Source organism: Phreatobacter sp. (genome assembly GCF_051860605.1).
In the GTDB taxonomy this organism is placed as follows: domain Bacteria; phylum Pseudomonadota; class Alphaproteobacteria; order Rhizobiales; family Phreatobacteraceae; genus Phreatobacter.
Window position 1 is genome coordinate 492,374 of record NZ_JBHYDR010000002.1, and the last position, 55,844, is coordinate 548,217.

The following is a 55,844-nucleotide window of genomic DNA, read 5'->3' on the forward strand; positions in this document are numbered from 1 at the left end:
CCGACCGCCTTCTCCATCTTGGCGTGCTCGGCCTCCCAGAGCGGCATCGCCGCGCAGAGCAGGCGGATGCCGGCCTCGGTGATGTCGGGACGCACCGCGCGGCCTGCCCCGCTGGTGACATGCACCAGGCCCGTGGCCTCCAGCCGCTTCAGATTGCGGGTCATGGTCGTGCGGTCGAGCGCAAGGGCCTCCGACAGCGCGGTTACCGAGCCGGACTTCATGGCGGCCAGCACGGCCAGAATGTTGAACTGGGTGACCTCCAGCCCGAGCGGGGCCAGCGCGCGGTTATAGGCGCGCGTCACGGCGTGGGCGGTCATCCGGGTCTGATAGCAGATGCACGACCGTCCGATCCGCGCGAGGGTCACCTCGTCGGGCAGGGAGCAGGGGGTCGATGCGGTCGGCGTCGTCATGCTGTCACGATCCGGCGCGAAGGGAGCCGCGTCAAGCCGATGTGGGGTCTCCCGCCTGGATTCACCATAGTCCGCGGCATTCTTGACTCCTTTCCGGCAAGAGCCTATGTCCACCGCCGTTAGCAGTCACTCGATGTGAGTGCTAACAGCCCGGCCAGACGGCCGATCCGATATTCCGCGGCCTTCGGGGCCGCTCATGCCAGGGACCAGAGATCCATGAAGTTCCGTCCGCTGCACGACCGCGTGGTCGTCCGCCGCCTCGAGGGCGAAGAGAAGACCAAGGGTGGCATCATCATCCCGGACACCGCCAAGGAGAAGCCCCAGGAGGGCGAGATCCTGGCCGTCGGTCCGGGCGGCCGCGACGAGGCCGGCAAGCTTGTCCCGCTCGACGTCAAGAAGGGCGACAAGGTGCTGTTCGGCAAGTGGTCCGGCACTGAAGTGAAGATCGACGGCGTCGACCTCCTCATCATGAAGGAGAGCGACATCATGGGCGTGATCGCGAAGTAATCGCGCGAACCGCTCCCTTCCTCCCCATTCAATCTTTCCGACAGGAGTAAGCCACAATGGCTGCCAAGGACGTGAAATTCGGCCAGGACGCGCGCGAGAAGATGCTGCGCGGCGTCGACATCCTCGCGGAGGCCGTGAAGGTCACGCTCGGCCCCAAGGGCCGCAACGTCGTCATCGAGAAGAGCTTCGGCGCGCCGCGCATCACCAAGGACGGCGTCACCGTCGCCAAGGAGATCGAGCTTTCCGACAAGTTCGAGAACATGGGCGCCCAGATGGTCCGTGAGGTCGCCTCCAAGACCAACGATCTCGGCGGCGACGGCACCACCACCGCCACCGTTCTGGCCCAGTCGATCGTGAAGGAAGGCGCCAAGTTCGTCGCCGCCGGCATGAACCCGATGGATCTGAAGCGCGGCGTCGACATGGCCGTTCTCGACGTGGTGAAGACCATCGAGAAGGCCGCCAAGAAGGTGAAGTCCTCGGCCGAGGTTGCCCAGGTCGGCACCATCTCCGCCAATGGCGACGCGCTGATCGGCGAGATGATCGCCAATGCGATGCAGAAGGTCGGCAACGAGGGTGTCATCACCGTCGAGGAAGCCAAGTCGCTGGACACCGAGGTGGACATCGTCGAGGGCATGCAGTTCGACCGCGGCTACCTCTCGCCCTACTTCATCACCAATGCCGACAAGATGATCGCGGATCTCGAGGACGCCTACATCCTCATCCACGAGAAGAAGCTGACCGGCCTGCAGGCCATGCTGCCCGTGCTCGAGGCGGTGGTGCAGACCGGCAAGCCGCTGGTGATCGTCGCCGAGGACGTCGAGGGCGAGGCTCTCGCCACGCTCGTCGTCAACAAGCTGCGCGGCGGCCTGAAGGTTGCGGCCGTCAAGGCTCCGGGCTTCGGCGACCGTCGCAAGGCCATGCTGGAGGACATTGCGATCCTCACCGGCGGCCAGGTCATCTCCGAAGACCTCGGCATCAAGCTGGAGAGCGTGACGCTTGCCATGCTCGGCCGCGCCAAGAAGGTGCTGATCGAGAAGGAAAAGACCACGGTCGTCGACGGCGCCGGCAAGAAGAAGGACATCGAGGCCCGCATCACGCAGATCAAGGCGCAGATCGAGGAGACCACCTCGGACTACGACCGCGAGAAGCTGCAGGAGCGTCTGGCCAAGCTTGCTGGCGGCGTGGCCGTGATCAAGGTCGGCGGCGCGACGGAAGTCGAGGTCAAGGAGAAGAAGGACCGCGTTGACGACGCGCTCAACGCCACCCGCGCGGCGGTGCTGGAAGGCATCGTTCCCGGCGGCGGCGTCGCCCTGCTCCGGGCCAAGGCCAACCTGCTGAAGCTGAAGTCGGACAATTCCGACGTCCAGGCCGGCATCAACATCGTCCTGAAGGCCATCGAGTCGCCGATCCGCCAGATCGTCGAGAACGCCGGCGTCGAAGGCTCGATCGTGGTCAACAAGATCATGGAATCGAAGTCGGCGACCTTCGGCTTCAATGCCCAGACGGAAGAATATGTCGACATGTTCGATGCCGGCATCGTCGATCCGGTGAAGGTGGTTCGCACCGCCCTCCAGAACGCCGCTTCGGTCTCCTCGCTGCTCATCACCACCGGTGCGATGATCGCCGAGGCCCCGAAGAAGGAATCGGCTGCTCCGGCCATGCCGGGCGGCGGCGGCATGGGTGGAATGGACTTCTAAGTCCAATCACCAGGCTTTGCTACGGAAGGGGCGCCCTCGGGCGCCCCTTTTCGTTTGAGCCGACCCTCACGCGCCAAGGCGCGCGCCGTACAAGTTCACCGAACCCGTCAGGAATGGGCGCCCCGTGGCGACTTTTCCGTTCTGGAAAAGCACCTGTCCCAGGCTCTCACGCAAGGGTGTGCCGCCGATCGCCGCAGGACCCTTGACGTTTTCCCTGCCTGCTTCAGTCTTTGTCTTTGGCGACAAACAAGGGCCGCGGCGAGAAGCGGCCCATGTCGCGAGAGGAGACGTCCCATGACCAAGACCAATGCTTCGGCGCCGCCGAAGGCGGATCGCCGTCGTTTCCTGGCCCTTGCGGGCGCGACGGCTGCAGCCACGGTCGCTGCCCCCAATGTGGCAAATGCCCAGACCGTCACGCTCCGGTTCCAGTCGACCTGGCCGCAGCGCGACATCTTCCACGAGTTCTGCAACGACTACGCCACCCGGGTGAACGCCATGACCGGCGGCCGGCTCCGGCTGGAGGTTCTTGCGGCCGGCGCGGTCGTGCCCGCCTTCCAGCTTCAGGACGCGGTCCATGCCGGCATCCTCGACGGCGGCCACGGCGTCACCGCCTACTGGTTCGGCAAGAACAAGGCCTATTCCCTGTTCGGCACGCCGCCCTCCTACGGCTGGGACGCCCACAATTTCCTCGGCTGGATGAACTATGGAGGCGGCTATGACCTCTACAACGAGTTGCTGACCCAGATCACCCGCGTCAATGTCGTCGGCTTCCTCACCGGCCCGATGCCCTGCCAGCCCTTCGGCTGGTTCAAGCGGGAGATCACCCAGGCAAGCGAGCTGCGCGGCCTGAAGTACCGCACGGTGGGCCTGGCCGCCGACCTGTTCAACGAACTCGGCGCGGCGGTCACCATCCTGCCCGGCGGCGAGATCGTCCCGGCTCTCGAGCGCGGCCTGATCGACGGCGCCGAGTTCAACAATCCGAGCTCGGATTCCCTGCTCGGCTTCGCCGACGTCTCCAAGGTCTACATGCTGCAGAGCTATCACCAGGCGGCCGAGGCCTTCGAGGTGATCTTCAACAAGGCGAAGTACGACGCCCTGTCGACCGAGCAGAAGGCGGTGCTGAAATACGCCGCCGAGTCGGCCTCATCCGACATGTACTGGAAGGCGCTCGACCGCTATTCCAAGGACCTGACGGCCCTGCGCGGGCGCGGCGTCAACGTCGTCAAGACCTCGGACGCCATCCTGAAGGCGCAGCTGGAGGCCTGGGACAAGGTGGTGAACCGCCTGTCGGCGGAGAATGCCTTCTTCAAGAAGGTCATCGACAGCCAGCGGGCCTGGGTGCAGCGCACGGTCGGCTTCGAGCGGGTCAATACCCCCTCGCGCGACATGGCGTTCAACCACTTCTTCGGCGCCTCGTAACGCCTGCGCGAAGCGTGGCCGGCGGCTTCGGTCGCCGGTCACCCGATGCCGGCCGACTCCCGCGCCGGCCGATGCCGACCGATCCCGCCCGGACCCTGCCATGGCGCCCAATCCCATCTTCCTTGCGATCCTGCTCGGGCTCCTGGCACTGGTGGTCGTCGCCATCGCGCTGGTGACCATCCGCCGGACCGACACGAGCCGGCTGCAGTCCCTTCTCTTCGCGGTCGACGAGGTCTCCACCTTCATCGGCAAGGGCGCCGCTTGGGCGATCGTCGCGCTGACCGCGGCCATCTGCTACGAGGTCTTTGCGCGCTACGTCCTGCAGGCCCCGACCATGTGGGCCTTCGACGTCAGCTACATGCTCTACGGCATCCTGTTCATGCTGGCGGGGCCCTATGCGCTGGCCCGCAATGCCCATGTGCGCGGCGATTTCCTCTATCGCACCTGGGACCCCCGCACGCAGGCCCGGCTCGACCTCGTCCTCTACATCCTGTTCTATTTTCCCGGCATCCTGGCGCTCTGCTACGCAGGCTTCACCTTCGCCAACTTCTCCTGGTTCATTTTCGAGCGGTCGGCCAATTCCCCCAACGGGCCCTATGTCTTCCCGTTCAAGTCGCTGATCCCGCTGGTCGGCGGGCTGATGGTCATCCAGGGCCTCGCCGAGGTCGTGCGCTGCGTGCTGTGCATCCGGACCGGCCAGTGGCCTCCGCGCCTCCACGACGTCGAGGAACTGGAGAAGGTCATCCTCGAACAGGCCGAGGCGGCCAAGTCGCAGAGGTCAGCCTGATGTTCGGTTTCTCGATCGGCAATCCCGAACTCGGCGTGCTGATGCTCGTCCTGTTCGTCGTCTTCATCATGCTCGGCTTTCCCATCGCCTTCACGCTGATGGCGCTCGGGGTCATGTTCGGCTACCTGGCGCAGGGCGACATCGTCTTCGCGCTCGTTGTCCAGCGCACCTATTCGGTGATGACCAACGACGTGCTGGTCGCCATCCCGCTGTTCATCTTCATGGGCTACATTATCGAACGGGCCAACATCCTCGACCGCCTGTTCAACTCGGTGCAGCTTGCCATCGGCGGCCTGCCCGGATCGCTGGCCATCACCACGCTGGTCACCTGCACCATCTTCGCCACCGCCACCGGCATTGTCGGTGCGGTCGTGACCCTCATGGGGCTGCTGGCCTTCCCGGCCATGCTGCGCGCCGGCTATGACGAACGGCTGTCGGCAGGCGTCGTCTGTGCCGGCGGCTGTCTCGGCATCCTCATCCCGCCGAGCGTCATGCTCATCCTCTACGGCGCCACCGCCGGCGTCTCGGTGCCGAAGCTCTATGCCGGCGCCTTCTTCCCCGGCCTGCTACTGGCAACGCTCTACGTGCTCTATGTGATCGTGCGCTGCATGATCAATCCGGCGCTGGCGCCCAAGCTGCCGGCGGACCAGCGTGCGCCGCTCGGCTTCGACTTCGCCCGGGAATGGCCGGCCCTCATCAAATATGTGGTGATCGTCGTCGCCTTCGTGCCGGTCGTCTACGGTTTCGTCTTCGGGCTCGAATGGCTGCTGAACCTCGTGCGGACCCTCACCACGCCGGCCGGCATTCCGGTGCGCACCATCAGCTACAACCTGCCGCGGGAACTGGCCTATGTGGTGCTGGCCGGCGGGGCCATCGGCTTCATCCTGCTGCTCATTCTCGGCAAGTCCGTCTTCAAGGAACTGGCCAAGAGCTTCTTCCCGCTCACCATGCTGATCATGTGCGTGCTGGGCGCCATCTTCTTCGGCATCGCCACGCCCACGGAAGCGGCCGCGGTGGGGGCTCTCGGCTCGGTCCTGCTTGCGGCGGCCTACCGGTCGCTGGATTTCCAGAAGCTGAGGGAATCCGCCTTCCTCACCGCCCGCACCTCGGCCATGGTGTGCTGGCTGTTCGTCGGCTCGTTCATCTTCTCGTCGATCTTCGCCATTCTCGGCGGTCACGAGCCGATCAAGAATTTCGTCGAGGCGCTGAACCTGTCGCCGGTCATGTTCATGATCCTGGCACAGGTGATCATCTTCATCCTCGGCTGGCCGCTGGAATGGACCGAGATCATCGTCATCTTCGTGCCGATTTTCCTGCCGCTTCTGGACGCCTTCAAGATCGACCCGCTGTTCTTCGGCATCCTGATCGCGCTCAACATCCAGACCTCGTTCCTGTCGCCGCCGGTGGCCATGGCGCCCTTCTATCTGAAGGGCGTGGCGCCGGCCCATGTGACGATCAACCAGATCTTTGCCGGCGTGATGCCGTTCATCGCGCTGGTCGTCGTCGCCATGGCGGTGGTCTATATCTTCCCCGGCGTCGCGCTCTGGCTGCCGAACACGCTCTACCGCTGAGGGCTACCCGCAGGTCGCCGAGCGCACGATGCCGGTCATGTCGAGGCCGAAGGTCAGGCGGTTGGGCCGGTAGTCGCGCGTGCAGATCGCGCAGGCGCGCACCACCACCCCGCGCGGCGCCCGGAACCGGCGCTGGGCCACCCGGCCGGGCAGGCCGATGAAGCGGCGCGCGGAGGGCAGCGCCCGCTGGCAGGCCCGGTGAAGGCCCTGCATCTCGATGGCGACGGGCTCGGCCGATGCGGCTGCGGCAAGGCCGGGAAGGGCGGGAGCGAGGGACGCGAGCAGGGCCGCGAGGGCGAAGGTCCGGAAGGGCATGGCGAGCGTTCCTTTGCGACGGGTGGCGCGAAAAAGCGTGGCCGGCGAAGGCAGCACCGGCACGCACGGGATGTCACGCACGGGACGCCGCTCACGCCGGCTCGGGCGCCCTCTGCGGCTGCAGCCTATCGGAAACGATCCGGCCGTCCACCAGATGCACCCGCCGGTCCATCCGGTCGGCCAGTTCCATGGAATGGGTCACGGCCACCACCGTGCGGCCATCGCGATCGACGAGGTCGCGCAGGATCTGGAACACCTGCTCGGAGGATTTCGAATCGAGGCTGCCGGTCGGCTCGTCGGCGAGGATCAGGGGCGGGTCGTTGGCCAGCGCCCGCGCCACCGCCACCCGCTGCCGCTGGCCGCCGGAAATCTGCTCGGGCCGCTTGTGGCAATGGTCCTTCAGCCCGAGGGATTCCAGCAATCCTTCGGCGCGCTCGGTCATCTGGCGCAATGGCATCCGGGCCAGCGCGCGCATGGGCAGGGCGACATTCTGTGTCAGCGTCAGTTCGGGCAGCAGGAAGTGGAACTGGAAGACGAAGCCGAGCGTGGCAAGCCGGGTCGCGGCGCGTTCGTCGTCGTCCATGGTCTGCGTGTCGCGGCCCTCGATCCAGATCGACCCGGCCGTCGGCACGTCGAGCAGGCCGAGAAGGTAGAGCAGCGAGGACTTGCCCGAACCCGACGGCCCGGTGATGGCAACGAACTGCCGGCGGTGGACGGCAAGGTCGATATCGGCGACCAGCGTCACCGGCACCACGCCGGGCAGGATGCGGGTCGCCCCGCGCGCCTCGATGATCGGGCCTGCGGCGGCAGCGCTCATGTCGCCCCCCGGATGATCTCGACCGGATGGACGCGCGCCGCCTTGCGCGCCGGAAAGTAGCCGGCGACCGCCGAGGAGACGAGCGCAACCGCCCCCGCAACCGCATAATGCAGCGGCATGACGATCACCGGCAGGCGGGTCGCATCAGTGAAACCGGTCCGGATTTCCACCGAGCCGAGCCCGAGCGTCAGCGCATAGCCGAGCATCCAGCCCATGGCCGCCCCGCCGAGGCCGATGGCCACGGCCTCCAGCACGAAGATGCGCCGCACCGTCGCCTCCTTCAGGCCCAGCGACTTCATGATGGCGATGTCGCGGCTCTTCTCGAAGGTGATGGTCGAGATGATGTTGTAGGTGCCGAAGGATGCGACCAGCAGGATGGCGCCGACCACCGTGTACATGATCACGTTGCGGATGATGAAGGCCGACATGATGTCCTCGTTGGCCTCCTGCCAGGACACCGCCTTCAGCCCCGTGTCGATGCCGATCCGCTCGGCGACCTGGCGGGCGATCATCGGGTCGTTCAGCCGGATGCGGATCTCGTTGATCAGGCCCGTCTGCTCGGCCAGCACCTGCGCGGTCTTGATCAGGACATAGGACTGCGTCTCGTCCACCGCCCTCACGCCGGAACGGAACAGGCCGACCACCTGTCCGGTGATGACCCGGCCGGTGCCGGCGGACATGGAGATGTTGGAGCCGACGCGCGCGCCCAGCTTCTCGGCCAGCCGGTCGCCGAGAATGATGGCGTTGGTGGCGCGGTAGAGCGCGGGAAGCGAGCCCTGGCGCAGGTGGTTGACCAGCTGCGAGACGCGCGGCTCGCGCTGCGGGTCGATGCCGACGATGGACGCGGCCACATCCTTGCCGGCATAGCGCAGGATGCCGCGCGCCTGCACCGAGGGGGTCACCGAGCCGGGAACCCAGGATTCCAGCGAGGCGATGGTCGCGATCGGGTTCGAGATTCCCCGCCGGCGCGTCGCTGGCAGCAGGCCGCGGATCTGCGCTGCGTCAAACGTGGTCTCCGCCGGCTGGGCGGGATTGTCGCGGCGTTCGTCGTTGATCGCCACATGCGGCATCGCATTGACCAGCGTGCGGACGAAATCCTCCTGCGAGCCCTGCATCAGGGCAGCCATCATCACCGAGAAGCCGACGCCGATGGCGACCCCCATCACCGCGACGACGGTCTGCCGAAGCCGCGCGCGGATGTGGATGGTGGCGATGTCGAGAACGAGGCTCACGGCGCCACCCGGGCCCGTTCGCCGCCTCGCCAGCGCGCCTCCGCCGGCACGGCGATCAGGTCGCCCTCGGCAAGGCCCGACAGCACCTGCGTCATGCGCGTGCCGCGGATGCCGGTCTGGACCGGACGGCGCACCAGCCGGCCCTGCTCGACCGTGAACACCGCGCCGCCGACCAGCCCCTCATTGGGCACAAGGAGCGCGGCCTCGGCCTCGCGCGTGACGATATTGGCCTCCACCGACATGCCGAAATGCAGCGGTGTATCGTCCGGAAGGGCGATGCGGATGCGGAAGGTCTTGGTGGCCGTATCGCCCATCGGCGTGATCTCGCGGACCGTGCCGGCGAGCCGCCGGTCGCGGAAGGCATCGGTTCTCAGCAGCACGGTCTGGCCGGCGATGACACGGGGAATGTCCTCCTCGGCCACCTCCGCTGTCACCTGCAGGGGGCGCGGATCGCCGACCCGGAACAGGATCTGGCCGACATCGGCCACCTCGCCGACCTCGCCGTCCTGCCGCAGCACGATGCCGTCGCGCGGCGCGAGGATCGTATAATTGGCCAGCCGCTCGGTGGTCGCCGACACCAGCGCGCGGATCTGGGCGAGGTCGCTGGTCGCCTTGTCGGAGGCCTGCTGGGTGGAGACGCCGCGCTGCAGCAGGGCGGTGACGCGCTCAAGCTCCCGCGTCGCAAGGGCCAGGCGCGCCTGCTGCTCGGCCAGATTGGCGCGCACCTCCCGGTCGTCGAGGCGCACCAGCATGGCGCCGGCTTTCACCGGCTGGCCCTCGCAGGCACAGTGCTCGACGATCCGCTCGCGCACCATGGAGGCCATCTTGGCCCAGCGCACCGGCTCCACCACGCCTGTGGCATAGACGATCTCGGCCGCCGTGCCGCGCCCGACCGGCTGGAGGCGAACCTCCTCGCCGCGCCCGAGGCGCCAGTAAAGACCGCCGGCGGCAAGAGCCGCGACGACCAGCAGGACAATGAGGGAGCGCAGCCGCATGTGCTTCTTCCCGTTGGGACCAGACTGCCCCATGCCGCAAGACCGGCCAACCGGCCTTGATCGGTGTCATGTCTGGTCTGCGGGACGGTTCCGCAACGGGTGCTCAGGCCGCACCCATCTCCTCGCGGATGCGGGCGCGCAGCGTGTCGATCGGCGACAGGCGGCCGCGATTGTCGTTCAGGTGCCAGAATGTCCAGCCGTTGCAGGCCTGTGCGCCCTGCACCAGCGCGCCGATCTTGTGGATGGAACCGACCTGCGGGCCGACCATCAGCGCCCCATCGGCGCGCACCACGGCCTGATAGCGGCCCTTGTCGTCGGTCAGAACCGTGCCGGGAGCGATCATACCGCGCTCGACCAGCGCCGCGAACGCCACCCTCGGGGCCTCGCGGGCCGTCGTGAAGGCGGCAAGCGAGGCCTCCGCCAGGGGTTCCACGGAGGCAATGCGCGCCTCGGCCGCTCTCGCATAGGCGGGATCGCGTTCGATCCCGATGAACCGGCGGCCGAGGCGCTTTGCAACGGCCCCGGTGGTCCCGGAGCCGAAGAAGGGGTCGAGGACAACGTCCCCGGGGCGGGTCGAGGACAGCAGCACGCGGGCGACCAGCGCTTCCGGCTTCTGCGTGGGGTGGACCTTGCGGCCCGCACCGTCCTTCAGGCGCTCCTCGCCGGTGCACAGCGGGATGAACCAGTCCGAGCGGACCTGGACATCCTCGTTGCCGGCCTTGAGCGCTTCGTAGTTGAAGGTGTAGCGGGCCTTGGCATCGCGCGAGGCCCAGATCAGCGTCTCGTGGGCATTCGTGAACCGGCGGCCGCGGAAGTTCGGCATCGGGTTCGCCTTGCGCCAGATCACGTCGTTCAGCACCCAGAAGCCGAGGTCCTGAAGCGCCGTGCCGACGCGAAAGATGTTGTGGTAGGAGCCGATCACCCAGATCGTGCCGTCGGGCTTCAGCACCCGCCGCGCCGCGGTCAGCCAGGCGCGGGTGAAGGCGTCGTAGGCGGCAAAGTTCTCGAACTGGTCCCAGGCATCGTCGACCGCATCCACACGGCTGTCGTCGGGCCTGTGCAGGTCGCCCTGAAGCTGGAGGTTGTAGGGCGGGTCGGCGAAGATCACGTCAATGGACTGCGCAGGCAGCGCCGCCAGCGCCGCAACGCAGTCCCCGAGGACGATCCGGCCGGCAAGGCCCGGCTCGATGTCGGGCGCAAGCGCTGGCGAACGGACCGCCCGTACGCGGTCACCTGATCGGGCGGATCCGTTCGAACTCTGCGGCATGGGGCGGCACTCGGTACGCAAAACAACGTGTCGCTACGCATTCGCGAGATTGGCCCGGCAGGGTAAAGGCATACTTAAACCGCTGACGGCATGTGCGAATTATTCTGTCACCAAATTGTAAATGCTCAGAAATCGTTAAGGTAAACACGAAGTAAAACACTGTCCCGCCTTGGGAGTTGCGGGGCCTCCGGGCCGGCGGCATGATGGCGCCGCGGCAACCGGGATTGTAGCCATGCGTTACGACGATCTGAGGCGTTCCGACAATATCGACGACCGCCGGGGCGGAGGCGGCGGCCGTGGCGGTGCCCTGCCCGGCGGGCCCGCCGGGCTCGGCATCGGTGGCATGATCATTGTCGGCCTGATCTCCTACATGACCGGCATCAATCCGGCGGTACTCGTCGGCGGCTACGATGCCGTGACCGGCGGCGGAGTGAGGCAGACCCAGCAGCGCGAGGCGCCAGCACAGCGTTCGCCGGCCGGCCGCCCCACCGACCAGATGGGAGATTTCGTCGCCGCTGTCCTCGGCTCCACCGAAGATGCCTGGCAGAAGATCTTCGAGGAGGCCGGCCGGCGCTACCAGGCGCCCGGCCTCGTCATGTTCGAGCGGGCCACTCGCTCGGGCTGCGGAGCGGCCCAGTCGGCCATGGGGCCGTTCTATTGCCCGGGCGACCAGAAGGTCTATCTCGACACCTCGTTCTTCCGCGAACTGACCACCCGCTTCCGCGGCTGCCAGGGCGACGAGAACGCCTGCCGCTTCGCCTATGCCTATGTCGTCGCCCACGAGGTCGGCCATCACGTCCAGAACCTGATGGGCGTGCTCCAGCGCGTGCAGCAGGCCCAGCGCGCCGCCCGCAGCGAGGCCGAGAGCAACAACATGCAGGTGCGCGTGGAACTGCAGGCCGACTGCTTCGCCGGGGTCTGGGCCTTCCACACCCAGCAGCGCTACAATTTCATCAACGAGCGCGACGTGCAGGGCGCCCTGCAGACGGCCGCCGCCATCGGCGATGACATGCTCCAGCGCCGCAGCCAGGGTCAGGTCGTGCCCGACAGCTTCACCCACGGATCCTCGGAGCAGCGCCAGCGCTGGTTCATGACCGGGCTCAGAAGCGGGCAGGTCGCCGCTTGCAACACCTTCCGCGCCGCCCAGCTCTGATCCGGTTCACACCAGCCCGGCCTGCCGCGCGATGCGGAACTGTCCGTGGAAGGCTGCATCCGGGTCGGCGGCCTCGGCGGCCATGCCCAGCGCCGCGAAGGCCGCCGCGTAGCGCGTGGCAAGCTCCGCTCCGCCGACGATCACGACCGGGGCGGCAAGGCCCGGCGCAAAGCGGTGCGCCTCGGCGATTTCCGTGCCGATCAACAGGCCGGACAGGCGCTCGGCCGTCTCCTCCGCCGGATAGTCGCCGAGCAGTGCGCCCGCCCGCAGGCGGAACAGCCGGCCGAGCAGGCCCGCGCCGCCTTCGGCAAAGCCGGTCCGGACCCCGGCGGCGAAGGCCGCCTGCCCGTCGCCCCCCGATGAGCCGGTCGTCAGCCGCAGGACCGTGTGGTCCTTCAGCGCGGCGAAGGCGTCGCCGGTCATGGCGGTGCGGAAGCCGAGGATGCGGCCGTCGCTGACATGCGCCCATTTGGAATGCGTGCCCGGCAGCACCAGCAACTGCTCGCCGGGCCGGGCGATGCCGGCAATCTGGGTTTCCTCGCCGCGCATCACGTCGGGCGCGCCGTCCGCATGGCGGAAGCTCATGCCAGTGACGAAGGACAGGTGCCGGCCGGCGCTGGTGGTGATGGCGGTCAGCGCGCCGGCCAGTTCGTCGGCCCCGGCCGGGCAGGGCAGGTAGGGCGTCTCCACCCAGCCGGTGCGGCTGGTCACCATGCCGGAAGCGATGACCGGCAGGCGCGCATCGCCGCTCCACGGGCTGATGGCCGCCTCCAGCGCGGCCTCGAAGGCGCGATCCTGGATCGCCGTGAGGCCGATCCGGTCCTCGATGCGGTCGAGAATGCGTCCGCCCGCGTCCATCAGGGCGCCGCGGAACGAGGTGGTTCCCCAGTCGATGCCGATCAGCCGGGCGTCTGTCATTGTCCGCTCTTCCTTTCCGGCGCTCATCCGCCGCATGCCTGACGGGCCTCGCCCACATGGCTCCCCGTCATGGACTTCGACCGCGCCGCTTCTATAACACTGCTTGACCCTGCCAATCCCGCCCCGTCCCCAGATCAGCCCATGTCCCACGATCTTCTGGTCGCCCGCCAGGCGACGCTCCAGCCGATTGCCACCATCGCAGCCCGCGCGGGCATCGACGAGGCGGCGCTCGAACCCTATGGCAGGCACATCGCCAAGCTCGATCTGGCCGCTATCGACGGCTTTGCCAGCCGACCCGACGGCCGGCTGGTCCTTGTCACCGCCATCAATCCGACACCGGCGGGCGAGGGCAAGACCACCACCACGGTCGGCCTTGGCGACGGCCTCAACCGCATCGGCAAGCGCTGCATGATCGCGCTGCGCGAGCCGTCCCTCGGCCCGGTCTTCGGCACCAAGGGCGGGGCGACCGGCGGCGGCCGGGCGCAGGTCCTGCCCATGGAGGCGATCAACCTCCACTTCACCGGCGATTTTCACGCCATCACGTCGGCGCACAACCTGCTGGCCGCTCTGGTCGACAACCACGTCTACTGGGGTAACGCGCTGGGTATCGACACCCGCCGCATCGTCTGGCGGCGGGTCCTCGACATGAACGACCGCGCCCTGCGCCAGACCGTCGCCGGCCTCGGCGGGGCGGCCAACGGCTTCTCCCGCGAGGATGGCTTCGACATCACGGTCGCCTCCGAGGTCATGGCGTGCTTCTGCCTCGCCGACGATCTCGCCGATCTCGAAGCCCGCCTCTCGCGCATCGTCGTCGCCTATACCCGCGACCGCCGGGCGGTGACCGCGGGCGACCTCAACTCGGCCGGCGCCATGACGGCCCTCCTCAAGGATGCGGTGAAGCCGAACCTCGTCCAGACCATCGACGGTTCTCCGGCGCTCGTCCATGGCGGACCCTTCGCCAACATCGCCCATGGCTGCAATTCGGTCATCGCCACCCGCGCGGCCCTGAAGCTGGCCGATTATGTGGTGACGGAAGCCGGCTTCGGCGCCGATCTCGGCGCGGAGAAGTTCTTCGACATCAAGTGCCGTCTCGCCGGCCTGAAGCCCGATGCCGCGGTGATCGTGGCGACCGTCCGCGCCCTGAAGATGAACGGCGGCGTGGCCAAGCCCGACCTTGCGCGCGAGAACCTCGCGGCCCTCGAGGCCGGTCTCGTCAATCTCGGCCGGCATGTGGAGAACGTCCGCGCCTTCGGCGTTCCGGTCGTGGTGGCGATCAACCATTTCACCACCGACAGCGAGGCCGAGCACCGCCTCATCGCCGAAATCTGCCGCGACCGCTTCGGCGTCGAGGCCGTGCAGTGCCGCCACTGGGCGGAGGGCGCCGCCGGCGCCGAGGACCTGGCGCGCCGCGTGGTCGAGCTCTGCGAGGCGGGCAGCGCCGCCTTCGCGCCGCTCTATCCGGACGCGATGGGCCTCGCCGACAAGATCCGCACGGTGGCGACCCGCATCTACCGTGCCGGAGATGTCGCCATCGCGCCGAAGGCCGCCGCCGACCTTGCCGCTTTCGACGCGGCCGGCTTCGGCCACCTGCCGGTCTGCATGGCCAAGACGCAATATTCCTTCTCGGCCGATCCGGCCCTGCTCGGCGCGCCGGAGGGCCATGTCGTGCCGGTTCGCGAGGTGCGCCTTGCGGCTGGGGCCGGTTTCGTCGTCGCCATCTGCGGGGACATCATGACCATGCCCGGCCTGCCGCGCCTGCCGGCGGCCGAGGCCATCCATGTCAATCCGGACGGCCAGATCGAGGGGCTGTTCTGACGGGTGGTTGGCTGGGTCAGGCCACCGGCACGACCCAAGTGCGTCCTTCGAGGCTCGCTTCGCTCGCACCTCAGGATGAGGAGGTTTGAGAATGGCCCGCCGCATGACGATGACCACGCGTTCGCCTGCCTGCCCGACACCACCCACCTCATCCTGAGGTGCGAGCCCGATAGGGGGAGCCTCGAAGGACGCAGGAACCGTTTTGCAACGCGATCAGGCCACCGGGCCGGCACTGTTGTGCCAGACCGGTGCAAAACCCTCGCGCAGCACGGCGATGGTCGATGGCGGCGTGAGCACATCGACCTCACGCCAAGGCCGTGGCAGGGCAGGGAAATAGCCGGCGAAGCTCCACGGCAAAGCCGCCTCGCCGCGCAGGGCGAAAGCCTCGCCTCCTACCACGATCATCGTCCCATCAGGCAGCCCGGCGGCCTCTGCCCGCCATGTCCGCTTCTCCCGCCCGTCCAGCCGCTCGGCATGGAGCACGATGTCCATCGCGGGCGCCTTCGGCGGATGCGCCAGCCCCTTCGCCCGCGCCCAGGCTGCGGCGAAGCGCGTGGCATCGGCGCGACGGCATTCGAAACAGGGCCGATGGCCGGCGGCGAGCGCCGTCACCTCGTCGAGGAAGAACAGCTCGGTATAGCCACGCCCCATCAGCGGCGTCCGCCTGCGGCCCTTGAAGGCGAGCACGCAGCAGATCCATTGCCGGGACGCCCAGGGGCGTGAATGAAGCGTTCGGTCGTCCCGGTGGAAGCGCCCGCCGCGATTGCCGAACAACGTGCCACGCTGCGCGACCGCGTGGATGCCGCCGAAGGGATCGACGCGGTTCGGAAGCGGCACGGCCGGGCCGCTGCTCAGTAACGCATGTCGAGCGAGGGTTCGCGCTGACGCTGCGACTGCGCGCCGAACAGCCCCTCGAACAGGCCGGGCTGGGCCGGCGCCCGCTGCACCGGCGGCGCTATGGCTGCCGGCTCGCCGGCCGGCCTGTCTGCCGGGCGCAGGACCCGCACGGGCTCGGCACCCGGCCGGTCATGGCCATAGATGTCGTCGCGGAACTGCACGGTGCCGTCCGCCGCGGCCCAGCCGGTCAGATAGACCCAGGCCACCGGCACGGCCTGCGTGAGGCGGACGTCCTTGCGCTGCGGCTGGTTCATCTCGGCCGCCACGCGCTCGCGCGTCCAGCCCTGCGGCCCCATCAGCCAGGCGACGAATTCGGTGACATCGGCCACGCGCACGCAGCCGGACGAGAGCGAGCGCGAATCCGCCGCGAACAGCCGGCGCGAGGGCGTGTCATGCATGAACACCGCCTCGGTATTGGGCATGTCGATGCGCACGCGGCCGAGCGAATTGCCCGGCCCGGGGTCCTGCCTCAGCGTGTAGTTGACGGCGCGATCGGTCGCCCAGTTGATGGCGGCCGGATCGACCTCCCGTCCGGTGCGGTCGAGGATGCGAACGCGCATATTGGCCAGCGTCGCGGGATTGCGCCGCATGCGCGGGATGATGTCGCGACGGATGATCGAGGTCGGGATCGTCCATGTCGGGTTGAAGTTCACGACGGTGAGCCGCGTCTCGACCATGGGCGAGGCGTGCTCCTTCTTGCCGACGATGACGACGTGGCGGCGCTGCACGACGCCGTTCTCGACCGCTTCGGCCGCCGCCGCAGGAATGTTGACGATCACATAGCGGTGGCCGAAGGCGAAGCGGCTGTCGGAAAGCCGCTCCAGCGACTTCTCCAGCGCCCTGACACGCCACTCGGCCGGGATGTTCAACTGGCGCACCGTGGCTGCCGCGACGACACCGGACGGCACGAGGCCGACACGCCGCTGGAAGCGCTGGACGGCGGCCAGCGTCGCCTCGTCGAAGAGGTCGCCGATGGCCGCGCCGGGGGCCAGATCGCCCTCGATGGCGAGCCGCCGCTTCAGGGCCGCCACCTGCGGCCCGCGCGCACCGCGATTGAGCCGCGCATTGTCCGGCAGCGTGCCCCAGCCGCCGCGCATGGCGATCGTCCGGTAGGCATCGAGCGCCGCGCGCGTGCGTGCAATGGTCTGCGGGCCGTAGGTCGGCTGCGGGTCGGTGGAAATCGCCGTGACACGTGCGGGCGGGGCGGGCCGGGGACGCGGCCGTCTGGCGGGGGCCTGGGCGGTCGGGGGCTGGGGGCTTGCCTGCGGGGCCGCCTCGGCTGCGGCTGCCGGAGCGCCGGTTGCGGGTGTCGGGGAGGGCGACTGCGCCGGCGGGCTGGCGGCCGGCTGTGCGGTCGCCTGAGCGGGCGGCTGCTGCGCCTCGGCCGCGCTGCCCATGTGAAGCAGCACGGCGGCGGCGCCCATCAGGGCCGCCGGGATCAGCCGGTGGGCAGGCATTCGTGTCATCTGGCGGTACCGGACCATGGCAGCAAATCGGAGCATCTCCCCTTTTGCCGGCAGGTCGTGGCGAAATTCAAGCAAAGACGGCGTCAGGGTGCGACCTGCCGCCGCGGCCTGACCGCAGGATCGCGATGCCGTGGCACGGCAGCCGTCAGGGTGCGAAGCGCGCCATCGCCTGTTTCAGGCTGTCGGGCAGGGCGACCGGTCGCCGCGTGGTAGCGTCCACATAGACATGGACGAAATGGCCGTGGGCCAGCGTCTCGGGGCCGCCCGGCCGGAAGATGCCGATCTCGTAGCGCTGGCTCGACAGGCCGCTTTCGGCAAAGCGCAGGCCGGCCTCCAGCGGCTCGGGATAGCTGGAGGGCGTGAAGAACGAGCAGCGCGCGTCGACGACCAGCCCCATCCAGGCTCCACGGCCCGGCTCCAGCCCGGCCTCGCGGATGAGGAAGGCGTTCACCACCGTGTCGAAATAGGCGTAATAGACGACGTTGTTGACATGGCCGTACTGGTCGTTGTCCGACCAGCGCGTCTGGATCGGGGCAAACCAGCAGAAATCGTCACGCGGGCGGGGCAGGGGGCGGCTGGACATCGGCGTCACTCGAGGCTGGTTCGCTGATGCGACCAGACCCGATCCTGCGCCCGGAGAAAAGCCCCACGAACAGCCGGCCCGACAGGCCGGGAGAAAGCTGGCGGCCGCCCCGGGGGCGCGGGACGGCCGCCCGGCACGGCAGCAGACGGGAGGGGCCACCGGGCCGGAAGCCTTGCGGGCTTCTCGACTTCTACGGTGGTGGTTGCCGGTGGATCACAGGTCCGGAGCGGGGTTGTCGCCGGCCGTCAGGGCTCGCGCCGGCTCCGGTCCGGAAAGACCAGCAGGCGTGTCATGGCGAAGTTGACCAGGAAGGCGAGGCCGATCGGCACGATCGCGGCGAGCGCCAGCGGCAGGAACCGCACGGCGAGGAGGAAGCTGCCGACCTCGACCACCAGACCGGCTGTGCCGGAGGCGACGAACCGCAGATAGGTCGCCCAGCCGAACCGCCGGCCGCTCTCGTCGGCGAAGGTGAACCAGGTGTTGAGCAGGTAGGAATTGCTCACCGCCACCGCCCAGCCGAGCGCCTTTGCGGCGCCCAGCGCGAGGTCGTTGCCCGCCAGTGCCAGTGGCGCGAGGACCGCAAGCGTCACCCCAACCGTGACGGCATAGTTCACGACGCCGTTGAGCACGCCGATCAGGCCGAAGGAGACCAGCTTCGGCGCCTCCCGGCGGGCGAGCGACACCAGCCGGGAAAGGAGGCCCGCAGCGCGGTCCGTCCGCCCGTCCTGTTGTCTGCCGTTCACCATGGGGCCGTGCTCTACACGCTTTTGGGCCATGAAGCAGCCGGCCTGCCGTGCCATGACTTCACGCGGACGTGAAGTTATGCAAGATGAACCAATCTTTCGGGAGCGGCTGCGGGCCGTTGACCAGATGACCACGAGTGACGGGCGCGTCATTGCCTTTCCCGGTGCCGACAGTCAGGGGCCGGGCCTGACCATCGTTGTGCCGGCCTATAACGAGGCCGAGGCCCTTCCCCACACCCATGCCAAGCTGCTTGCCTTCGCCCGGCAGTTGAAGGAGCGGCGCGGCCTCGCCGTCGAGATCGTCTATGTCGACGACGGCTCGCGCGACGGCACCGGCCTTGTGGCCCAGGGGCTGAAGGCGGACGGCGCCGACGTGCAGGTGATTTCCTTCTCCCGCAATTTCGGCAAGGAGGCGGCCCTGATGGCCGGCCTCGACCATGCCCGCCACGGCGCCGTGCTGTTCATGGATGCCGACGGCCAGCACCCGACCGCTGTGGCCGACACGCTGGTGTCGCGCTGGCTGGATGACGGCTATGACGTGGCCTTCACCTACAAGGCCCACCGGCGCGACGAGCCGCGGCTGCGCACGCTGTTCGTCAATGCCTTCTACGGCCTGGTCAATTTCGGCGTTCGCCACAAGATCCCGTCGGATGCCGGCGATTTCCGCCTGCTGTCGCCACGGGCGGCCGATGCGCTGCGCCGGCTGCCCGAGCGCGGCCGCTTCTTCAAGGGCCTGTCCGGCTGGGTCGGTTTCCGCCAGATCGGCGTTCCCTACGAGCCGGAGCCGCGGCTGCAGGGCGAGGCCAAGTGGAGCTTCTGGGGCCTCATGGCCTTCTCCATCGAGGGCCTGACATCCTTCTCCATCGTGCCGCTCAGGTTGGCCAGCCTGCTCGGCGCGCTGCTGGCAGCGCTGTCCTTCGTCTATGCGCTGTTCATCGTCATGGAGACCATGGTCTTCGGCCGGGTGGTGCCGGGCTATCCCTCGCTGCTGGTCGCGGTCACCTTCATCGGCGGCATGCAACTGCTGATGATCGGCGTGCTTGGCGAATATATCGGCAAGATCCTGTCCGAGCTGAAGGGGCGGCCGGTCTATATCGTCGGCGACAGCGTTCTGAAACGGGCCGGCGAGAGCGTCGTGCCCCAGGAGCCGCCCGGTGCCGTCGGGCGGACCGACTGACCCGCCCGTGAAGCGCCTCATCCTCTGCGCCGATGATTACGGGCTGTCCCCCGGTGTCAGCCGCGCGATCCGCGAACTGGCCGCCGCGCGCCGGCTCAATGCCACATCGGTCATGGCGCCCGGCGAGGGCCTTGCCGCGGAGGCCGAGGCGCTGGCAGCGGTCGCGCCGCAGGGCTTCCGGATCGGCCTGCACCTGACCCTGACCGGCGGCCTGTCGCCGCTGACCCGGCCGGCCCTCGCCGCCTTTCCGGCCCTGCCGGCCCTGATGGCGCGCGCCTTTGCTGCCCGCCTCGTCCCGGCCCTGCTCGACACGGCCGCGATCGCCGCCGAGTTCGAGGCGCAGTTCGCGGCCTTCAGGAGCGCATTCGGCCAGGCGCCCGCCTTCGTCGATGGCCACCAGCACGTCCACCTGCTGCCCGGCATCCGGCCACTGGTCATCGGCGCCACCCGGCGCAACGCCCCCGGCGCCTGGCTGCGCCAGTGTTCGGGACCGCGCGGGGCCGGCCGGGGCGGCAAGGCGCGGCTGATCGCGGCGCTCTCGGCCGGGCTGGCGCGCGAGGCGACTGCCGCCGGACTGCCGGTCAATCCGGCGTTTTCGGGGGCCTATGCCTTCGGCCGCGCGCGGTTCTCCGAAATGTTCCCGCAATTCCTCGAGGGCCAGCCCGACGGGGTTGTGGTCATGGTCCATCCCGGTCACGTCGATGCGGTTCTCGGGCGCGTGGACCGGCTCGTCGAGCCGCGCGCGGAGGAATATGGCTACCTGATCTCCGACGCGCTGCCCGACAGTCTGGCCCGCGAGGGTTTTGCCCTCGCCTGAAGTCGAGGGACGGATCATGCAGATGCAAATGATTAGCAGTTGCATCGACAGATGAGGCCGGCTAGCCTTTTCCGGCGATTGTGGAAGGGCAGGTCCTGCGGACCGCTACCTGATTCGCGGAATGGTCAGAGCCCGGACGGAGGATCCATGAATCGCGCGGTTGTCGCCCTTGTCGCATCCATGACCATCGCCGCGCCCCCGTTGGCCATGGCGGCTGACCCCGCCAGGCCGCTGCCCGCGCCGGCCGGGGCCGAGGCGGCCGGACCGGACGATGGCTACGGCTTTCTTGACGGCACGGGGGTCGGCAATGCCGGCGATCGCGGCGTAACCGTCGAATCGACCGCAAGGTTCGGCAAGCTCGACGGCCGCTATCTCGGCATCAATTCGAAGCTCGAAGCGGCCTGGACGCCGGTGAACCGCATCCAGGTGGCCGTCGCGGTGTGGAGTTCCTATCACGCCATCCGCAACAACACCGTTCCCGGCTATCCCGACCAGAACCGCGCGGGCTTCGACGGGCTCGCCGGGCAGGTCCGCTACATGCTGCGCGAGCGGGGCACCGCGCCGTTCGACCCCGGGTTCACGGTCGGTCTCGAACTGCGCTGGGCGCGCTTCTCGGAAGGGCTTGCCGTGCCGGCCGAGCGCTTCGCCGCCACGCTGAAATTCGCGTTGGACGCGGCCCTTGTCGGTGACCGTCTCTACGGCGCGATCAACGTCAATCTGGGTCCGGGCACCGAGCATCCGCGCGGCCTGCCGGGCCATGTCAGCGATTCCGCCATCGAGGTCGGAGGGGCGCTCGCCTGGCGGGTCTCGGAGGGCGGCAGCACCTTCGTCGGCGCCAATCTGCGCTATGTCGCGGCCTATGGCGGTGCCTTCTTCAACCAGTGGGCGGGCCACGCCGTCTTCGTCGGCCCGACCGTCTTCCACCGTTTCGGCGATGCCGGCCCGCTGAAGGACACTTTCGTGTCGCTGGCCTGGAATGCACAGGTCTGGGGCCGGGCGGCCGGTGCTGCGACGGGCAACCTCGACCTCGTGAACCACGAGCGTCATCAGCTCCGCGTGAAGATTGGTGGCGCTTTCTGACCGGCTTGGCGCTTCGCCACGGATCGGCCATAAGTCCTGCCGACAAGGCAGGTCATGGCGCGCTTCTTCTTCAATCGCCGCGGGCAGGATCCGGAGACCGCCGACGCATCGCGCCGGCTGTCGTCTGCGGTGCGCGCCCTTCTGGCATTGACCGAGGATGACGGCGTCACGGTCAGCGAGATCGCCTGCTCCCATCCCGAATGCGGGGACGCCGAGACCGTCGTGCTGATCATGCGCCTCGGCCGCCCGACCGAGGCCGTCAAGGTGCTCAAGGCCATGCGGCTGGTCACCGATGACGACCTGCGCCAGGCCTTTGCCACCGTTCCCACCTGACCCAGACGTTTCCGCGCCCGCCGGCAGCCCGTGCGGCGCGCCGGCGACCCGCGGACCCAGCCGGCCCTCTGCCCCCTTCGAGGTCTCCCACCATGCTGCCCATTGCCGTTGCCGCGCTCCTTGCCGCAGCTGCCGTCGCTCTCGGCCGGGTGTCCGGCTGGAACGACCTGCCAGCCTATGTTTATGGCCTGACCTTCGTCGCCGGGGGGCTGGCGCTGGCCGCCCGCAACGCTTCGACCCTGATCCGGGCCATGATCGGCTTTCTGCTGACCTGGCACCTCGCGGCGCTTGCGGTGCTTCTCGCCAAGGAGGCCGGCCTCACCCCCGAGGCACTCGATCCCTACCTGCCGACGCGCGCAAGCATCCTGCTGTCGGTCATCTTCGCACTGATCGTGTTCGGCGTGAGCCATCTTGCGGTGATCCGCCAGATCACCAGGCTGGCCGATCCCTATTTCGAGACGCGCGACGTCGGCACGCTGACGCTGCCCTTCGGCCTTGTCCTGCGCGTCCGCGAGAACTGGCTGGCCCATCTCCTGCTTTTCGTGCTGCTCGCCATCAATGTCGCGCAGGTGCTGGCCACCGTCCTGCTCAACCAGTGGAACAACCGCTTCTACACCGCGCTGCAGGAGCGGGCCGAGGCGACGTTCTGGATCGAACTGCGCTATTTCACCATCGTCGCCTTCATCTGGATCGTGCTCGCCGTCTACGAGCTCTACCTGACCCAGTACACCCAGATGCGCTGGCGCCGCTGGATGACCGCGCGGCTGACGGCCAACTGGCTCGAAAATGGCGGCCATTACCGGATGCGGCTGAGGGGCTCGTCGGCCGACAATCCCGACCAGCGCATCGCCGAGGATGTCCGGCTGTTCGCCGAGCGGACGCTGCAATTCGCGATCCGCTTCTTCGCGGCCGTTCTGTCGCTCTATGCCTTCGTGCTGATCCTCTGGGGCCTCTCGGCAAGCTTCAAATACAATGTCGCCGGCATCGATCTGGAATCGATCCCCGGATATCTGGTCTGGGCGGCGCTGCTCGTCGCCATTTTCGGCACGGTCTGCGCCCATCTCATCGGCCGGGCGCTGATCGGCATCAACTTCCTGCGCCAGCGCTACGAGGCCGATTTCCGCTACAGCCTCGTGCGCGTGCGCGAGAACGACGAGCAGATCGCCCTGCTGAAGGGCGAGCGGGCCGAGAGCGAGGGCCTCGCCCGGCGCTTCGCCAATGTGGTCGCCAACTGGTTCGACTACATGAAATACACCAAGCGGCTGACCTGGTTCACGGCGTTCCTGAACCAGGCCTCGATGATCTTCCCGTTCATCATGCTGGCACCGGCCTATTTCTCCGGCGCGGTCCAGCTCGGCGCCCTGACCCAGACTGCGGGCGCCTTCGGGCGGGTCGAGCAGTCGCTGCTGATTTTCACCGACCTCTACCGGGATCTCGCCGAATACAAGTCGGTCGTCGACCGGCTCTCCACCTTCGAGGCCTCGGCCGAGCGCGCCAAGGCGGCGCCGGACATGGCCATTGCCGGCGCGAAATGGGGCGAGAGCCTCGCCCTGTCCGGCCTCAGCGTCACCTTGCCCGACGGCCAGCCTGTCGTTGCCGCTCCTGACATCACCGTCGGGCGGGGCGAGAGCGTGCTGGTCACCGGGCCCTCGGGTTCCGGCAAGTCGACGCTGTTCCGCGCGATCGCCGGCATCTGGCCGCATGGCAGCGGCCAGATCACCCTTCCGGCCGGCGCCGATGTCATGCTGCTGCCGCAGCGGCCCTATTTCCCGGTTGCGCCGCTGCGTGACGCACTGACCTATCCGGCCGAGCGCGGGGCCTATTCGGATGCCGAACTCGGCAAGGCGCTGGCGGCCGTCAACCTGCCCGCGCTGGTCGACCGCCTCGACGAGGAGGCGCCCTGGCAGATGATCCTTTCGGGAGGCGAGCAGCAGCGGCTCGCCATGGCCCGCGCCTTGCTGGCCCGGCCCGACTGGCTGTTCCTCGACGAGGCCACGGCCGCCATCGACGAGGCCGGCGAGGCAAACCTCTACCGCACGATCCGCGAATGGCTGCCGGACGCGACCATCGTGTCCATCGGCCACCGCTCGACGCTGGCCAATTTCCATGACCGGCGGGTGCATCTGGTCAAGGACGAGGCGGGTGTCCACGTCGCCGCGGACGCTCCCCTCCTGCCGCTGGCCAGGACCTGAGACCGACCGGGACACGGCGGTCCGGTTTCCGGACCGGTCCCGCTCCCGGATCGTGATAGAATGGGTCCATGGCGACGCATGGACAGTTCTGCGCGGTGGCGCGAGCCCAGGATCTCCTCGGCGGGCGCTGGACGCTGCTCGTGGTGCGGGAACTGCTGTGCGGCGCCCGCCGCTTCAACGACATCCGGCGCGGCATCCCCCGCATCTCGCGCACCATCCTGTCGGAGCGGCTTCAGGCGCTGGCCGCGGCCGGCGTCGTGCGCCGCGGCGAGGGCGCGCAAGGCCCCGAATATGATCTGACCGAGGCCGGTCGCGAACTGATCGGCATCGTGCAGGCGCTGGGGGTCTGGGGCCAGCGCTGGCTGCCACGGCATGCCGAGCGCGAGGAGATCGACCTCGATCCGCTGCTTCTCGACATGCAGCGCCGGGTCCGTGCCGACGCCCTGCCGGCCGAGCCTTTCGTCATCCGCTTCGACCTGAAGGACCGGCCGGCGCGCTTCCTGCTGATGAAGGGCGGGGATATGGCGCTGTGTGCCCACAATCCGGGCTTTCCGGAGCCGTTGTGCCTGGGCGGTCCGGTGGCAGCGCTTGCCGGCTGGTGGCGCGGCGATATCGGGTTGGCCGAGGCGCGTCGCCGCGGTCTCGCCCTCACCGGGGACAAGGCGATGCTTGCGGCCTTTCCCGGCTGGTTCGAGCGCTACCTCTTTGCCGACGTGGCAGCCGCCGCATCATGACCGGGTCCGGATTTCGGACCTGACGCGGGCGGCGTCCCGGAGCATCAGGGGCAGGTCCCCAAGCTGCCCGAGACAGGCTCATGTCCTCTGCCACCCTTCTCGCCATACCGGCGCTCGCCTTTGTCACCTCCATCAGTCCCGGCCCGAGCAACATCATGCTGCTGGTCTCGGGGGTCAATTTCGGCTTCAGGCGCACCATTCCGCAGATGGTTGGCATCACCGCCGGTTTCAGCATGCTGCTGGTGACGGCGGGACTGGGGCTCGGCGCCGTGCTCCGCGCCGTCCCGGCGCTGGAACTCGTCCTGAAGGTCGGGGGCGGTGCCTACCTGCTCTATCTCGCCTGGCGGATCGCCATGGCCCGGTCGATGGCGGCGGAAACCGGCAGTGGCGCCCGGCCCCTGACCTTCCTCGAATCGGCAGCGTTCCAGTGGGCCAATCCCAAAGCCTGGGTCGTTGCCCTGACCGTCATGGCGGTGCATGCCGATCCGGTCTCGCCCGTAGTGTCGTCGGTGCTGGTGGCCGCCGTCTTCGCTCTGGTCAATCTGCCGTCGATCTCGGTCTGGGCGGCCTTCGGCCTGGCGCTGCGCCGCGTCATCGCCGACCCGGTACGGCTCAGATGGTTCAACATTGCGATGGGAAGCCTGCTCGCATTATCGCTCTGGCCCATGCTGATGACCTGAGCGGCCTTCGCGCTCAGAAGGCCGGTTCGAGCGTGATCGTGCCGCGCACGCCGGTCAGGATCATTCCGCGCAGGCCGTGCGGCCGCCAGCGATTGGCGCCCTGGATTGCCCAGAAGATGGCGCGCTCCTGCCGGTCGATCTCGCCGCCGCAGCGCCGCTCGATGAAGTTAAGCGGCCCGAAGCGGATGTCGCTCGGCCCCTGCCGGCGATAGTCGGCGCCAACCGGATTGCAGCCGCCGAAGCCCGACATGCGCCAGTTCGGCGTGAAGGTGAAGGATGGCCGGTCGCTCGCCACCGGCCGCCGGCCATTGATCGACACGACGGCCAGCCGCGTGCCGGTCGGAAAGCGCTGATAGAGCAGCACCTCTTCGCGCGTGGGCGCGCGCGGGCGCGCAGGCTCCCGGCGCCTCTGCTGCGCCTCGGCTACCGCCGACAGGAGCATGAGGGCGAGGCAGGCCAGCGCTGCGGTCTTGAGGCGGATCGCGATCATCGGCCCGGCTTACGTCGCCGCGGCCGGCACTTCAATGGCGCCCGCCGTCTGTCCTGTCAGGGCAGCGATATAGAGTTCGGTCCAGCCGAGCGCGGTCTTGTCGCCGATGGCCCGCCACATGGATTGCCAGCGGCTCCGGCGCTCCTCGATGTCCATGGTGAGCGCCCGGTGCATGGCATCCGCAATGGCATCGCGGTCATAGGGATTGACCAGCAGTGCCCCGAACAGTTCGCGCGCGGCGCCCGCAAAGCGCGACAGGACCAGCACGCCCGGATCGTCAGGGTCCTGGGCTGCGACGAATTCCTTGGCGACAAGGTTCATGCCGTCCCGGAACGGCGTGACCAGGCCCACGCGGGCCAGCCGGTGCATCCCCGCAAGGCTTGCCCGGTCGAAGGAACTGTTCAGATAGCGCAGCGGCACCCAGTCGGGCGCCGAATAGGTGCCGTTCAGCCGGCCGGCCGCAGCCTCGATCTCGCGCCGCAGGTTTCGGTAGGAACTGACCTCGTTGCGGCTGAGCGGCGCGATCTGCATGAACGAGACGGCGCGCACATGTTCCGGATAGCGTTCAAGCAGGATGCGCAGGGCATCGATCTTGTTCGGAATGCCCTTGGAATAGTCGAGACGGTCGACCCCGATGATCAACTGGCGCCCGACCAGGCTGTCGGACAGGTTCAGCCAGTCCTCGGTCCCCACCGCTGCTTCGGCATCGGCGGCCATCTGCGCCGCGTCGATGGCGATCGGGAAGGCCTCGACACGATAGGTGCGGTGGAAGGCGGTCACCTGTCCGTCGGCCGTGACCGTCCCGCGCTCCTCGTCCCGCACATAGTCGATGAAGGCGGCGTAGTCCTCGACCGTCTGCAGGCCGACAAGGTCGTAGAACGAGAAGTCCCGCATCAGGTCGCGATGGTCGGCCAGCGCGCAGAAGACAGATGGGACGGGGAAGGGAATATGGTGGAAATAGCCGATGCGGCCGGTAAATCCGAGCGCGCGCAATTCGGCACCCAGCGGGATCAGGTGGTAGTCGTGGACCCAGACGATGTCGTCGGGCCGCAGCAGGGGCAGAAGCGCGCGCGCGAACACGCGGTTGACCCGCCGGTAGGCCTCCCAGTCCGAGCGCCGCGCGTCGATCAGGCCGAGCCGGTAGTGGCAGAGCGGCCAGAGCGTGCTGTTGGCATAGCCGGCATAATGGGCCTGCTGGTCGACCGGATCGAGATCGACCAGGGCATAGTCGACCTTGCCATGCCGGACGAGGCGTGCCTCGGGCGGCGGGTTCTTGCGCGTGCGCCCGCTCCAGCCGAACCAGATGCCGCCCCGCGCCTCCAGCGCTTCGGCAAGGGCAACGGCAAGACCGCCCGCCGTCTGGCCATCCGGCAAAGCGACCCGGTTGGAGGCGATCACCAGACGGGACATCAGCGCACCTCCATGGTGGGCGTCGCGGCCTCACGCACATCGCTCGTGCCGGTCTGGACGTCGGAGCCGCGTGTCATCGCGGCGAGCCAGGCGCGAACGGCGACCGGATCGCGCAGATGGCGATTGGCGAGCGCGCTTTCGCGTGGGCCCACGCCGATTGCCAGCCCTCCCAGTGCGCGCGCGGCGCGGAACCCGTCCTCATCCGTCACATCGTCGCCGATCATCACCGGTACCCGGCCCTCGAAGGGAGGCACCGCCATGAAGCGCTCCACGGCAGATCCCTTGCTTGCGCCCTGCATCCTGAGTTCCAGAACGTGGTTCCCGCGCAGCAGTTCCACGGTTGGTCCGAGATCGGCGACAATCTCGGCGACCGCTGCCTCGACCCGCCCGGCAAGATCCGGCGAGCGGCGATAGTGAATGGCGAGCGAACTCGGCTTGCGCTCCACCACGATGCCCGGCCAGGCCTCGATGGTCTGCGTCGCCTCGCCATTGAGGCGGGACAACCAGGTCGGGGGCTCGTTCCGCTCGACGGTTCCCTCCGCCGACAGCCGCCAGGCCGCTCCGTGCTCCCCGGCGCAAGCCAGCCGGGCCGGCGCGAAGGTTTCATCGATCCAGTCGATGGTCCGCCCCGAGACCAGCGCGAGGGCGCCGTCGAGATGGTCCTGCATCCGCATCAGCAGGTCCGGCAGGCCGTCCGGGACAAGCACCGCATCCGGGGTCTCGGCAAACTCGAGAAGCGTGCCGTCAATATCCAGAAAGACAGCCAGGGCGACGGGGTTTGGGTCCGTTCCAGGAAGGGTCAAAGCTGGCAAAATCCTGTGAGATCAGGCTCCCCGAAGAGAAGAAGATGTGAGCGTGTGATGGCAAGAGGGGCAATTCATTGCGCCGTCCCGATTGGGGAAGATAGGGCGCATCGCCCGCGAATCCAACCCGGATGAGCAATGAAGTGGCGATTTGCTGATGTGAATACGGTGGAGGCAGCGCCCGGAACGGTGCGCCGATCCGGGCCAGACGTCGTCTCAGACCGCCTTCGGCAAGGCCTCGCGCGCCCAGCCCTCGCGCTTGCGGTAGATGGTCGAGGGGCTGATCTCCAGCGCCGCCGCGGCGCGCGACAGGTTGCCGTCGAAGGCGGCGATGGCGTCCTCGATGATGCGCCGCTCCTGCACCCAGAAGGGATCGACCGACGAACGGTCCGCGGGTGGGCTGGCCATCCTGTCCGGCGGGGCATGGGAGCCGTGGGCAAGCGCCAGCGGCAGCATGGCGGCCGTGACCTGTTCCCCGTCATGCATGACCACGATCCGGCGGATGACATTCTGCAACTGGCGGACATTGCCCGGCCATCCGAAGCCGGCGACGATCCGGGCGGCTGCGGGCTCGAACCCGCGGAAATGTCGCCCCTCCTCGCCGCTGAACCGGCACAGGAAGGCCTCGGCCAGCGCCGGGATATCGTCGCCGCGCTGGCGCAGGGGCGGCAGGTGCAGCGGCAGCACGCAGAGCCGGTAGAACAGGTCCTCGCGGAACCGCCCGGCGGCAACCTCCGCCTGCGGGTCCCGGTTGGTGGCGCAGACGAAGCGCAAATCGACCTGGCGCGTGCGGGTGTCGCCGACCCGGCGAACCTCGCCCGTCTGGATGAAGCGCAGCAGCTTGGTCTGCAGCGCGAGGTCCATCTCGCAGATCTCGTCGAGGAACAGCGTCCCGCCATCGGCAAGTTCGGCGGCGCCCGGCCGGTCCTCGACGGCCCCGGTGAAGGCCCCCCTGACATGGCCGAAAATCTCGCTTTCCATCAGCTCGCGCGGAATAGCCCCGCAATTGAGGGCGACGAAGCGGCCGGTCTCGCGGCCGGATCGACGGTGGACCGCCTGCGCGGTCACTTCCTTGCCCGTGCCGCTCTCGCCGGTGATGAACACGGGTGCCCGCGAGGGGGCGATGCGGCGGACCTGTTCGTAGATGCCCCGCATGGCCGGGGAGGTGCCGATGAAGCCCTCGAAATCCGCATCCGTCCCCTGTTCGGGCTGCCGGACCGGACGCGCGGCCGAAACCGGTCCGAGCAGGTCGCCCACCCTGCGGGCCAGGTCGGCGGGCGCAACCGGCTTGACCACCACATCGCAGGCGCCGGCACGCATGACCGCAACCACGGTTGCCAGCGAGCCGCGCGCCGTGGTGACGACCAGCGGGCCCTCGTAGCCGGACAAGCGGATCGCCTCGACGTGATCGACAGCGGATGCGCCATCTCCGTCGATGCAGGCAACGACGGCGGCCGGGGCCGTATCGTCGAGGATCAGCAGGGCCGATTCAAGATCCACGGCCTCCACACCCCTCCCGAGCGCGCCAAGCGCCCGCACCGCCTGGCGACGGGCGGCCGGATCGGCGTCGAGCACGAGGATCGTTGGCAGGACGACTTCATCACGGGGCTCTTCTGAGCCCACTTCACGCAGCATGGCCGGGCGACCCCTCACACGGACCGGATTCCTTCGGTGAGCCACACCATGGTGCAACAGGGTAAACAGGCGGTTTCCGAACCGGTGCCGCCGCCAATGCAAATGGCCCGCCGGATGGCGGGCCATGGGAGACGGCCGCGGGGGCCGGCCGTCAGATTTGCAAGGCGGCCCTCAGAGGCGGCCGCCGCCCTCGCCGGGACCGCCCGGACCGCCGCGACGCGGTCCATCGCCCGAGCCGCCGCGGCCTTCGCCCCAGCCACCGCGACCTTCGCCCCAGCCACCGCGGCCTTCGCCCCAGCCGCCGCGGCCTTGCCAGCCGCCCATCATCATGCCGCCGCCCATCATGCCGCGGCCCCGCATCATCATGCGCGCGGCGCGCCGCTTCTGGCCCTCGTCAAGGGTGGCGTAGAGCGGCTGGGCCGCGTCGGCGATCCTGCGCATGGTCGCCGCACCCTCGGCCATCCGGTCGGCGGCGGCGCGCATGCGCTGGATCGGGTCCTGCATGGCCTGGCCACGGCTCTCACGCATCTCGCGGCGACGCTCGAAGCGCTCGGTCATGCGCTGGAAGCGCTGATTCGCCGTTTCCCGCAGCGCCGCCTCGAGCGCCGGCCAATGCTGCTCCTGCTCGGGTCGCAGCCGCAGGCCCGCCTTGAGCCCGGCAAGCCGCGCGTCGATCATCGCGGCGCGATCCTCGGGCGACATGCGCATCATGCGCCGACCCGGACCCCAGCCGCCGGGGCCTCCGCCGCCACGGCCTTCGGTGGCGCCGGGCGGCGATGCCGGCGGGCTGCCGGGAGGCGTTGCCTGCGCGAAGGCGGCAGCCGCCGTGACGAGGCTGGCCGCGACAGCCACTGCAACGAGCTTGGTCTTCATGATGGTCTCCTTCGGGTCGCCCCCGACCCAGAACCTGATGAAGACACGCTACGCCCGCCGCCCGCCTTGACCCAGTTAAACTTCGTTCATGTGGCGGAAGGCCCGCCACCGGTCGGTGCCTTGCCGAACTGGGCGAACAGCTTCTCGACCTGCGCCAGCTGCTGGTCCTGCATCTCCCGGCCGGTCTCGAACAGCCGGCCCATCGTCGCTGTCCAGGTGTCGGCGGCCTGCTGGCCGATGCTGCGCGGACCGGTGGCCTCGCCGGTTGCCGGCGGGGTTGCCGGCTGCATGAGCGGATTGGCCGCCTGAAGCTGGCGGGCCATCTCCATCAGCTGGTCGAGGCCGGGGATGCCGGTGGCAGCGGCGGGCTTGGGCTGGTTGGCGCCGGCGAAGAAGTTGGAGAACATGCCCATCATGCCGCCAAGCGGGTCGGCCGTGCCGGGGGCCATGGGCGTGCCGAGCCGTGACAGCGTGGCGGTGAGCAGGGCGCCGAGGGGGTTCTGTCCATTCATCGCGCCCTGCATCAGGCCGCCCATCAGCAGGGCCGCCATCATGGGCATGACCTGCTTCATCATCTCTTGGCCCATGCCGGTCACGGTCGCCGTCTGGGCGGCGATGGCCTGGGCCAGGTCGTTCGAGCCGAAGATCCGCGTCATGGCCTCCTGGCCCGCGGCCATCATGGCGCTGGTGGCGCCCGCCGGGTTCTCGAACATCTTCGCGACATTCGGCTGGGCGGCGTAGAGGCCGAACAGGTTGGCAAGGTCGAGCGGCGACTGGGCCGTGCGGTTGAGCCCCACCGAGAAGGCAGGAAGAAGGGCATCCATGGCGGTCTTCACCTGATCCGGCGCCATGCCGAACTGTCGGGCAAAGGTGTCGAAGCCGGGATTGCGCTGCGCCTGCGCGAGGATGTCGGCGAGATTGAACATGACAGCGCTCCCTTGGGCCGATTCCCGGCCCTGTCGCTGCATCTAACCATGGCGGACCGCGAGCGTCACGAGCCGGCCGTGGCCCCCTTTCCGGAGGTGAAAGGCGAATGGGCCGCCGGCGGAGGCGCGATCGACGGCGGCTCGGTAGGCGGCCGCTGCGCGAGCCTGTCGATCACGCGGTAGCAGATGACGATGGACAGCACGGCGAAGACCATGCCGCCCACGGCCTGGCCGGCAATGATACCCTCCGGACCATGGGTCTCGCCGCCGAGCCAGGCACCTGCCAGCGCGAACGGCACCGTGCCGACCGTTGCCCGGCCCCAGTTCAGCACGGTCGAATAGGTCGGGAAGCCAAGATTGTTGAACGCCGCATTGCCGACGAAGACCGCGCCGTTGAAGGCCCAGATCAGCGAGGCATAGACGCAGAAGAAGCCGATCACGCCCGCCGCCGTGCCCGTGGCGCCGAAGGCGGCGATGATCGGTCCGGACAGCATCAGCAGGATCAGCCAGACGACCATGCCGTAAATGGTCAGGAAGATGAGCGAATCGGTCAGCGTCTGGCGCACCCGCGGGATCAGCCGCGCGCCGAGATTCTGGCCCATGATCGGGCCGACCGAGCCGGACAGGGCGAAGAACGCCCCGAAGGCCACCGGCACCAGCCGCCCGAGCACCGCCCAGCCGGCGACCGCCCCGTCGCCATAGCGGGCGATCATCGCCGTGACGATGCTGTTGCCCACCGGCGTGGCGACATTGGTCAGCACGGCGGGGACGGCGATGGCGGCCAGCGGTCGCAGGTCGCCGATCACCGCCGCAGCCGTCGGGCGGGCCGCCATGCGATGCACGCGCGTGACCGCCCAGGCGCCGGTCCCGGCCATGCCGATGCGGGCGACGATCGAGGTCAGCGCGGCGCCATCGACCCCGAGGCCGAGGCCGAAGATGAGGATTGGATCGAGGATGGCGGTGATGATGCCGCCTGCCAGCGTCACCCACATGGCGCGTTGCGCATCGCCGACCGCGCGCAGGATGGACGAGTACATCATGCCGAGGCCGAGGAACGGGGTCGCCGGCACCACCATCCAGAGAAAGCGGTCGGCAATCGCATGGGTGCGGCCGGTCGCGCCGAGCAGGGACAGGGTCGGCCCGGAGGATGGCAGCAGGGCAATCGAAATGGCGGTCATCACCACCACCATGGTGATGAGGCTTGAGGTCGCGATCCGGCGCGCGCGGGCGCGATCACCGGCGCCGAGAGCACGCGAGACCAGCGCCGTGCCGGCGATGGCGAGGCCGATGGAGAACGACGTCAGGAAGAACAGGACGGTGCCGGCATAGCCGATGGCCGCCGCCAGTTCCTGTTCGCCGAGCCGGGAGATGTAGAACAGGTTGAGCAGGTCGACGAGGAAGATCGCCATCAGGCCGACCGAGCCGGTCGTGGTCATGACGATGACATGCCGCATCGTCGAGCCCTGCGTGAACTTCGCAGGCTCCGCGCGCGAAGGAGAGGCTGAACTCATCCTGAATACCTGGTCTCGTCTGTCAGCACGTCCTGGGCTTCCGGATTGAGCGGCCGTGCGGCGCGCGCCGGCTCCACCAGCGGGGCGGGCTGCATCTGCTGGTGCATCAGGTGCCGTCCGGCGGCCAGCCCCTCGTGCTGCTGAAGCTCCAGCCGGGCGGCATCGCGCCGGCGCACGTCAGCCATCACCGCATCGGCACGCTCGGGATCGCTGCCGAGCGCAACCAGAGCATGGCGGCCGAACAGGAGCGCGCTCTCCAGCGTCTCGCGGATTTCGAAGTCGACGCCCTCCTCGCGCAGCTTGATCGTGTGGCCCCGGTCGAAGGCCCGCACGAACAGTTTGGCCAGCGGAAACTCCGCCTTGACCAGTTCGACAATGGTGTTGGCAGCTTCCGGCTTGTCGACGCAGACGCAGATCAGCCGGGCCCGCCCGGCCCCCGCGGCCCGCAGCACGTCCAGCCGCGTGCCGTCGCCGTAATAGATGCGGAACCCGAAGCTGGCGGCCGCCTCGATCATCTCGACATCGTTGTCGATGATGGTGACCTCCACCCGTTCGGCCAGCAGCGACTGGCAGGTGAACTGGCCGAACCGGCCGAAGCCGATCACCAGCACCTCGCCCGAGAGCCCGTCCGCCACTTCCACCCCGTCGAGCGAGACCTTCTCGGCCGGAACGAGATATTTGAGGCCCATCAGCGCCAGCGGCGTCAGCACCATGGAAATGATGACGATGGCGGTCAGCACGGCATTGGCCTGGCCGTCGATCAGCCCGGCAGACGTCGCCGCGGCATAGAGCACGAAAGCGAACTCGCCGCCCTGCGCCATCAGGATCGTCCGCTCCATGGCCTCCGCATGAGAGGAGCGGGCGATGCGCGCGATGACATAGATGCCGGCGGCCTTCACCAGCATGTAGGCGACCACGTAAACGACGACGAGCCGCCAGTTGGCGGCAACCACCGACAGGTCGAGCGACATGCCGACCGCCATGAAGAAGAGCCCCAGCAGCATGCCGCGAAACGGCTCGATGTCGGCCTCGAGCTGGTGGCGGAAGGTCGATTCGGAGAGCAGGACGCCGGCGAGGAAGGCACCCATGGCCATGGACAGGCCGCCCATCTGCAGGGCGAGTGCCGAGCCGAGAACCACCAGCAGCGCCGCCGCGGTCATCACCTCTCGCGCGCCGGACTGGGCCAGCAGGCGGAACAGCGGATTGAGGAGATAGAGCCCGGCGAGGATCAGGCCGACGATGGAGCCGATGCCGATGGCGACGGTCATCGCATGGCTGGCAAAGCCCTGGGCGGTGGCGGGCGCGACGGCCGGGGCGAGGAAGGCCACCAGCGCCAGAAGCGGAATGATCGCGAGATCCTCCAGCAGCAGGATCGACACCATCTTCTGCCCATGGGGGGAATTGAGTTCGCCGCGCTCCTCCAGCGTCTGCATGACGATGGCGGTAGAGGTCATGACGAAGCCGGCGCCGGCGGCGAACGAGACGGCCACGGGAAAGCCGCCGATGACGCCGACCAGCGTCAGCAGTCCCGCGCAGACCGCCACCTGGGCAAGGCCGAGCCCGAAGATCTGCCGCCTGAGCCCCCACAGGCGGGATGGCTGCATTTCCAGGCCGATGATGAACAGGAACAGCACCACGCCAAGCTCTGCGACGTGCAGGATTGTCGCAGGATCGGTGAAGGCCTTGAGGCCGAACGGCCCGATGGCCAGGCCCGCAGCCAGATAGCCGAGGATGGAGCCGAGCCGCGCCTTGCGGAACAGCGGCACGGCAACGACCGCTGCGGCGAGCAGCGTCACGGCCGGCACGACGAAGGCGGTGGGGGAGTGGATGTCGGCCATGGGGAATCCGGGGGAGGAGAGCGACCCCCTATTTAGGCGGCCGGGACGCGTTCGGCACCACCCATGTTTTCACGAGGGCGGTGCGGGCGCGGTTCGCGGTCAGCCCGTGCCGCCGACCGTGATCCGTTCCATCTTCAGGGTCGGCTGGCCGACCCCGACCGGCACCCACTGGCCGGCCTTGCCGCAGGTGCCGATGCCGGTGTCGAGGCTCATGTCGTTGCCGACCATGGTGACGCGCTTCATGTCGGCCGGCCCCGAGCCGATCAGCATGGCGCCCTTCAGCGGCGCGCCGACGCGTCCGTTCTCGATCCGGTAGGCCTCGGTGCATTCGAAGACATATTTGCCCGACGTGATGTCGACCTGCCCGCCGCCGAAACTGACCGCATAGATCCCGTTCTTCACGCTGGCGATGATCTCCTCCGGCGCATGGCCGCCGGCCAGCATGTAGGTATTGGTCATGCGCGGCATGGGCTGGTGCGCATAGCTCTCGCGCCGGCCGTTGCCGGTGGCGGCGACGCCCATCAGGCGGGCGTTCTGGCGGTCCTGCATGTAGCCGACCAGCCGGCCGTCCTCGATCAGGACGGTGCGGCTGGAGGCGGTGCCCTCGTCGTCGATCGAGATCGACCCGCGCCGGCCGATGATCGTCCCGTCGTCGACGACGGTCACTCCCGGGGCCGCGACCATCTCGCCCATCAGCCCGGCAAAGGCCGACTGACCCTTGCGGTTGAAGTCGCCCTCGAGCCCGTGGCCGACCGCCTCGTGCAGCATCACGCCCGGCCAGCCGGGGCCGAGCACGACATCCATCTCGCCGGCCGGCGAGGGCACGCTGTCGAGGTTGACCAGTGCCTGGCGCAGCGCCTCGTCCGCGGCATGCGTCCAGCTGTCCTCGGTGACGAGACCGGCAAAGGCGGCGCGGCCGCCAAAGCCGTGCGAGCCGCTCTCCTGACGGTCGCCACGCCCGGCAACGACAGACACGTTCAGCCGCAGCAAGGGGCGCACGTCGCGATAGGTGGCCCCGTCGGGTCGCATGATCTCCACCGCCTGCCACGACGAGGCGAGCGAGATGCTCACCTGCCGAACTGCGCTGTCCTTGCCGCGCACATAGGCGTCGATGGCCTCGACGAGGCGCACCTTGTCGCCGAAGGCGGGGGCGTCCAGCGGATTGTCGTCGCCGTAGAGGCGAACATTGGTCCGCGCCGGGCCGGCGGCCAGCGTGCCGGCATAGCCGTCGGCGACCGCACGGACCGTCTCGGCGGCTCGCTTCAGGGCCTCCTCGGAGACCTGCGAGGAATGGGCATAGCCCACCGCCTCGCCCTTGACCGCCCGCAGTCCGAAGCCCTGGCTCGTATCGGTGCCGGCCTGCTTCAGCCGGCCATTGTCGAAGACGAGCGATTCCGAGCGCTTGTATTCAAGAAACAGTTCGCCATCGTCGGCGCCGGCAAGCGCCGTCGCGAGGATCGACTGTGCAACGGCCGGGTCGAGATCGGCGCGGGCAAGCAGGGAGAGGTCGGACATCGGCACTCCGGCAGGCAGGCCGCAGCGGCAGCGCGGCAAGGTCCCAACTGGGAAAGTCCTGACTAGGACAGTCTTATCTAGGCCTGCCGGCGGCGGGATGCGAGTGCCGATCGTCCGCCAGGGTCAGGGCAGGGCGGCGAAGCCGTCCTTGAAGCCGTTGAGCGACACCGGGACGCCAATGCCCTCCTCCGGCGTCTGGAAGATGATGAAGGTCGCGGTGCGGCCACTCGACATCTTGCCGATCAGTTCCTCTTCCATCACGACCTCGGCATAGCAGCCGGACGGCAGGCAGCGCACGAAGCCGGCCCGGCCGACATCCTGGTCGTCGATCCGCAGGCCAAGGCCCGAGGGCAGCAGCACCCCGAGCGGAGCGAGCACGCGCAGCAGGCGTGCGCGCCCGTCGGCCGTCTTCAGGGCGATGACCGAGAGCGCGACATTGGGCCGGTCCTCGGCCGCAACGTTCTGCACCAGGGCACATTGCTCGCTGCGCGATCCGGGCGGCGTGTCGCAGCGCACCTGCCAGTCGCCGTGCGTCGCCCGTACCGCGCCCTGCGCGTGAGCCGGGACGGGCGCGACAGTGAGCGTTGCAAGGCCAAGGATCGCAAGGGCAAGGCTGGCAAGGCCCATGCGGCGGCGCGCCATGGTCGGGAGTGTCATCCGCTGGTCTCCGGGCCTCGTATCGAGCGTCAAGGTCAGGCGGCAAGGCACCGAATCGCCCGCCCGTGCGGGCGTTCCGAGCCTGTCCGTGGGAGGGACCATTCCATCGGGACCATGTCAAGATGATGGGCAAGAGGCGGCCGTCCATGCAAAAGCGGGACGCCGGGGGCGTCGATCGGCGCATTTCCCGCAGTGCGGCAACCGACTATAAGAGATCAGGAAGGGGCGGGACGGGCTTCCCTGGAAACGTTCGACGGTCGCATTGCGAGCATGGCGATTTTGTGTTTCAAGGGGCCGAAAACCCCGCCCGGCGAGGCGCGCGGCGCATCCCTTGACGATGTGCTCCCGGTCGCGGCGAGATGGGGTTCCAAGGGCGCAGACAGGCGTGGCCGTCTGCGCGGGGCGCTTGGGCAGGTTTGGCATGAAGGTCGCGGGCGCCCGGGCGCGCCCCGTCACGGATATGGAGCGAAGGAACATGCGTAAGGCGATGCTGAGCGGCGCGCCGACGAAGCTGATGGGGGCCGGCGTGCTCCTGGCGGCTGCGGCGCTGGCCATGGCCGTCGGCCCGGTGCAGGCCCAGGGACTGGGTCAACCGGTGCGCGGCGCCATCGGCTTCCAGGAATCGGCCTCGCCGGTCATGGACTTCATCGTCTGGTTCCACAACGTGCTGCTGATGCCGATCATCACGATCATTTGCATCTTCGTCGCCGGCCTGCTCGGCTGGTGCATCTGGCGCTTCTCCGAGACGCGCAACCCGGTTCCGTCCAAGACCACGCACCATGTCGGCCTCGAGGTTGCCTGGACCGTGATCCCGGTGCTGATCCTGTTCGTGATCGCCATTCCCTCGTTCCGCCTGCTCTACCAGCAGCAGGTCATCCCGAGAGCCGACATGACCATCAAGGCCATCGGCTCCACCTGGAAATGGTCCTACGAATATCCCGATCACGGCAATTTCCAGTTCGTCTCGACCATGTCGACGGACGAGGAGATCGCCCAGCGCGTCGCCCAGGGCACCCCGCGCGAGCAGCTTCCGCGCCTGCTGGCGGTCGACAACGAGGTCGTCGTGCCGGTCAACAAGGTGATCCGCGTCCAGGTCACCGCCTCCGACGTGATGCACGCCTTCGCGGTTCCCTCCTTCGGCATCAAGATCGACGCCGTTCCGGGCCGCCTGAACGAGACCTGGTTCCGCGCCACGCGCGAGGGCCTGTTCTACGGCCAGTGCTCGGAGCTCTGCGGCAAGGACCACGCCTTCATGCCGATCGCGGTCCGTGTCGTCTCCGAGCAGGCCTTCGCGACATGGGTCGAGGATGCCCGGCGCAGGTTCGCCGCCGCTCCCGCACCGACCACCGTCGCCGCCACCGAAATCCCGGCGACGCGCTGACGCGCCGCCCGCCACAACGACTGATCCAGTCGAGGACTGAAGCACCATGGCTCAGGCTCACGCGTCCGCCGACCACCACGACGACCATGCCATTCCGACCGGCTGGCGCCGCTACGTCTATTCGACGAACCACAAGGACATCGGCACGATGTACCTGGTGTTCGCCATCATTGCGGGCCTGATCGGCTTCGCGCTGTCGATCGGCATCCGGCTCGAGCTCATGGAGCCGGGCATGCAGATCTTCTCAAATGCCCATGCGTTCAACGTGTTCACGACCGGCCACGGCGTCATCATGATCTTCTTCATGGTCATGCCGGCGCTGATCGGCGGCTTTGCCAACTGGTTCGTGCCGATCATGATTGGCGCGCCGGACATGGCCTTCCCGCGGATGAACAACATCTCGTTCTGGCTGCTGCCGCCGGCCTTCGGCCTGCTGCTCATCTCGCTGTTCGTGGAAGGTCCGTCGGGCGCCACCGGGTTCGGCGGCGGCTGGACCATCTATCCGCCGCTCTCGTCCACGCTGGGCCATCCCGGCCCCGCCATGGATTTCGTGATCCTGTCGCTGCATCTTGCCGGCGCCTCGTCGATCCTCGGCGCGATCAACTTCATCACGACCATCTTCAACATGCGCGCACCGGGCATGACGCTGCACAAGATGCCGCTGTTCGCCTGGTCGATCCTGGTCACGGCCTTCCTGCTGCTGCTGTCGCTGCCGGTGCTGGCCGGCGCCATCACCATGCTGCTGACTGACCGCAATTTCGGCACGACCTTCTTCGATCCGGCCGGCGGCGGTGACCCGATCCTGTTCCAGCACCTGTTCTGGTTCTTCGGTCACCCGGAGGTCTACATCCTGATCCTGCCGGCCTTCGGCATCGTCAGCCACATCATCTCCACCTTCTCCAAGAAGCCGGTCTTCGGCTATCTCGGCATGGCCTATGCCATGGTGGCGATCGGCGTGGTCGGCTTCATCGTGTGGGCGCACCACATGTACACGGCCGGGCTTTCGGTGAAGACCCAGGCCTATTTCGTCGCCGCCACCATGGTGATCGCGGTGCCGACGGGGGTGAAGATCTTCTCCTGGATCGCTACCATGTGGGGCGGTTCCATCCGTATGGCAACCCCCATGCTCTGGGCCGTCGGCTTCATCTTCCTGTTCACCGTGGGCGGCGTCACCGGCGTCGTCCTGGCCAATGCCGGTGTCGACCGGGCCCTGCACGATACCTATTACGTGGTGGCCCACTTCCACTACGTGCTGTCGCTCGGCGCGGTCTTCGCCATCTTCGCGGGCTGGTACTACTGGTTCCCGAAGATGACCGGCTACATGTACTCGGAATTCGTCGGCAAGATGCATTTCTGGGTCACGTTCATCGGCGTGAACCTGATCTTCTTCCCGCAGCACTTCCTGGGCATCCAGGGCATGCCGCGCCGCTATGTTGACTATCCGGACGCCTTCGCAACCTGGAACTTCGTCTCGTCCATCGGCTCCTATATCGCGGCTGTCGGCGTGGTGATCTTCCTGTCGGGTGTCGTGCTCGCATTCCAGCGCAAGCAGAAGGTTGGCGACAACCCGTGGGGCGAGGGGGCGACCACGCTCGAGTGGACGCTGCCGTCGCCGCCGCCGTTCCACCAGTTCGAGCAGCTGCCGCGCATCCGCTGAGGTCGCTGCTGATCATCTGACCCTCGTCCGGGGCATCCCTTGCCCCGGATCGTCACAGGGAGCCGGCCTCACCCGGCCCCGCCGAACCGGAAGCCGACGTGTCCTTTGTCGACGAGACCACCGATGCCGGCCGCGCAGCTCTGGTGAGCCAGGCCACGCCGCGCGACTTCATCGAACTTATGAAGCCGCGGGTGATGTCGCTCGTCGTGTTCACGGCGCTGGTCGGGATCATGCTGGCGCCGGGCGGGCTGCATCCGGTTCTCGGCGCCATCAGCCTGATGGCCATCGCCGTCGGCGCCGGGGCCTCCGGCGCGCTGAACATGTGGTACGACGCCGATATCGACGCCCGCATGTCGCGCACGCTGGCGCGTCCCATCCCCTCGGGCCGCGTCTCCCCCGGCGAGGCGCTCGCCTTCGGACTGGTGCTGTCGGCCTTTTCGGTCGCCGTGCTCGGCCTTGCCGCCAACTGGCTGGCCGCCGGCCTGCTCGCCTTCACGATCTTCTTCTATGCCGTCGTCTATACGATGTGGCTGAAGCGGGCGACGCCGCAGAACATCGTCATCGGCGGTGCCGCGGGCGCCTTTCCGCCGATGATCGGCTGGGCGGCAGTCACCGGTTCGGTCTCCGTCGAATCGATCGTGCTGTTCCTCATCATCTTTGTCTGGACCCCGCCGCATTTCTGGGCGCTCGCGCTCGTGAAGTCGGAGGACTATGCCCGCGCCGGGGTGCCGATGCTGCCGGTCGTGGCGGGCGCCGATGAGACGCGGCGGCAGATCCTCCTCTACACGCTGCTGCTCGCCCCGCTCGGCCTTGCCCCGGTCTTCCTCGGTTTCGCCGGCCTGGCCTATGCCGCTACGGCGACAGCCGGCGGTGCCGTCATGCTCTGGTGCGCCGTCGAGATCTGGCGGCGGCGCGAGGGCGCGCCGGCCCGCAAGGCGGCCGGCCGCATGTTCGGCTATTCGATCCTCTATCTCTTTGCGCTTTTCGCCGTGCTGCTGGTCGAGCAGGGCCTCCTGGCACGCTTCGGCTGGGGGGCATGATGCCCGACGACAGCCGCCAGACGGGAATCGTGCTGACACCGGAGGAGAAGAAGCGCCAGCGCCAGCGCAACGTCGCCATCGCGCTTGCGCTCGTCGGGCTCTGCGTCCTGTTCTGGGCCATCACCATCGTGAAGGGCCCCGCCATGCTCAACAGGCCGATGTAGGGACTGCGCCATGGCCGATGGGATCAACACCGAAGCGACCCGGACCGACGTGACGCCGCCCCAGGGCTCGCGGCAGAAGGGCTGGCGTGACATCAAGGTCGCGCTGTCCGCGCTTGCCTTCGGCGCCACCATGTTCGGCGCGGCCTATGCCGCGGTCCCGCTCTACGACATGTTCTGCCGCCTGACCGGATTCGGTGGCACCACCATGCGCGCCGAGCGGCCGGCCGACCGGGTGGTCGATCACCGCCTCGACATCCGCTTCGACGCCAATATCGGCCCCGGCCTTCCGTGGCGCTTCCGTGTCGATACCGCACGGCAGACGATCCGGGCCGGCGAGACCCACACCATGACCTATCAGGTGACCAATACCGGCCCTGAGGCGGTCACCGCCATGGCCACCTACAATGTCACGCCGCTGACCGCCGGCCGCTACTTCAACAAGCTGCAGTGCTTCTGCTTCACCGAGCAGACGCTGGCCCCCGGCGAGACGCGCGAGTTCTCGGTCGTCTATTTCATCGATCCCGACATCGTCGACGACCCCGAAGGCCGGTCGACGAACACCATCACTCTCAGCTACACGTTCTTCCGGCAGAACCAGTCCCCGCGCCCCGTGGCGCAGGGCGCCGCGCCGACCCGGCAGAACTGACCACGGCCCGACCGGCCCGGACGAGACAGAGCCACACGGAGAGACCAGCAATGGCCGAGGCCCACGCCAAGCATCACGACTACCACCTCGTCCCGCCGAGCCCCTGGCCGTTCATCGGCTCCATGTCCGCCTTCGTCATGGCGATCGGCGCCATCATGTGGATGAAGGGCATGCCGCTGGCCGGGCTGAAGCTCGGGCCGGTGGTGTTCTTCGCGGGCTTCATCGGCGTGCTCTACACGATGTTCGCCTGGTGGTCGGACGTCATCAAGGAGAGCCAGCAAGGCGATCACACCCGCGTCGTGCAGCTTCACCTGCGCTACGGCATGATCATGTTCATCGCCTCCGAGGTGATGTTCTTCGTCGCCTGGTTCTGGGCCTATTTCGATGCCGCCTTCTTCGCCGGCGAGGCGATCCAGTACCAGCGCACCGAACTGACCGGCGGTCATTGGCCGCCGAAGGGCATCGAGACCTTCAATCCGCTGCAGATCCCGCTGCTCGGCACGCTCGTGCTGCTTCTCTCCGGCACGACGGTGACCGCGGCCCATCACTACGTGGTGACCGGCGAGCGCGAGAAGGCCAAGATGTATCTGTGGTTCACGGTCGTGCTCGGCGTGCTGTTCACCTGCCTGCAGGCCTACGAGTACGGCCACGCCCACTTCAACTTCTCGGGCCACATCTACGGCGCAACCTTCTTCATGGCGACCGGATTCCACGGCGCCCATGTCATCATCGGCACCATCTTCCTGTTCGTCTGTGCCATGCGCCTCTACAAGGCCACGCATCTGACCCCCGAGAAGCATTTCGGCTTCGAGGCTGCGGCCTGGTATTGGCACTTCGTCGACGTGGTCTGGCTATTCCTGTTCGCCGCCATCTATGTCTGGGGCCATGACTGGTCCGGCAAGGCCCTGGCGGCTGCGGCCGGCGCCGGTCACTGATCCTGCTGCAGGACGGCACGGGAAGGGGCGGCTTCGGCCGCCCTTTTCGTTGATGGGTTGCGACGCTCTTGCCCGGCCTTCACGCCCTCGTCATTGTGACGTGAGGCCCTGGTTGTGGCTGTATGTCAGACGAACACCGGAGCCCGGTCGATCAATGCCCAAGAATCGCCAATGCCCATGACACGTCGAACTGTTCTGGCCGCCTCGCTGGCCGCCGCGGCGGCTCCGGCCGTCCTGACGCGGGTGGCGATGGCGAGCGCGCCGGTGGAGCGCGTGCAGCGCCATGTGCTGGCCAACGGGCTGGAGATCGTGGCGATCCCCGATCACCGCGTTCCCGTCATCACCCACATGCTGTGGTACCGGGTCGGGTCGGCCGACGAGGAGCGGGGCAAGTCGGGCCTTGCGCACTTCCTTGAGCATCTCCTGTTCAAGGGCACCGAGCGTCATCCGGGCAACCTGTTCCAGCGCGCGGTCACCGCCGTCGGCGGGACCGAGAACGCCTTCACCTCCCTCGACTATACCGGCTATTTCCAGCGCATCGCGCGCGACGAGATTGCGCGGATGATGGATTTCGAGGCCGACCGGATGACCAATATCGTCCTGACCGACGAGGTGGTCGATCCCGAGCGCGACGTGGTGCTGGAGGAGCGCCGGCAGCGCACCGACAACGTGCCGGGCGCCCGCCTCGGCGAACGGCTGTCGGCCGAACTCTGGGGGCCTGACCACCCCTACGGCGTTCCGGTCATCGGCTGGGAAAACGAAATCCGCGGTCTTACCCGCGAGGATGCTCTGGTCTTCTACCGCCGGCACTATGCGCCCAACAATGCGATCCTGATCGTCGCCGGCGACATCACGCCGGAGGAGGTGATCCGGCTGGCCGAGCCGACCTATGGCGCCATTGCCCGAAATCCGGCCATCCAGCCGCGGTCGAGGCCGCCGGGTCCTGAGCGGACGGCCCGCGGGCGCGTGCGCCTCGCCGACCCGAAGGTTGCCCAGCCCAGCATGAGCCACAGCCTGATCGTCCCGTCCTATTCCCGGGCCGCGGCCGGCGAGGCCGAGGCGCTCGACGTGCTCGCCCAGATCCTGGGTACCAGCCCGACCGGGCGCATGGTGAGCACGCTCGTTACCGAGCGGGGCCTTGCCGCCAGTGCCGGGGCCTTCTACGCGGGCTCCGCTCTGGGACAGGGCCGCTTCGCCCTGCACGCCGCTCCGCGCCCCGGCGTCCCGCTCGACCGGCTGGAGGCAGCCATCGACGACGTGCTCGCCAGGCTTCTTGCCGACGGCGTCGGCGAGGACGAGGTGGAACGGGCGAAGACGCGGCTGATTGCCGATTCGGTCTTCTCCCAGGACAGCCAGGCCAGCATGGGCCGCATGTACGGTGCGGCCCTGACCACCGGATCGGCGGTCGACGACCTTCAGGCCTGGCCCGGCCGCGTGCGTGCAGTGACCCGCGCGGCCGTCGAGGCTGTCGCCCGCCGCCATCTCGACCTCAACCGCGCCGTGACTGCCGAACTGGTTCGTGGCGAGGAGCCGGCCCGATGATCCTGCGTCGGCGCACATTTCTGTCGGGAACCCTCGCCATGACCGCTGCCGCCCTTGCCCCGACCGCGGCCCGGTCCTCATCGTCGAACCAGGCGAGCCGGATCGAGCGCGTGGTGTCGCCCGGCGGCGTGGAGGCCTGGCTCGTCCGCCAGACCCATCTGCCGATCGTCGCGCTCGCCTTCGCCATGGGCGGCGGCTCGGCGCAGGATCCGCAGGACCGGCCCGGCCTTGCCAACATGCTCACCGCGATGCTGGACGAAGGAGCCGGCGAGCGCGACGCCGAGGCCTTCAGCCGGGCCATGGAGGAGCGCGCGATCCAGCTGTCCTTCTCCGCCACGCGCGACCATCTGTCGGGCTCCATGCGCATGCTCTCCGAACACCGGATGCAGGCCTTCGCCCTGCTGAAGGATGCGCTCACCCAACCGCGTTTCGACCCCGCTCCCATGGAGCGCATCCGCCAGTCGCTGCTGTCGACGCTGCGTCGCCGCACCACGACGCCGGGCGCCATGACGGGCGATGCCTTCTGGCAGATCGGCTTTGCCGGGCACCCCTATGCGCGCCAGACCATCGGCACGCTGGAGGGTGTGGCCGCCATCACCCGCGACGATCTTCTCGCCATGCACCGGAAGCTGGTGTCGCGTGCCGGCCTGAAGGTCGCCGTTGTCGGCGATATCGAGCCTGGCGAACTGGCGGCGGTGCTTGACGACGTCTTCGGCGGCCTGCCGGCGCAGAGCGGCGCCGGCCCGGTTCCGGCGGCCGCTCTTGCCGGTCTTGGCCAGCGGCAGATCATCCCGATCGACGTTCCCCAGGCGACCATCTCGTTCGGGATGCCGGGCCTGCTGCGCGAGGACGACGACTTCGTCACCGCCTTCGTGGTCAATCACGTTCTGGGCGGCGGCTCCTTCTCGTCCCGCCTGTATCAGGAGGTGCGCGAGAAGCGCGGCCTTGCCTATTCGGTGTCCTCCAGCCTGCTCGCGCTGGACCGTGCCGGCCTCGTCACCGGCGGCACCTCGACCCGTAACGACCGGGCCGGCGAGAGCCTGTCGGTCATCGAGGGCGAACTGAAGCGTATGGGCGAAGCCGGCCCCGACGCGGCCGAACTCGACCAGGCGAAGCGCTATCTCATCGGCTCGTGGGCGCTGCGGTTCGAGACCTCGACCCAGATCGCAGCCAATCTCATCCGCATCCAGCTCGACGGCTATGGACCGGACTATCTCGACCGGCGCAACGGCCTGATCGAGGCGGTGACGCTTGCCGATGCCAAGCGGGTGGCGGCCCGCCTGTTCGGCGATGCGAAACTGCTGGTCATCGTCGCCGGCAAGCCGGAAGGGCTGTAGGCCCGCTCACGCGCCGCGCAGCTTCTGCACGGCGAAGGCCGCAAATACCCCGATCAGCGTCAGCGCGAGTCCGAACCAGGTCAGCGCATACTCAAAATGGCGGTTGGCGAAGACGAGCCGCGTCTCTCCCCCCACCGGCAGGCCGCCCGGAACCGGGCGCGCATCGGCATCCACCGAGAATGGCGCGACAGCCCCTGTCAGTCCCATGGCCTGCGCCATTGCCGCGATGTCGCGGGTGTAGAACAGCCGGCGGGCGGCATCATCGCTCGCCGCGAAGATGGTCCGGATCTCGGGAAAGCGGACGAGGCCGTCCACGGTCACCGTGCCGCCGACCTGGCCCGCCGCGCGGGATGCCGGGTCGCGTCGCTCGGTCGGAACGAAGCCGCGATTGACGATCACCGTGCCGCCGCCCGCAAGATCCATCGGGGTCATGACAAACCAGCCCTGGCCCTGCGGCCGGCTGCGGTCGGCGGTGCGGGTGTCGCCGGCCACATGGTAGAGATAGGCCTCGCGGTTGTGGCGGAAGGTGCCGGTGAGCCGCACCTTGCGATAGTCGTCGGTCTCCGCGCTCATCGCGGTCCAGGCGCTGGCGGGGGCGAGGGGCACGGGTTCTGCCGCCGCGCGGGCCTCCACCTGGGCAATCAGGGCCTGTTTCCAGGCCAGCCGGTTCAACTGCCAGCTGCCGAGGGCGACCAGCACGGCCAGCGCTCCCAGCGCGAGGATGCCCGGCAGGACAAGGCTGCGCAGGCGCTGGGCGCGGCCCGCCGCTGAAGACGCCATCATGCTGCCTCCGCCCCTCAATCCCGGTCCAGCCGGCCCTCGCGGGCGCCGTGCCGGTATTGCATCGCGATCATCAGCCCCTTCATCGGCCGCAGCAGGCCGAGGCAGACGACAAGGATCAGCGGAGCGAAGATCACCGCATGGAGCCAGAAGGGCGGCTCGTAGCGAAGCTCCACAGCCAGCGCGATGGCGCTGATGATGAAGCCGGCGATGAGGATGACGAACACGGCCGGTCCGTCGCCGGAATCGGCGAAGGAATAGTCCAGTCCGCAGGCGCTGCATTGAGGCTTCACCGTCAGGAACCCCGAAAACAGGGCGCCCTCGCCGCAGCGCGGGCAGCGTCCGGCAAGGCCGGTCGAGATGGGGGACTGGGCTTCGAAATGGCTCATGGCAGGCATCTCCGATGCTCCTGCTATAGGCCCTCGCAGGCCGGAGAGCGAGGGTGTTGCCCGGCCGCGAAAGGTGTCGCCAGCACCGGCACGCCAGGGCAATGAATTCAATTCAAGCCGTTTCCGCCTGATTGCCCACAGCCTCCGTTAACCGCTTCTTCAAGGCTCGCGACTAGGTTTTGCCGAGGGCACGCTTGGCGGGCTGTGGCGAATTTCGGGAACGGGAGTGCAGGACGCGCTTCCGCCATCTTGGAGCAGGTCTGATGGCCGTTGATCTTTCGATGCCGATCCTTGTGGTCGATGACTACAACACGATGATCCGCATCATCCGCAATCTTCTGAAGCAGCTTGGCTTCGAGGACATCGACGACGCCTCCGACGGCTCGGCGGCGCTCGCCAAGATGAAGGAGAAGCGCTACGGGCTGGTCATCTCCGACTGGAACATGGAGCCGATGACCGGCTACGAACTTCTCAAGGAAGTCCGTGCCGATTCCGGCCTGTCCCGCACGCCTTTCATCATGGTCACGGCCGAATCCAAGACCGAGAACGTCATCGCCGCCAAGAAGGCCGGCGTGAACAACTACATCGTGAAGCCCTTCAACGCGCAGACGCTGAAGGCCAAGATCGACGCCGTCTTCGCCGACTGACATCGGGCTCCGGAGGGAGTGACCGGGGCCGGGGGGCTGCCGGAGGCGCATGAGAACCGTCGGCCCGTCCGGGCCGGCGCGAACGGAAAGGCCAGGGCTGTTCCCGCCGGTTCCGCCCCAGAAACGGACTGCGCCATGAAGAGCGTCTCGACCGATCATCTCGACCGGATCGTGGATTTCGTGAAGACCAAGCGGGAGGGCGATGTGTCGCTCGCCGACGTCGTGGGTCTTGCCGAGGTCACCGTCGAATCGCTGTCGACCTTCTTCCGCGCCATCGACAATTCCGTCTATCGCGAACTCGCCGACATCGCGTCCTTCATCACCAACATGAAGGAGGAGATCGGCCGCCTGCAGCCCAACGACCTCAAGCAGACCCGCATCCCGGCCGCCGGCCAGGAGCTCGACGCCATCGTGAAGGCCACCGAGAAGGCGACCGACACGATCATGGGCGCGGCCGAGGAGGTGATGGCCGGCGATGCCGCCGATCCGGCCTACAAGGCCATGGTCGACGAGCGGATGATGCTGATCTTCGAGGCCTGTTCGTTCCAGGACATTACCGGGCAGCGAGTCGCGAAGGTGATCGAGACCCTGAAGCACATCGAATCGCGGGTCTCGCGCTTTGCCGCGGCCATCCACGCTGCCGATGCCGATGGCTACATGACCGAGGACGAGCAGCGCGCGGCCGAGCGCAAGCGGCGCAACATCCTCCATGGACCGCAGCTCGACGGCGATGGCGTCGGGCAGTCCGATGTCGATGCCATGTTCGACAAGGCCCCCGGCATCAGCCCGCAGGACGATATCGACGCGCTGTTCAAGTGACCCGGACCGGATGCGGCAACACCGCATCCGTCGAAGGCAGGAGCAGGCGGTCCGCCGGCGTTTCACGCGTCAGGCGCGTTGCAGGTTCCACGGACAGGGCTCCGGGCCCCGGCTAATCCGGCCCACGCAGCGATCAGAACAGGTCGCCCTGCCCCTCGCCAGCCTTCCGGACAACGGCCTTCGGTTCGGCGCGCGCCGGGCGCGGCGGCGCCTCGCCATCCGCCATTGCGCCCACCTGCCCGTCGGCAAACTCGATGGCCAGCGCCATGCCGGGCGCAACCGTCGCCGCCGCGCGCAGGGGCCTGCCCGATCCGTCCCGCACCAGGGCAAAGCCGCGGGCGAGCACACCCTGATAGGAGAGGGCACCCAGCAGCTTGGCCGCGCCGTCCAGCCGGTCGCGGCGGCGGCGGACGATCAGGTCGAGGGCACGCGGGGCGCGGGCGAACAGGGCGTCGAGCCGTTCGCGCGCGCGGGCAAGGCGCGTTCCCTGCGTCTGCGCATAGACGCCGAGTGAGCGTCCGAGCCGGTCGGACAGCGCCTTGAAGGCCTGCCGCCGCGCCTCGGTCCGCCCCGAAAGGGCGGCGACGGCCCGCCCTGACAGCGCCTCGATCCGGTCGCGGGCGCGCTCCATGCGCAGCAGGATGACCCCCGGCGCCAGCCGTCCGGCCGCCCGTACGAGGCGCGTGCGATGGGCCGCCGCATTGGCGATGAGCGCATTGGGCAGCCGCTCGCCGGCGCTGTCCAGCCTCTGGCGTGCGGTCTCCAGCAGGCGTTCGGCATCGGGCAGGGCGCGGGCCGCTGCCCGCAGTTCGGTGCGGCGGCCTTCCAAGCCGCGCGCCACGGCAGTCGCCAGCCGCCGCGCGAGACTGCCGGTCTCGGCGATGAGGTCGGACCGCACGGGAACGGCCATTTCGGCAGCCGCGGTCGGGGTCGGCGCACGCCGGTCGGCGGCAAAGTCGATCAGCGTGGTATCGGTCTCGTGGCCGACGGCCGAGATCAGCGGGATGGCGCTCTCGAAGGCCGCCCGCACGACAATCTCTTCATTGAACCCCCAAAGGTCCTCAAGGCTGCCGCCGCCACGCGCGACGATGATCACGTCCGGTCGCGGAAGGTCGTCGTCCGGTCCGATGGCGTTGAAGCCACGGATGGCGTTCGCCACCTCCGCCGCGCTGCTCTCCCCCTGCACGCGCACCGGCCAGACCAGCACCGTCCGTGGAAAGCGGTCCTCCAGCCGATGCAGGATGTCCCGGATGACGGCGCCGGTCGGCGAGGTCACAACGCCGATCACTTGCGGAAGATAGGGCAGGGGCCGCTTGCGCGCGGCATCGAACAGCCCCTCGGCGGCGAGCTTCTGCCGCCGCTCCTCAAGGAGCGCCATCAGGGCGCCGATGCCGGCCGGCTCCAGGCTCTCGATGACGATCTGGTACTTCGACGAACCGGGAAAGGTGGTGACCCGCCCGGTGGCGACCACCTCCAGTCCCTCCTGCGGCTTCACTTTGAGCCGCCCGTACACGCCCTTCCAGATCACCGCCTCGATGGTCGCGCGCTCGTCCTTCAGGCGGAAATAGACATGGCCCGAGCCGCTCGGCCCCTTGAAACCCGAGATCTCGCCGCGCAGGCGCACATAGCCGAAGGCGTCCTCGATCGTCCGCTTGATGGCGGCCGAGAGGTCCGAGACCGAAATCTCGGCAAGATTGGAGGGGGCGGTATCGGTCATGCGAAGCGAATCCGTTGCCGGGCGCGGCTCTCTTGTCTAGACGCTGGCGCAGGGCCGGTGAAGGCGCATGGCTTCCGGCCGGTGCGTCCTTCGAGGCTCGGGCCATCGGCCCTCGCACCTCAGGATGAGGAAGGCATTGCACGGCATCGGGGCCAGACGACGGCGTTTCGAAATTCCGGGCCGGGCTCTCAGGTGCAAGGGCTGGGCGCGAGCCTGGACGGACGCAAGACCCCCGATGGGGACCAACGCCATGCAGGGCAACAGGCGGAGCAGACGATGAACGTACTCCTGATCGGCGGCGGCGGCCGCGAACATGCCTTGGCCTGGGCCCTGTCGGCGAGCCCGCTGCTCTCCCGTCTGCACTGCGCGCCGGGCAATCCGGGCATTGCCGAGGTGGCCACGCTGGCGGCCATCGACGTTGCCGACCATGCGGCCGTCATCGCCTATTGCCGGGACCATCAGATCACGTTCGTGGTGGTCGGTCCCGAGGCGCCGCTTGTCGCTGGCCTTGCCGATGACCTGAACGCGGCCGGCATCAGGGTCTTCGGCCCTTCGAAGGCCGCAGCCCAGCTCGAGGGCTCGAAGGGCTTCACCAAGGATCTCTGCCGGGAATTCTCCATCCCCACCGCCGCCTATGAACGGTTCACCGCGCCGGAACCTGCGAAGGACTATATCCGCCGCGTAGGGGCGCCCATCGTGGTCAAGGCCGACGGGCTGGCCGCCGGCAAGGGCGTGGTCGTGGCCATGACCCTCGGCGAGGCGCTCGACGCCGTCGACATGATGGTCTCGGGCGGCATGGGGGAGGCCGGCGCAGCCGTCGTCGTGGAGGCGTTCATGACTGGCGAGGAGGCGTCCTTCTTCGCCCTGTGCGACGGCGAGACCGCTCTCGCCCTCGCCACCGCCCAGGATCACAAGCGGGTCGGCGACGGCGATACCGGCCCGAACACCGGCGGAATGGGCGCCTATTCGCCCGCTCCGGTCATGACCGAAGCCATGGTCGAGCGCACCATGGCGGAGATCATCCGCCCCACCCTCGCGGCGATGAGGGCGCGGGGAACGCCGTTCAGCGGCGTCCTGTTCGCCGGCCTGATGATCACGGCAGAGGGGCCGAAGCTGATCGAGTACAACTGCCGCTTCGGCGATCCGGAATGCCAGGTGCTGATGATGCGCCTGAAGGACGACCTGCTGACCCTGCTGCTCGGCGCCGTCGATGGCCAGCTCCGCACCATGAGCGCCCGCTGGTATGATGACGTGGCGCTGACCGTTGTGATGGCGGCGAACGGCTATCCCGGCGCGCCGGAAAAGGGAACGCTCATCCGCGGCGTCGAACGCGCGCGCGCTCTCGCGGGCGTAGAGGTGTTCCATGCCGGCACCGTCCTGAAGGACGGGGACCTGGTGGCCAATGGCGGGCGGGTCCTGACGGTCACCGCCTCAGGAGCCACGGTGACGGAGGCGCAGGCCCGGGCCTATGCCGCCGTCGACCTGATCGACTGGCCGGGTGGCTTCTGCCGCCGCGACATCGGCTGGCAGGCCGTGGCGCGCGAGAAGGCCGCGGGCGATCATCATTGAGCGGCAGGCCGGATTGCCGCTAGTCTCGCGGCTCTGAAGGGGATCGAGATTTGGCAAGTGCCGTTCAGCGCCTCTGGCGCGCCATCCGGACCGGAATCCCCATGGCCGTCTCGCAGCGCCTGTCGCAGCGGCAGATCACTCATGCCCGCGCCCTGGAGCCGGCGCTCGGCTGGGAGTTCGACTTCAACCTGAAGGAAGATGCCGCAGGCCCCTATATCGCCAACTGGCGAGACCGCAGGGTTCCGACCGCGCGCCTTTCGGCCGTGGTCGCCGACATCGAGCAGTTGCTGGCCCATATCGAGGATCCCGAATCCGGCATCCCCGACGACACCAGCATGTCCGGCCGCAGCCCCTGGGGCGGCCAGGGCTTCGCGATGCACGACCCGCAGTTCAGCGGCAAGATCATCGACGTCAATCTGTCCCGGCGCCATGGGGTTGTCGAGATCGATATCCCGACCGGCGCGTCGGAGCAGCCGGTGCGCCAGTCGATCCGCGATCTGGAGCGGCTCGCGGAGGTGATCCGCCGGATGCTGGCCCTGCTGGAGGCGGAGCGCGAGAAGCGCCCGCAGGCAGGCGGCTGACGCAAGCGCGCCGGGCGTTTCAGGGGCAGCGGACGGCCGAGAAGGTGCGGTTGCCGCGATCCACGTAGGTCATGCGCATGCGGTTGCCCTCGACGCGAAAAATGAAGCGCTTGCGGTTGGTCATGCCCTCGCCCTCGCATCGCGCCGTGACCCGCCATTCGGGGGGCGAGCCTGTGACCTGCACGAAGCGGCAGGCCCATTCGACGCCGTCGAGGCTGCGCTGCCGGATGGTCAGCGGCAGCTCGTCGGTGCCGACACGGTTGCGGCACCAGCCTTGCTGGTCGGCCCAGCGCCCGACATAGGCAGGCTGGCCGCCGGGTTGCGCCGCAGCCCCAACACCGCCGCCAAGCACCACTCCCAGGCCCGCCAGCATTGCCATCCCACCACGCATCATGTCGCCCTCCTGCCGTCGCGGTCCTGGTGCCAGGAAATCGGACTGTGACGGTCAGGCCGAGCAAGCCGGGTGCCATGTCACCCTGTCGGTTGCGACCCGGAAGTGCGCTAGAGTCGAACCACACCCACCAGGGAGCGCCCATGTCCACCGCTGATCTGTTTCCCGGTTTCGCCTCGCATTGGGTCGATACGTCCATCGGCCGCATCTTCGTCCGCTCCGGCGGTGCCGGACCGCCGCTGCTCCTGATCCATGGCTTTCCGCAGACCCATGTGGAATGGCACCGCATCGCTCCGGAACTCGCCAGCCACTTCACTCTCGTGATCCCGGACCTGCCCGGCTACGGCTGGTCTGTGGCGCCGAAGGGCGGGGCCGGCCATTTCCCCTATGCCAAGCGCGACATGGCGAAAGTGATGATCGAGGTGATGGAGAGCCTCGGCCACATCCGCTTCATCGCCTGCGGCCACGATCGCGGCGCTCGCGTTGCCTATCGTATGGGGCTCGACCATCCCGGCCGGGCCGAGCGGGTGGTGCTGATCGACATCGTGCCGACGCTGGTCATGTGGGAACGCATCCGCAAGAACCCGTCCGCCAAGACCGAGCACTGGGTGAGCCTGTCGCGGCCCGCCCCCGAACCGGAGACCGAGATCGGCCGCGATCCGGTCGCCTATCTTGATGCCAAGCTCGCGCTCTGGACCAAGGACGGCACCCTTGCCGCCTACGATCCGCGGGCGCTCAGGCACTATCGCGACAGCTTCTCCGATCCCTCGCGCATCCATGCCGCCTGCGAGGACTACCGGGCCGGCGCGACGGTCGATCTGGCCGCCGACGAGGCCGACAAGGCGGCCGGCCGCACCATCGACGTGCCGGTCCATGTCATCTGGGGCGATTCCGGGATTCCCTCGCAAGGCGCTAGCCCTCTCGACGCCTGGCGGCTGTTCGCAAGCAAGCTGACAGGGGAGGCGGTCGATTCCGGCCATTTCGTGCCGGAAGAGAACGCGGCTGGCTGCCTCGTGGCGCTGCTGCCCTTCCTCAAAGGCACAGCTCTCCCGCCGGCCGGCTAGCTTGTCGCCGGGTGCCGCCCTCCGGCATGATCGGCGCAAAAGCACCCAACGGGAGGATATGCCTTGCCTGACACCCTGACCGAGATCGCCTCCGGGCTCCTGTTTCCCGAAGGCCCGATCGCCATGCCGGATGGCTCGATCATCCTCGTCGAGATCGCCCGCGGCACGGTGACCCGCATCGCGGCCGACGGCACGGTGTCCTATGTCTGTTCGCCCGGCGGCGGGCCGAACGGCGCGGCCCTCGGTCCCGACGGCAAGCTGTACCTTTGCAACAATGGCGGGTTCAAATGGACCCCGCCCGGCAATCCGAACGGGCTCCTGCCCATCGGCCAGGCCGATGACTATAGCGGCGGGCGCATCGAGCGGGTGGATCTGGCCACCGGTGCGGTCGAGGTGCTCTATACCGGCACCGACAAGGGGCCGCTCAAGGGCCCGAACGACATTGTCTTCGACCGCCACGGCGGCTTCTACTTCACCGATCTCGGCAAGGTGCGGCCGCGCGAGATGGACCGCGGCGCGGTCTATTACGCCAGGTCCGACGGCAGCCATATCCGCGAACTCGCCTTCCCGGTGTTCACGCCCAACGGCATCGGTCTCTCCCCGGACGAGGAGACGCTCTATGTCGCGGAGACCGAGACAGGCCGTCTCTGGGGCTTCCGCCTGACCGCGCCGGGCGAGGTCGCCCGCGAGCCCTTCCCCTCGCCGCATGGCGGACGTCTGATCGCCGGCGTCGGCGGATACCAGCGCTTCGATTCGCTGGCGGTGGATGCGGACGGCAATATCTGTGTGGCCACCCTGGTCAATGGCGGCATCACGGTGATCTCGCCGGACGGGGCATCGGTGCGCCACATCGCCATGCCCGACCGCTGGACCACCAATATCTGCTTCGGCGGACCGGGCCTGAAGACGGCCTATCTGACGCTGTCCTCGACCGGGCGGCTCGTCTCCATGCCGTGGGAGCGGGCGGGGCTGCCGCTCAACTTCCTGAACAAATAGCCGCGGGCCCTACGGCCAGGGCCGCTTCAGCAAGCGCGCGGTGATCGCCACGGCGGCCACCGCCACCACCACGCCTGCAAGGCCATCCACGATCCAGTGGTGGTCGAGATAGACGCTCGCCACCATCATGGCCGAGGCATAGAGGATGTGGACCGGCCGGGTGCGCCAGCCAATGGAACGCCAGGCTGTCAGAAGTCCGATCAGCGGGAACACGACGTGCATCGACGGCATGGCGCCGAACACGTTCGCCGCGCGCCCGTAGAACTGGTGGAAATAGGTGATCCCGAGCAGTTGATCGACGCGCAGCAGGCCGGCCGCGCTGGGCGCGGCGGCCAGGTCGATAAGGCAGCCATTGGCACGGATATACCAGGGCGGCGCCGCGGGCACGATCAGCCAGAGCGCATAGCCGATCAGATGGGCCACCGCGAAGGCCCAGAGGTAGAAGCTCATGCGCTCGCGGTCGCGAAAGAACAGGTAGAGCGCGTAGAGCGGCACCACATAGAGGAAGGCCGCATAGGGAATGGCGAAGACCACATCCCAGAACGGGCTGATGTGGCGCTGCAGCCAGTCGCCCGGCGTCGTGTCCGTCGCGACCGCGAACAGCGCAAGGTCGAGCGCCCTCAGGTCGCAGCCATGCACACGCCCGGCCGTGACGAACAGCGGCACCACGAAGCGCATCGCATCGGTCAGGATGGCGACGAAAATGCCGGGATAAAGCGCGGCAACAAGCCCCTTCGTCTGCGGCCACAGCCCGAGGGCCATCACCGCCCCGGCAATCACAACGTGCTCCGGCCGCACCATGCCGGCGGGCACCAGCGCCAGCACATAAAGGGCCGGCAGGAAGGGCGCGATCCACCAGCGGCCCCAGAGGGACGTCACATGCGCGGCAAGTCCGGTCATCGGCGGGGGTCGCCCGGCGCCGTGTC

The 55,844-nt window shown here is 68.4% G+C and carries 55 protein-coding genes (2 of these 55 running past the window's edge); 28 read left to right on the plus strand and 27 right to left on the minus strand.

Annotated features, from left to right (window positions below):
• Positions 1-410, minus strand: partial view of a MarR family winged helix-turn-helix transcriptional regulator gene (locus ACTIFS_RS05200; protein WP_439572975.1) — the 5' portion only. 73 nt of this gene lie to the left of the window's left edge; the window shows 410 of its 483 coding nt (coding positions 1-410); the start codon lies at positions 408-410; the stop codon falls past the left edge of the window.
• Positions 411-626: 216 nt separating this feature from the next.
• Between ACTIFS_RS05200 and groES the strand changes: the two genes are divergently transcribed.
• From groES to ACTIFS_RS05225, 5 genes are all read left to right on the plus strand, one after another.
• Positions 627-917 carry a co-chaperone GroES gene (groES, locus tag ACTIFS_RS05205; protein WP_106749553.1) on the plus strand — a complete coding sequence of 97 codons (291 nt, stop codon included), beginning with the start codon at positions 627-629 and terminating at the stop codon, positions 915-917.
• A gap of 56 nt (positions 918-973) precedes the next feature.
• Positions 974-2,614: a chaperonin GroEL gene (gene groL, locus ACTIFS_RS05210; RefSeq protein WP_439572976.1), complete on the plus strand. Its 1,641-nt coding sequence runs from the start codon at positions 974-976 to the stop codon at positions 2,612-2,614.
• Positions 2,615-2,908: 294 nt separating this feature from the next.
• Positions 2,909-4,033 (plus strand): TRAP transporter substrate-binding protein, encoded by a 1,125-nt coding sequence (locus ACTIFS_RS05215; RefSeq protein WP_439572977.1) that lies wholly within the window; start codon positions 2,909-2,911, stop codon positions 4,031-4,033.
• 100 nt (positions 4,034-4,133) lie between these two features.
• A complete protein-coding gene (locus ACTIFS_RS05220; protein WP_439572978.1) occupies positions 4,134-4,820 on the plus strand; it encodes a TRAP transporter small permease subunit in 687 nt (228 codons plus the stop codon).
• A complete protein-coding gene (locus ACTIFS_RS05225) occupies positions 4,820-6,391 on the plus strand; it encodes a TRAP transporter large permease (protein WP_439572979.1) in 1,572 nt (523 codons plus the stop codon). The genes ACTIFS_RS05220 and ACTIFS_RS05225 overlap by 1 nt, the downstream gene beginning before the upstream one ends.
• 3 nt (positions 6,392-6,394) lie before the next feature.
• On the opposite strand, the gene ACTIFS_RS05230 is transcribed toward ACTIFS_RS05225, so the two are convergent.
• The 5 genes from ACTIFS_RS05230 to ACTIFS_RS05250 form a co-directional block, all read right to left on the minus strand.
• Positions 6,395-6,787, minus strand: a complete 393-nt coding sequence (locus tag ACTIFS_RS05230) for a hypothetical protein (RefSeq protein WP_439572980.1) — start codon at positions 6,785-6,787, stop codon at positions 6,395-6,397.
• 10 nt (positions 6,788-6,797) lie between these two features.
• Positions 6,798-7,523: an ABC transporter ATP-binding protein gene (locus tag ACTIFS_RS05235; protein WP_439572981.1), complete on the minus strand. Its 726-nt coding sequence runs from the start codon at positions 7,521-7,523 to the stop codon at positions 6,798-6,800.
• Positions 7,520-8,755, minus strand: a complete 1,236-nt coding sequence (locus ACTIFS_RS05240; protein WP_439572982.1) for an ABC transporter permease — start codon at positions 8,753-8,755, stop codon at positions 7,520-7,522. Before ACTIFS_RS05240 ends, ACTIFS_RS05235 begins: the two co-directional genes overlap by 4 nt.
• Entirely contained in the window at positions 8,752-9,750 is a 999-nt protein-coding gene (locus tag ACTIFS_RS05245) for an efflux RND transporter periplasmic adaptor subunit (protein WP_439572983.1), read from the minus strand. The genes ACTIFS_RS05240 and ACTIFS_RS05245 overlap by 4 nt, the downstream gene beginning before the upstream one ends.
• 103 nt (positions 9,751-9,853) lie before the next feature.
• Positions 9,854-11,017: a site-specific DNA-methyltransferase gene (locus tag ACTIFS_RS05250; RefSeq protein WP_439572984.1), complete on the minus strand. Its 1,164-nt coding sequence runs from the start codon at positions 11,015-11,017 to the stop codon at positions 9,854-9,856.
• Positions 11,018-11,249: 232 nt separating this feature from the next.
• Here ACTIFS_RS05250 and ypfJ point away from each other — a divergent pair, with 232 nt between their 5' ends.
• Entirely contained in the window at positions 11,250-12,170 is a 921-nt protein-coding gene (ypfJ, locus tag ACTIFS_RS05255; RefSeq protein ID WP_439572985.1) for a KPN_02809 family neutral zinc metallopeptidase, read from the plus strand.
• Positions 12,171-12,176: 6 nt separating this feature from the next.
• Here ypfJ and ACTIFS_RS05260 read toward each other — a convergent pair whose 3' ends face one another.
• Positions 12,177-13,088: a 2-dehydro-3-deoxygalactonokinase gene (locus ACTIFS_RS05260; RefSeq protein ID WP_439572986.1), complete on the minus strand. Its 912-nt coding sequence runs from the start codon at positions 13,086-13,088 to the stop codon at positions 12,177-12,179.
• Between the two features lie 141 nt (positions 13,089-13,229).
• On the opposite strand from ACTIFS_RS05260, the gene ACTIFS_RS05265 reads away from it, so the two are divergent.
• Positions 13,230-14,903, plus strand: a complete 1,674-nt coding sequence (locus tag ACTIFS_RS05265) for a formate--tetrahydrofolate ligase (protein ID WP_439572987.1) — start codon at positions 13,230-13,232, stop codon at positions 14,901-14,903.
• Positions 14,904-15,116: 213 nt separating this feature from the next.
• Here the strand turns inward: ACTIFS_RS05265 and ACTIFS_RS05270 are convergent, their stop codons facing one another.
• The 4 genes from ACTIFS_RS05270 to ACTIFS_RS05285 form a co-directional block, all read right to left on the minus strand.
• Complete coding sequence (locus ACTIFS_RS05270; protein ID WP_439572988.1) at positions 15,117-15,740, minus strand: hypothetical protein; 624 nt, start codon at positions 15,738-15,740, stop codon at positions 15,117-15,119.
• Positions 15,741-15,754: 14 nt separating this feature from the next.
• Positions 15,755-17,266, minus strand: coding sequence for a L,D-transpeptidase family protein (locus ACTIFS_RS05275; RefSeq protein WP_439572989.1), 1,512 nt, complete (start codon positions 17,264-17,266; stop codon positions 15,755-15,757).
• A gap of 145 nt (positions 17,267-17,411) precedes the next feature.
• Positions 17,412-17,849, minus strand: coding sequence for an acyl-CoA thioesterase (locus tag ACTIFS_RS05280; RefSeq protein WP_439572990.1), 438 nt, complete (start codon positions 17,847-17,849; stop codon positions 17,412-17,414).
• A gap of 245 nt (positions 17,850-18,094) precedes the next feature.
• Complete coding sequence (locus ACTIFS_RS05285; protein ID WP_439572991.1) at positions 18,095-18,625, minus strand: GtrA family protein; 531 nt, start codon at positions 18,623-18,625, stop codon at positions 18,095-18,097.
• A 94-nt stretch (positions 18,626-18,719) separates the two neighbouring features.
• Here ACTIFS_RS05285 and ACTIFS_RS05290 point away from each other — a divergent pair, with 94 nt between their 5' ends.
• The 7 genes from ACTIFS_RS05290 (at position 18,720) to ACTIFS_RS05320 (ending at position 25,605) form a co-directional block, all read left to right on the plus strand.
• Entirely contained in the window at positions 18,720-19,769 is a 1,050-nt protein-coding gene (locus ACTIFS_RS05290) for a glycosyltransferase family 2 protein (RefSeq protein ID WP_439572992.1), read from the plus strand.
• Between the two features lie 7 nt (positions 19,770-19,776).
• Positions 19,777-20,586 carry a ChbG/HpnK family deacetylase gene (locus ACTIFS_RS05295; protein WP_439572993.1) on the plus strand — a complete coding sequence of 270 codons (810 nt, stop codon included), beginning with the start codon at positions 19,777-19,779 and terminating at the stop codon, positions 20,584-20,586.
• 147 nt (positions 20,587-20,733) lie between these two features.
• Positions 20,734-21,666: a hypothetical protein gene (locus ACTIFS_RS05300; RefSeq protein WP_439572994.1), complete on the plus strand. Its 933-nt coding sequence runs from the start codon at positions 20,734-20,736 to the stop codon at positions 21,664-21,666.
• A 54-nt stretch (positions 21,667-21,720) separates the two neighbouring features.
• Positions 21,721-21,999 (plus strand): hypothetical protein, encoded by a 279-nt coding sequence (locus ACTIFS_RS05305; RefSeq protein ID WP_439572995.1) that lies wholly within the window; start codon positions 21,721-21,723, stop codon positions 21,997-21,999.
• Positions 22,000-22,091: 92 nt separating this feature from the next.
• Positions 22,092-24,191, plus strand: coding sequence for an ABC transporter ATP-binding protein/permease (locus ACTIFS_RS05310; protein ID WP_439572996.1), 2,100 nt, complete (start codon positions 22,092-22,094; stop codon positions 24,189-24,191).
• 68 nt (positions 24,192-24,259) lie between these two features.
• Positions 24,260-24,925, plus strand: coding sequence for a winged helix-turn-helix transcriptional regulator (locus tag ACTIFS_RS05315; RefSeq protein WP_439572997.1), 666 nt, complete (start codon positions 24,260-24,262; stop codon positions 24,923-24,925).
• Between the two features lie 80 nt (positions 24,926-25,005).
• Positions 25,006-25,605 (plus strand): LysE family translocator, encoded by a 600-nt coding sequence (locus ACTIFS_RS05320; RefSeq protein WP_439572998.1) that lies wholly within the window; start codon positions 25,006-25,008, stop codon positions 25,603-25,605.
• A 13-nt stretch (positions 25,606-25,618) separates the two neighbouring features.
• Here the strand turns inward: ACTIFS_RS05320 and ACTIFS_RS05325 are convergent, their stop codons facing one another.
• The 10 genes from ACTIFS_RS05325 to ACTIFS_RS05370 form a co-directional block, all read right to left on the minus strand.
• Positions 25,619-26,095, minus strand: coding sequence for an META domain-containing protein (locus ACTIFS_RS05325; RefSeq protein ID WP_439572999.1), 477 nt, complete (start codon positions 26,093-26,095; stop codon positions 25,619-25,621).
• Between the two features lie 9 nt (positions 26,096-26,104).
• Positions 26,105-27,505 carry an alpha,alpha-trehalose-phosphate synthase (UDP-forming) gene (locus tag ACTIFS_RS05330; RefSeq protein WP_439573000.1) on the minus strand — a complete coding sequence of 467 codons (1,401 nt, stop codon included), beginning with the start codon at positions 27,503-27,505 and terminating at the stop codon, positions 26,105-26,107.
• Positions 27,505-28,308, minus strand: coding sequence for a trehalose-phosphatase (otsB, locus tag ACTIFS_RS05335; protein ID WP_439573001.1), 804 nt, complete (start codon positions 28,306-28,308; stop codon positions 27,505-27,507). The genes ACTIFS_RS05330 and otsB overlap by 1 nt, the downstream gene beginning before the upstream one ends.
• A gap of 216 nt (positions 28,309-28,524) precedes the next feature.
• Complete coding sequence (locus tag ACTIFS_RS05340) at positions 28,525-29,943, minus strand: sigma-54-dependent transcriptional regulator (RefSeq protein ID WP_439573002.1); 1,419 nt, start codon at positions 29,941-29,943, stop codon at positions 28,525-28,527.
• 171 nt (positions 29,944-30,114) lie between these two features.
• Positions 30,115-30,816: a Spy/CpxP family protein refolding chaperone gene (locus ACTIFS_RS05345; protein ID WP_439573003.1), complete on the minus strand. Its 702-nt coding sequence runs from the start codon at positions 30,814-30,816 to the stop codon at positions 30,115-30,117.
• An 86-nt stretch (positions 30,817-30,902) separates the two neighbouring features.
• A complete protein-coding gene (locus tag ACTIFS_RS05350; protein ID WP_439573004.1) occupies positions 30,903-31,742 on the minus strand; it encodes a DUF937 domain-containing protein in 840 nt (279 codons plus the stop codon).
• Between the two features lie 65 nt (positions 31,743-31,807).
• Positions 31,808-33,253 (minus strand): MATE family efflux transporter, encoded by a 1,446-nt coding sequence (locus ACTIFS_RS05355; RefSeq protein ID WP_439573005.1) that lies wholly within the window; start codon positions 33,251-33,253, stop codon positions 31,808-31,810.
• Positions 33,250-35,091, minus strand: a complete 1,842-nt coding sequence (locus ACTIFS_RS05360) for a monovalent cation:proton antiporter-2 (CPA2) family protein (RefSeq protein ID WP_439573006.1) — start codon at positions 35,089-35,091, stop codon at positions 33,250-33,252. The genes ACTIFS_RS05355 and ACTIFS_RS05360 overlap by 4 nt, the downstream gene beginning before the upstream one ends.
• Positions 35,092-35,190: 99 nt before the next feature.
• Positions 35,191-36,606, minus strand: a complete 1,416-nt coding sequence (gene tldD / locus ACTIFS_RS05365; protein WP_439573007.1) for a metalloprotease TldD — start codon at positions 36,604-36,606, stop codon at positions 35,191-35,193.
• A gap of 123 nt (positions 36,607-36,729) precedes the next feature.
• Positions 36,730-37,263: an invasion associated locus B family protein gene (locus tag ACTIFS_RS05370; protein WP_439573008.1), complete on the minus strand. Its 534-nt coding sequence runs from the start codon at positions 37,261-37,263 to the stop codon at positions 36,730-36,732.
• A gap of 475 nt (positions 37,264-37,738) precedes the next feature.
• Here ACTIFS_RS05370 and coxB point away from each other — a divergent pair, with 475 nt between their 5' ends.
• The 8 genes from coxB (at position 37,739) to ACTIFS_RS05410 (ending at position 45,965) form a co-directional block, all read left to right on the plus strand.
• The gene (gene coxB / locus ACTIFS_RS05375; protein ID WP_439573009.1) at positions 37,739-38,644 is read left to right on the plus strand and encodes a cytochrome c oxidase subunit II; all 906 of its coding nucleotides are present in this window, start codon (positions 37,739-37,741) and stop codon (positions 38,642-38,644) included.
• A gap of 46 nt (positions 38,645-38,690) precedes the next feature.
• Positions 38,691-40,301: a cytochrome c oxidase subunit I gene (ctaD, locus tag ACTIFS_RS05380; RefSeq protein ID WP_439573010.1), complete on the plus strand. Its 1,611-nt coding sequence runs from the start codon at positions 38,691-38,693 to the stop codon at positions 40,299-40,301.
• 140 nt (positions 40,302-40,441) lie between these two features.
• Positions 40,442-41,341, plus strand: coding sequence for a heme o synthase (locus ACTIFS_RS05385; protein ID WP_439573051.1), 900 nt, complete (start codon positions 40,442-40,444; stop codon positions 41,339-41,341).
• Positions 41,338-41,505 (plus strand): CoxF protein, encoded by a 168-nt coding sequence (locus ACTIFS_RS05390; protein ID WP_439573011.1) that lies wholly within the window; start codon positions 41,338-41,340, stop codon positions 41,503-41,505. Before ACTIFS_RS05385 ends, ACTIFS_RS05390 begins: the two co-directional genes overlap by 4 nt.
• Positions 41,506-41,515: 10 nt before the next feature.
• A complete protein-coding gene (locus ACTIFS_RS05395) occupies positions 41,516-42,151 on the plus strand; it encodes a cytochrome c oxidase assembly protein (protein ID WP_439573012.1) in 636 nt (211 codons plus the stop codon).
• A gap of 50 nt (positions 42,152-42,201) precedes the next feature.
• Complete coding sequence (locus tag ACTIFS_RS05400; RefSeq protein ID WP_439573013.1) at positions 42,202-43,086, plus strand: cytochrome c oxidase subunit 3; 885 nt, start codon at positions 42,202-42,204, stop codon at positions 43,084-43,086.
• A 177-nt stretch (positions 43,087-43,263) separates the two neighbouring features.
• Positions 43,264-44,628 (plus strand): M16 family metallopeptidase, encoded by a 1,365-nt coding sequence (locus ACTIFS_RS05405; protein ID WP_439573014.1) that lies wholly within the window; start codon positions 43,264-43,266, stop codon positions 44,626-44,628.
• Positions 44,629-44,666: 38 nt separating this feature from the next.
• The gene (locus ACTIFS_RS05410) at positions 44,667-45,965 is read left to right on the plus strand and encodes a M16 family metallopeptidase (protein ID WP_439573015.1); all 1,299 of its coding nucleotides are present in this window, start codon (positions 44,667-44,669) and stop codon (positions 45,963-45,965) included.
• A 6-nt stretch (positions 45,966-45,971) separates the two neighbouring features.
• Here the strand turns inward: ACTIFS_RS05410 and ACTIFS_RS05415 are convergent, their stop codons facing one another.
• Positions 45,972-46,748: an SURF1 family protein gene (locus tag ACTIFS_RS05415; RefSeq protein ID WP_439573016.1), complete on the minus strand. Its 777-nt coding sequence runs from the start codon at positions 46,746-46,748 to the stop codon at positions 45,972-45,974.
• 14 nt (positions 46,749-46,762) lie between these two features.
• Positions 46,763-47,143: a DUF983 domain-containing protein gene (locus tag ACTIFS_RS05420; RefSeq protein WP_439573017.1), complete on the minus strand. Its 381-nt coding sequence runs from the start codon at positions 47,141-47,143 to the stop codon at positions 46,763-46,765.
• A 254-nt stretch (positions 47,144-47,397) separates the two neighbouring features.
• Here ACTIFS_RS05420 and ACTIFS_RS05425 point away from each other — a divergent pair, with 254 nt between their 5' ends.
• Positions 47,398-47,781 carry a response regulator gene (locus ACTIFS_RS05425; RefSeq protein ID WP_439573018.1) on the plus strand — a complete coding sequence of 128 codons (384 nt, stop codon included), beginning with the start codon at positions 47,398-47,400 and terminating at the stop codon, positions 47,779-47,781.
• Positions 47,782-47,916: 135 nt separating this feature from the next.
• The gene (locus tag ACTIFS_RS05430) at positions 47,917-48,600 is read left to right on the plus strand and encodes a protein phosphatase CheZ (RefSeq protein WP_439573019.1); all 684 of its coding nucleotides are present in this window, start codon (positions 47,917-47,919) and stop codon (positions 48,598-48,600) included.
• Positions 48,601-48,733: 133 nt separating this feature from the next.
• Here the strand turns inward: ACTIFS_RS05430 and xseA are convergent, their stop codons facing one another.
• Positions 48,734-50,317, minus strand: a complete 1,584-nt coding sequence (xseA, locus tag ACTIFS_RS05435) for an exodeoxyribonuclease VII large subunit (protein ID WP_439573020.1) — start codon at positions 50,315-50,317, stop codon at positions 48,734-48,736.
• Between the two features lie 276 nt (positions 50,318-50,593).
• On the opposite strand from xseA, the gene purD reads away from it, so the two are divergent.
• Entirely contained in the window at positions 50,594-51,886 is a 1,293-nt protein-coding gene (gene purD, locus ACTIFS_RS05440; protein WP_439573021.1) for a phosphoribosylamine--glycine ligase, read from the plus strand.
• 50 nt (positions 51,887-51,936) lie between these two features.
• On the plus strand, positions 51,937-52,467 hold the full coding sequence (locus tag ACTIFS_RS05445; protein ID WP_439573022.1) for a hypothetical protein: 531 nt from the start codon (positions 51,937-51,939) through the stop codon (positions 52,465-52,467).
• Between the two features lie 19 nt (positions 52,468-52,486).
• Here ACTIFS_RS05445 and ACTIFS_RS05450 read toward each other — a convergent pair whose 3' ends face one another.
• Positions 52,487-52,861, minus strand: a complete 375-nt coding sequence (locus ACTIFS_RS05450) for a hypothetical protein (protein WP_439573023.1) — start codon at positions 52,859-52,861, stop codon at positions 52,487-52,489.
• Between the two features lie 140 nt (positions 52,862-53,001).
• Here ACTIFS_RS05450 and ACTIFS_RS05455 point away from each other — a divergent pair, with 140 nt between their 5' ends.
• Together ACTIFS_RS05455 and ACTIFS_RS05460 are read left to right on the plus strand one after the other, a co-directional pair.
• Positions 53,002-53,922, plus strand: coding sequence for an alpha/beta fold hydrolase (locus ACTIFS_RS05455; protein WP_439573024.1), 921 nt, complete (start codon positions 53,002-53,004; stop codon positions 53,920-53,922).
• A gap of 63 nt (positions 53,923-53,985) precedes the next feature.
• Positions 53,986-54,918, plus strand: coding sequence for an SMP-30/gluconolactonase/LRE family protein (locus ACTIFS_RS05460; RefSeq protein WP_439573025.1), 933 nt, complete (start codon positions 53,986-53,988; stop codon positions 54,916-54,918).
• Positions 54,919-54,927: 9 nt separating this feature from the next.
• On the opposite strand, the gene ACTIFS_RS05465 is transcribed toward ACTIFS_RS05460, so the two are convergent.
• On the minus strand, positions 54,928-55,818 hold the full coding sequence (locus tag ACTIFS_RS05465; RefSeq protein ID WP_439573026.1) for a phosphatase PAP2 family protein: 891 nt from the start codon (positions 55,816-55,818) through the stop codon (positions 54,928-54,930).
• Positions 55,815-55,844, minus strand: partial view of a CDP-alcohol phosphatidyltransferase family protein gene (locus ACTIFS_RS05470; RefSeq protein WP_439573027.1) — the end only. 672 nt of this gene lie beyond the right edge of the window; the window shows 30 of its 702 coding nt (coding positions 673-702); its start codon lies off the right edge, out of view — the gene reads right to left on this strand; its stop codon occupies positions 55,815-55,817. Before ACTIFS_RS05470 ends, ACTIFS_RS05465 begins: the two co-directional genes overlap by 4 nt.

Coding starts and splice junctions, on each gene's coding strand:
- groES (WP_106749553.1), top strand. CDS start 627: ATGAAGTTCCGTCCGCTGCACGACCGCGTGGTCGTCCGCCGCCTCGAG.
- groL (WP_439572976.1), top strand. CDS start 974: ATGGCTGCCAAGGACGTGAAATTCGGCCAGGACGCGCGCGAGAAGATG.
- ACTIFS_RS05215 (WP_439572977.1), top strand. CDS start 2,909: ATGACCAAGACCAATGCTTCGGCGCCGCCGAAGGCGGATCGCCGTCGT.
- ACTIFS_RS05220 (WP_439572978.1), top strand. CDS start 4,134: ATGGCGCCCAATCCCATCTTCCTTGCGATCCTGCTCGGGCTCCTGGCA.
- ACTIFS_RS05225 (WP_439572979.1), top strand. CDS start 4,820: ATGTTCGGTTTCTCGATCGGCAATCCCGAACTCGGCGTGCTGATGCTC.
- ACTIFS_RS05235 (WP_439572981.1), bottom strand. CDS start 7,523: ATGAGCGCTGCCGCCGCAGGCCCGATCATCGAGGCGCGCGGGGCGACC.
- ACTIFS_RS05245 (WP_439572983.1), bottom strand. CDS start 9,750: ATGCGGCTGCGCTCCCTCATTGTCCTGCTGGTCGTCGCGGCTCTTGCC.
- ACTIFS_RS05250 (WP_439572984.1), bottom strand. CDS start 11,017: ATGCCGCAGAGTTCGAACGGATCCGCCCGATCAGGTGACCGCGTACGG.
- ypfJ (WP_439572985.1), top strand. CDS start 11,250: ATGCGTTACGACGATCTGAGGCGTTCCGACAATATCGACGACCGCCGG.
- ACTIFS_RS05260 (WP_439572986.1), bottom strand. CDS start 13,088: ATGACAGACGCCCGGCTGATCGGCATCGACTGGGGAACCACCTCGTTC.
- ACTIFS_RS05265 (WP_439572987.1), top strand. CDS start 13,230: ATGTCCCACGATCTTCTGGTCGCCCGCCAGGCGACGCTCCAGCCGATT.
- ACTIFS_RS05275 (WP_439572989.1), bottom strand. CDS start 17,266: ATGACACGAATGCCTGCCCACCGGCTGATCCCGGCGGCCCTGATGGGC.
- ACTIFS_RS05280 (WP_439572990.1), bottom strand. CDS start 17,849: ATGTCCAGCCGCCCCCTGCCCCGCCCGCGTGACGATTTCTGCTGGTTT.
- ACTIFS_RS05285 (WP_439572991.1), bottom strand. CDS start 18,625: ATGGCCCAAAAGCGTGTAGAGCACGGCCCCATGGTGAACGGCAGACAA.
- ACTIFS_RS05290 (WP_439572992.1), top strand. CDS start 18,720: ATGACCACGAGTGACGGGCGCGTCATTGCCTTTCCCGGTGCCGACAGT.
- ACTIFS_RS05300 (WP_439572994.1), top strand. CDS start 20,734: ATGAATCGCGCGGTTGTCGCCCTTGTCGCATCCATGACCATCGCCGCG.
- ACTIFS_RS05305 (WP_439572995.1), top strand. CDS start 21,721: ATGGCGCGCTTCTTCTTCAATCGCCGCGGGCAGGATCCGGAGACCGCC.
- ACTIFS_RS05310 (WP_439572996.1), top strand. CDS start 22,092: ATGCTGCCCATTGCCGTTGCCGCGCTCCTTGCCGCAGCTGCCGTCGCT.
- ACTIFS_RS05315 (WP_439572997.1), top strand. CDS start 24,260: ATGGCGACGCATGGACAGTTCTGCGCGGTGGCGCGAGCCCAGGATCTC.
- ACTIFS_RS05320 (WP_439572998.1), top strand. CDS start 25,006: ATGTCCTCTGCCACCCTTCTCGCCATACCGGCGCTCGCCTTTGTCACC.
- ACTIFS_RS05325 (WP_439572999.1), bottom strand. CDS start 26,095: ATGATCGCGATCCGCCTCAAGACCGCAGCGCTGGCCTGCCTCGCCCTC.
- ACTIFS_RS05330 (WP_439573000.1), bottom strand. CDS start 27,505: ATGTCCCGTCTGGTGATCGCCTCCAACCGGGTCGCTTTGCCGGATGGC.
- ACTIFS_RS05340 (WP_439573002.1), bottom strand. CDS start 29,943: ATGCTGCGTGAAGTGGGCTCAGAAGAGCCCCGTGATGAAGTCGTCCTG.
- ACTIFS_RS05345 (WP_439573003.1), bottom strand. CDS start 30,816: ATGAAGACCAAGCTCGTTGCAGTGGCTGTCGCGGCCAGCCTCGTCACG.
- ACTIFS_RS05350 (WP_439573004.1), bottom strand. CDS start 31,742: ATGTTCAATCTCGCCGACATCCTCGCGCAGGCGCAGCGCAATCCCGGC.
- ACTIFS_RS05355 (WP_439573005.1), bottom strand. CDS start 33,253: ATGAGTTCAGCCTCTCCTTCGCGCGCGGAGCCTGCGAAGTTCACGCAG.
- ACTIFS_RS05360 (WP_439573006.1), bottom strand. CDS start 35,091: ATGGCCGACATCCACTCCCCCACCGCCTTCGTCGTGCCGGCCGTGACG.
- tldD (WP_439573007.1), bottom strand. CDS start 36,606: ATGTCCGACCTCTCCCTGCTTGCCCGCGCCGATCTCGACCCGGCCGTT.
- ACTIFS_RS05370 (WP_439573008.1), bottom strand. CDS start 37,263: ATGACACTCCCGACCATGGCGCGCCGCCGCATGGGCCTTGCCAGCCTT.
- coxB (WP_439573009.1), top strand. CDS start 37,739: ATGCGTAAGGCGATGCTGAGCGGCGCGCCGACGAAGCTGATGGGGGCC.
- ctaD (WP_439573010.1), top strand. CDS start 38,691: ATGGCTCAGGCTCACGCGTCCGCCGACCACCACGACGACCATGCCATT.
- ACTIFS_RS05390 (WP_439573011.1), top strand. CDS start 41,338: ATGATGCCCGACGACAGCCGCCAGACGGGAATCGTGCTGACACCGGAG.
- ACTIFS_RS05395 (WP_439573012.1), top strand. CDS start 41,516: ATGGCCGATGGGATCAACACCGAAGCGACCCGGACCGACGTGACGCCG.
- ACTIFS_RS05400 (WP_439573013.1), top strand. CDS start 42,202: ATGGCCGAGGCCCACGCCAAGCATCACGACTACCACCTCGTCCCGCCG.
- ACTIFS_RS05405 (WP_439573014.1), top strand. CDS start 43,264: ATGACACGTCGAACTGTTCTGGCCGCCTCGCTGGCCGCCGCGGCGGCT.
- ACTIFS_RS05410 (WP_439573015.1), top strand. CDS start 44,667: ATGACCGCTGCCGCCCTTGCCCCGACCGCGGCCCGGTCCTCATCGTCG.
- ACTIFS_RS05415 (WP_439573016.1), bottom strand. CDS start 46,748: ATGATGGCGTCTTCAGCGGCGGGCCGCGCCCAGCGCCTGCGCAGCCTT.
- ACTIFS_RS05420 (WP_439573017.1), bottom strand. CDS start 47,143: ATGCCTGCCATGAGCCATTTCGAAGCCCAGTCCCCCATCTCGACCGGC.
- ACTIFS_RS05425 (WP_439573018.1), top strand. CDS start 47,398: ATGGCCGTTGATCTTTCGATGCCGATCCTTGTGGTCGATGACTACAAC.
- ACTIFS_RS05430 (WP_439573019.1), top strand. CDS start 47,917: ATGAAGAGCGTCTCGACCGATCATCTCGACCGGATCGTGGATTTCGTG.
- xseA (WP_439573020.1), bottom strand. CDS start 50,317: ATGACCGATACCGCCCCCTCCAATCTTGCCGAGATTTCGGTCTCGGAC.
- purD (WP_439573021.1), top strand. CDS start 50,594: ATGAACGTACTCCTGATCGGCGGCGGCGGCCGCGAACATGCCTTGGCC.
- ACTIFS_RS05450 (WP_439573023.1), bottom strand. CDS start 52,861: ATGATGCGTGGTGGGATGGCAATGCTGGCGGGCCTGGGAGTGGTGCTT.
- ACTIFS_RS05455 (WP_439573024.1), top strand. CDS start 53,002: ATGTCCACCGCTGATCTGTTTCCCGGTTTCGCCTCGCATTGGGTCGAT.
- ACTIFS_RS05465 (WP_439573026.1), bottom strand. CDS start 55,818: ATGACCGGACTTGCCGCGCATGTGACGTCCCTCTGGGGCCGCTGGTGG.